Genomic DNA, 57671 nt, shown 5'->3' on the forward strand with positions numbered 1-57671 from the left:
GACGGCACCGCCCCCCGCCAGGCCGGGCCGAGCGGCGCCCGGGCCGCCGCCGCGTACAGGTCGTCCAGCACGCCGGGGACCTGCACGCCGGTCGCGGCCAGCAGCGCGCCGGACGCGGACCGCTCGACCGCCACCACCTGGCCGCGCAGCGCGTCGCGCACCCGGCCGGCGTCCCGCGGGTCCACCTTCAGCGCGGCATACCCGGAAAGGTGCGGCCATCTCGCCCGCTGCGCGGCGCTCAACCCGGCCGGGTCGGGGACCAGGCGGATGATCCGCAGGTCGCCGGTCAGCTCGCCGCCGGCGTAGGCGATGTCCCCGGCCCGGGAGTAGGCCAGCGCGTAGGCGGTCGCGGCGGACGGGGTGACCTGCCAGGCGACGGTGTCCCGGTCGATCCAGTGCGCCCGCGCCTTGGCCAGGTCGGCGTCCGCGCCGCGGGCCGCCGGCTGCGGCAGCAGCTCGCCGGGCACCCCGGCCAGCCGCCACACCTCGCCGCCGGTCGCGGCCAGGTCCAGCGCCTGGTCGGCCGGCAGGTCCTGCTCGCCCCCGTCGCGGATGATCGATGAACTCCTGATCGGACGATCGCGGACTCGGTCCGTGCCACGCGGCCATGCGACACCGCGAGGTTTCCTGTCTCATTGTGCCGTGTCGAGGACGGTCCAGGACCTACCCGCGCTTCGCCGGCGTTTCACCTCGCCGCCCGTCCTGCGGCGTGGCGGTTTCGCGGCGGCCGTCCCGGTCATGCCACCGTCTCGGACGAGCACGTCCACTCCACTGCCCCGGCGAGGAGGACGGCGCCACGGGTACGGCGTCCGCCTGTAGACCGGCGGCGTGCAGAGCCGCTGATCTTGGTGGTACGGAGGCCATGCCCGTGGGGGTCGGTGCAGTCGTCGCGGTGTCCGCGCGGCCGCGCCTCCATGGTCCGGGACAGAACTCGAACCGCCGGGCCTTGAGCGTCCGCCGCCTCTTCGACCGCGCGTTCACCGCGACTCAGACCATGCTTGAGATCGCGTCACCGGCCATGGCCGGGCGCGCGTCATCAGAAGGCGGGATCGAGATAACTGCCGATCGTCCACCAGCCCTCAAAGTAGGCGTGGTAGGCCTCGATCTTGGCAACCGGAAGGTTCGGCTTGGACGTTGACTGCAGGGTCGAGGTGAGCTTGTTGTAACTGACCACGGGATCGATACAGTAAGTCCACTTGTAGGTTCCGGCGGCGAGGTAGACGTCCACCGTTGGGTGGGTGGTTTGGGGGACGTCGTACTCTACAAGACCCCACTTATAGGTTCCCGAAGCGAGTTTGATCTCCTTGTTCCAGCAGACCTCCGGGTTCTCCGCACGCGGAAGCTCCAGGTAGATCTCTTTGACGTTATAGGCGGTCGACGCGGCCGCAGCCGCGGGTGTCGCGAGGCCGATCGCCAGCACGGCGCCGATCAAAGACACACCAATGGACTTTGCCAGGCGAGGGGAAAGCATTGCGCTCCTCATTGACGAAACTTCGAGGCAGCGTAGCGGACGAAGATCACAACGGATTGCCGGTGGCGTTTCGGGGCTGTTTCGGTCGTCCGCCCGGGGTCACCTGAATCCCGGATCGGCCGCTGCGCGGCGGGACATCGAGCCAGGGTGGCCTTCCGGCGGTGATCATGGAGTGCTCGTCCACCTGGGCAAAGGCGGGACGCGGACCGAGAGGCGGTCGGGTTCGGCGTGGAACGGCCACCGCCCGGCGCCGGCGGCGAGCCAGGTTTGTGCGGCAAACCTCGCATACGGTGGCATTACCGGCGCACTTCGGGGGCAGAGGGAACGCACCATGGCGAAGGAGGCCCAGATGAACCACCGTCCGGCGGCGTCCGAACCGTATGACGAGGCCGACGGCCACGACGTGGTCGGGCTGCTGCGGCGCCGGCACGCCCAGATCGCCGCGCTGTTCGACCAGGTCGCCGCGGCGACCGGCATCCGCCGGGAACAGGCCTTCCACCGGCTGGTCCGGCTCATCGCCACGCACGAGACCGCCGAGGAGCAGGTCGTGCACCCCTACGCGCGGCTGGTGCTGCCCGGCGGCGACGCGGTCGTGGACCGGCTGCTGGCCGAGGAGCGCGAGCTGAAGATCCTGCTCGCCGAGGTGGAGGCCGTCGGACCGGACGGGCCGGGCTTCGAGCCCGAACTGCGGGCGCTGCGCGCGGCGGCCCTCGCGCACATCGACGCCGAGGAACGCGACGAGCTCGGCCCGCTGGGCGAGCGGACCAACGCGGCCGAGCGGCGGACCCTGGCGGTCGCGGTGCGGGCCGCCGAGACCTTCGCGCCCACCCACCCGCATCCCGGCCTGGAGTCCGCCACGCTCAGCCTGCTGCTGGGCCCGCCGGCCGCGCTCTCCGACCGGGCCCGCGACCTGGTCAACCGGGTGACCGGCAGCGCCGGCTGACCGCGGCCGATCAGCCGGGCAGGGACGGAGCCTGCCCGGACGCGGCCCGCCCGGACGGTGCGGGACCGTCCGGGACGGTCACCGGGATCTCGCCGCCCAGCAGCGCGCCCGCCGACAGCCGCAGGTCGTCCCCGCTCCAGAACCGGCCGGGGTCGTACCAGTTGGGGTTCCGGTCGGCCGGTAGCAGGCCCATGGCCTGGTAGGTGACCGCCACCACCTCCGCGCAGTAGGCCGACTCCAGCGCCGACCCCGCCGTCCGGCGGGGCAGCGGCACCCGGCCGCGCAGCCAGCGGCCGGCCAGCCGGGCGGTGGACGGGAACGGCGTGCCGTCCAGCCGGGCGATGGTCCGCAGCAGCGCGTCCTCCATCTCCCGGGTGACCGGCCGGTCGAGCTGGCGCAGCCACGCGCGCTGACCGTACCGCCGCGCCCACACCACCACCGCGTCCCGCAGATCGTGCAACTGCACGCCCCGCTGATTCGTGCCCGACCACAGGTCGGGCAGCGACCGTCCGAGCTCGGCGTGCCACATCAGCGGCGGCAGGTCGTCGAGCACCACCGACATGCCGACGTGGTTGACCGGGCTGTTCGTCGTCATCTGGATGGCGCGGTCGGGCACCGTGCGGCCGCGGAACAGCCAGACGTCGCCGGTACGGGTCAGGTCGAGCGCCTCGTCGAGGCTGAGATGACCGGGCATCCCGCTAGCGTAGGGACATGCGATGGTGGAAGGTACTCGGACTGGCGGCTTTCGCGGGGGTCGCGGCGACCGGGATCGTGATCACCCGGGCGGAGCGGCGGCGCCGTGCCTACACCCCGGAAGAGATCCGCACCCGGCTGCGCGACCGGCACGCGCAGGCCGTGGCGGCGGCCACCGGCCCGGCCGCAGCCCCCGTCCCGGACCGCCGGACCCTGCTCGAGCGGCTGGGAGCGGCGCCGCCCGGCGGCCCGGGCCGGCTCTGGGCGCCGTCGCCGCTCGCCACCCGGGTGCGCCGCGCGCTGCGCCGCCGCTGAACCGCCCTCCGTCTCCCACCGGCCGCCCTCCGGGTGGCCGGGCGCGGGGGAATTCCGCCGGCGGCCGCCCAGTTCGACGGCGGTTTCCGCGGCCCGGCGGGCCGTCCGGCTCCGGTTCGGTCGAACACTTCGCCTCGCCCGCCCGTATCTCCCCGGGAACGGCGGTCCTGCGATGCCGTGGCGGAAAGCCTGCCCGGCGTCCCGCGGGACCACGAGCCGAAAGGGAGACGGATGCATCGAGACCAGCGCAGATACGCGAACGGCGAGCTCCGCGGGGTCGCCGGCCTCCGTGGGCTCCGGCACCTGATCGGGACGCTGGCGGCCTGCGGGGCGATGGTCGGCTCGGTGGCCGGCTGCGCCGCCGACCGGCCGGATGAGCGGCTGCTGGGCGCGGCGTCCTTCCAGGCCGGGGACGCCGGCAAGGCGGCCTGCCCGAGCGTCGCCCGGGAGCTGCCCACCGACATCCCCGAGCAGGTGATCAGCCTGGTCGCGCGCAACCTCGGTCAGATGGAGCTGCAGCGGGTGTCCGCCGACCTGCGGCTCGCGGAGAAGGCCAAGGCACAGGTGGCCGACCCGGCCGCCGCGCAGCAGGCCGTGCTCGGCACGCTGGCCGGCCAGCGCTCGGTGCTGATCGAGGAGATCGCCAACGCCTTCGGCGAGGTGGGGGAGAAGCCGGCGGGCCTGGCCGCGCTCGCCGACTGCACCGTGGACGGCGGGGCCGCCGCGGCGCCGGCCGGGACCGAGACGCCGGTGGCCGCACCCGGCGGCGGTGACGCGCCGGCCGCCACCCCGGACGCGAGCGATCCGGCCGGCGCGAGCGGCGCACCGGACGCGGGATCGGCGAGCCCGGCCGCGACCCAGGACGGCGGTAACGGAACCGGCGGTGACACCGGCACGGGTGGTGGCGCGGGGACCGATGCCGCGACGCAGGGGCCGTACGGCTTCCGGGCCGGCGCGAAGGCCTCGGTCACCCCCACCGGCAAGCCCGGCAACGGCAACGCCAAGAGCAACGGGAACGGCACGGCGAACGGGAACGCGAACGGCGACGGCAAGGCCAACGGGAACGGGAAGGGTGCCAAGGCGACCGGCTCGAAGGCTCCGGTGGCCATCGTGGACACCGGCACGCCCGAGCCGAAGGCCGCCGACGCGGCGCCGAGCGCCGATCCGGCGCAGACCGCGACCGCCGAGCCGTCGGGCGCGCCGGCGGCCACCGCCACCGGTGACGCCGCGGCCACGGACGCGGCCACGGACGCCGCGACGCCGGCCGCCACCGGCCAGGCCGCCGCCGGCCTCGCGGTCGCGTGCCCGCCGGTGGCCGACGCGCTGGGCGAGGTGCCCGGGGTGATCAAGTCCGAGGTGGCCCGCAACCTGGGCCTGCTCGAACTGCAGATCGCCTCGGTGGATCGGCAGCTCACCGGCCAGGACGGGCAGGACGGCCGGGGTGAGGCCCTGCTGTCGGCCCTGCAGCGCAAGCGGTCCGTCGTCGTCGAGCGCATCGGCGCCACCGTCTACCAGGCCACCGGGTCCCCGGCCGAACTCGGCTCCCTGGTGGAGTGCACCCTGAACGACGGCGGCGCGGCCACCGCGACCCCCGCCGACACCGCCGCACCCGCGGACACCGCGACGCCCGCGGACACCGCCGCCCCGACCGATGGCACCGGTTCCACCGGCGACGGCACCACGGGCGGCGGCTCCTCCGGTGCCACGGACGGCGCCACCGGCGGCACCACGGACGGCGGCTCGGACGGCGGCTCGACCGACTACGGCACCGGTGATTCCACCGGTGGTTACTGATCCCCGTCCCGGCCGGGGCGCGGAGGCATCCGACGGCCGGTGTGGCCGCCGGTTCGCCCGGCGGGCGCCAGGGCCGGCCGTACCGGCGGCCACGGCGGGGGACGCCACCGCCGTGGCGCCAGGGGCGGCCGTACCGGCGGCCACGGCGGGGAACGCCGCCGCCGGGTATCGGATCCGGCCGCACCCGCGGCCGGGAATGCCCGCCGGGTGGCCGCCACACCGGACCGGCGGCACGGCGGAGACCGGAAGGCCGGGGTGCCAGATCGGCACTCCGGCCCGGTGCGGCGGCCGGGGAATGTAGCGTGAATTCGGCTGGAAAGGGGTCGCTGTTTCGGTCCCCGCCCGCTGGTCGGCGAGAAAAGGCGCGGTTATCGTCGATGGGTCCAGGAAACCGAATCTGTTTCAGGAGCTGCGGCGGTGGCCGGGGGCGACGAGAACCGGAAGCGGTCCGCCGCCGCTGCCGGCGAGATTCCGCGGCCGCCTGCCGCCGGTGCCGATGAGGATCCGAAGCGATCTCCCGCCGGTGGCGAAGAGCGGCCGGCCCCGGCCTTCGCACCCTCGCAGGGTTCTCCAGGTCGCCACGGTCCGCCAGGTGGTGACGGCGGCCGGCAGCCGTCCGCGGCCGGAGAGGACCGCCCGGCCGGCGGAAACGACATCAGCGGGACGGTCGCGGGCCCCGCGGTCCAGGCACGCGCCATCCACGGCGATGTGCGCATCACCGTCGGCGGGCGCCCGGAGACACCGGTCCCGGCGCAGCTGCCCCCCGCCCCCGCGATCTTCGTCGGCCGGGACGCCGAGCTGGCCGGACTCGACCGGTTCCTCGCCGAGGGCGGGCGCGCGCCGGACGCCCCCGCCGTCGTGGTCGTCACCGGGCTCGGCGGCGTCGGCAAGACCTCGCTGGCGCTGAGCTGGCTGCACCGGGTGCGCGACCGTTTCCCCGACGGGCAGCTGTACGTCGACCTGCGCGGCCCGGTGCCGCCCGGCGAGGTGCTGGAGCGGTTCCTGCGCGCGCTCGGCACGCCGCCGGAGCACCTGCCGTCCACCCTGGACGAGCAGGTGGCGGCGTTCCGCACCGCGGCCGCCGGCCGCCGACTGCTGATCATGCTGGACAACGCGATCTCCGCCGCCCAGGTCCGCACCGTACTGCCCGCCTCGGGTCACGGCCTGGTGCTGGCCACCTCGCGGGCGCGGCTGTCCGGGCTGGTGGTCGAGGGCGCCCGGTACGCCGACCTGGACCCGCTCGGCCCGGACGCCGCCGTCGACCTGCTGCACCGGCTGGTCGGCGGCGAGCGGGCCCGCGCCGAGCCGGCCGCGGCCGCCCGCTTGGTCGCGCTGTGCGGACGGCTGCCGATCGCGGTGTGCGCCTCGGCGGCCCGGCTGGCCCGGCGCCCCCGGCTGCCCATCGCGAGCCTGGTCGGCGAGCTGGCCGACGCCCGGCACCGGCTCGCTGTCCTCAGCGCGGACGACGAACTCTCCCCGCGCGCGGCCTTCGACGTCTCCTACGCCTCGCTCGCCGCCGACGAGGCCCGGCTTTACCGCATGCTCGGCCGGCATCCCGGCCCGTCGTTCGCGCCCGGCGCCGCCGCCGCGGCGGGCGGGCTGCCGGCGGAGACGGCGCGCCGCCTGCTGGACCGGCTGGCCGCCGCCGGCCTGGTCACCGCGGAGGCCGGCGGCCGGTTCCGGCTGCACGACCTGGTCCACCTGCACGCCCGGGAGACCTCGGCCGCGGCCGATCCGCCGGAGCTGCGCGCCGCGGCCTTCACCCGGATCGCGTTCTGGTACCTCCGCACCGCGGTGGCCGCCGACCTGGTGGTGGTGCCCGGCCGGTGGCATCTCGGCCCGATGTACGAGCCCGCCAAGGCGGCGCCGCCGGCCTACGACGGCCCGGCCGCCGCGCTGGACCGGCTGGACGACGAGCTGCCGAACCTGCGCGCCCTGCTCGGCCAGGCCCACGAAGAGGGCCGGCATGACCTGGTGTGGCAGCTCTGCGAGGCACTGTGGGGGCTGTTCCTGCACCGCAAGCACTACGCCGCCTGGGTGGAGACCCACGAGCTCGGGCTCGCCTCGGCGCGGGCGTGCGCCGACCCGCGGGCCGAGTCCCGCATGCTGGGCGCGCTGTCGGTGGCGCACCTCAACCTGCGAAACTTCGAGCGGGCGCTCGCCCTGTCCCGGCGGGCCGCCGCCCTGGAACGGTCCGCGGGGTCCGCGCTCGGCGAGGCCGCGGCGCGGGAGCGGATCGGCCTGGCCTGGCTCGGCATGCACCGGCCGGAACGCTCGATCGAGGAGTTCACCCGGGCCCGGGCGATCCACCAGGGCCTCGGCCGGCGCCGGGGGATCGCGCTGATGACCCGGCGGCTCGGCGAGGCCTACCGCGACACCGGGCGGTACGACCTGGCGGCCGCCCACCTCGCCGAGGCCTGCGGCGTCTTCCGCGACCTCGGCGAACCCTACCTCCAGGCCCGCACCCTGACCGAGCTGGGCCGGGTGCATCTGCTGGCCGGCCGGCCGCGGCCGGCGGCGGGCGCCCTGGCCCGGGCGCTCGCCCTGGTGACCGGGCTCGGCGCGCGGTACGAGCAGGCTCAGATCCGGCTGCTGCTGGCGGAGCTGGCGACGGCCGGCGGCGACCCGGCCGGGGCCCGCGCCCACCTGGAGACGGCGCTGGAGATCTTCACCGAGCTCGGCGCGCCGCAGCGCCAGCGGGTCCGCTGGCTCCTGGACGGCCTGCCGCCCGGGCGGTGACGATCATCATGATCCGGATGCCCTGTCCAGATGACGGGCGGCCGGCGACGAGCGTGGCGGTGCCGAGCGTGGCGGTGCCGAGCGCCGTAATGCCGAGCGTGGCGGTGCCGAGTACCGGCAGCCGGTCGCCGCCGGCCAGCCAGGCGTGCGCCGCCGAGGCGGCCGCCCAGGCAGGTCCGGCGAGCCGGACGGCCTGCCCGTCCCGGGCCCGGACCAGGCAGCCGCCGGCGCCGGTCGGAGCCGCGGCCACCAGGCAGCCCGGGAACCGCGCGAGCGCCGCGGCCGGGCCGCCGGGATCGGCGGCCGGGCAGACGAGCACGTCGGCCAGCGGCGACCAGGCCGCGTCGTCCGCCGTCGCGCTGAGGTGCTCGTCCACCAGGACGGTGCCGGCCGCCCGGCCGGTCACCACCACCCGGACCCGGTTCACCGGTGACCGCCGGTGCCGGCGTCCGGAGCCGGCGGAGCCACGGATCGCCGGCCGGGCACCGCGACCGGACCGGCCGCCGGCGCCGTGCCGGCTATCGGCGCCGCGCCGGCTATCGGGATCGTGCCGGCCATCGGGGTCGTGCCGGTCACCGGCGCCGTGCCGGTCACCGGGGTGGTGCCGGGCGTCGGGATCGGGACGTCCACCGGGATCGGGACGGGCATCGGCGGCGGCGCGGCGGGCAGGACACCGGGCGGCTCGGGCAGTCCCAGCAGCCGGTACATCGTCCGGCGCAGCACGTCCGCGGCGCCGCCCGGGAGCGAGGTGAGCGCTGCCCGCATCCGGGTGGTGGTGTCCGGTGACCACCGGGCCGCCGCCCGGTCGAGCTGCGCCGGGATCGGCGTGCCGGGCGCCAGCGGCTCGGCCACCGAGGCCAGCCGGGCGAAGGCGGACCCCGGTAGTACGTTCCGCGCCGCGAACGGCGCGAGCAGCACCGGCCGGCCGAGCGCGGCTCCGTAGACGGCGATGGAGCTGCGATCGGCGAGCAGCACGTCGGCGGCCACCAGCGCCGCCCGCCAGCCCTCCTCCGGCGGGAGCAGTACGGCGCCCGCGCGGGTGCCGGCGGAGAACCACGACCGGATCTGCCGCCGGCCGTGCACCACCCAGGTGTTCGGGTGCAGCACGACGACCACCCGGACCCCGGCGCCCGCTGCGCCGCCCGCCAGCCGGACCAGCAGGTCGGGGTGGCGGGCCAGCAGCGAATCCGCGCCGAAGTGCGAGGAGACCATGAGCAGCCGCTGCCCTGGCCCGACACCGAGGGCCGCCCGGTACGCCGCCCGGTGCGGCAGGCCGGCCAGCAGGCGGTCGAAGCACAGGTCGCCGGCCACCACCGCGGCCGGTAGCGCCGCCGGGCATTCCTCGGCCAGCACCCGGCGGTGGTCCTCATGCCCGAGCATGATGGCCGCCGGGATCACCCGCCCGTGCATGGTCATCCCCTGGAGTCCCAGTCCGTTCACCGCCTGCGGCGCCGGCGGCCCGTACCCGGCCTCTCGGGGCACGTAGTAGTTCGGCCCGGCGCCGTGAAAGACGGTCATCACGGGGGCGCGCAGCCGGTCCAGCATGCCCTGCCCGGCCGCCACCGCCAGGTCGAACGGGGTCTCGGCCGCCTGCGCCCACGGCATGACCAGCGCCCCCGTGGTGCTCAGGAACTCGTGCGCCCCCCGCGCCAGCCGCGACGACGGCGGCACGGTGTAGACGACCTGGATCCGCCGGTCCTCCTCGATGAGCGGCGCGTGGTCCATCAGCCGCGTCGCGCCCGCCAGATGGTGCGCCACCATCACCGCGGTGCGCCGCACGCCGTGGGTCTCCGCCGCGGTCGCCTCCGGAGAGAACGGCCCTCGCAGCTGCTCCTGCCCGCACGTCATGATCTTCTCCCTGCTCGCCGGCGGCCCCCTCGCGGAACCACCGGCGGCAGCATGCGAGCCGGCACCGGATGAAGACCTTGCGGTCAGGTGGACGCCGACCTTGCCGAGTCCTCCGTTCTCACCCGGCCGGCGGTCATGAACCCGCCGCATTCGGAGTTTTTGATCATGAAGATGTCCTTGCCTTTGCCCTCGACGGCGGCCGCGACAAGTGATGTCCCATATGTAGCAAAAGCGACATTGGTTAGGGTGCTGGTGGTTTTATGCTGACATGGAGGCAAGTGCGTAATGCTCGTGGCGGTGGTCGGTGACATATGGAAGAGTGCGCCCATGGTCACGGCCATCATGGTGCTGAACATGTAGATTGGTGCCCCCTGGTGGGTTTAGGTGCATAGATCCCTCTTGATCTACCAAAGCTGATCATATCTAGATAGCGGAGTTCCGCAACCCTGATTGAGTTCTCTCCATATCGAGATTCACGTGGCAGGTAAATGCGATTTTCAGTCTTCTGTTTGCTTCAGTAAGCGAAGTTAGCGATAAATCGGCATTGGACCGATGCGTAGCCATATGTCACGCTTTCAGAAAGTTGCCGATCCGGGCGTGGGGAGACACCGGAGGGGGCGGAGTGGACTTCAGGCTGCTCGGTCGTGGCGTGGGGATCGTCTTGGACATCGGCGGGCGCAGCCACCCGCTCGGCACGCCCCAGCAGCAGATCGTGCTGGCGAGCCTGCTGCTGGACGAGGGCGGGCATGTCCCGGCGGACATCCTGATCGGCCGGCTGTGGGGTGATCACCCGCCGCGCAAGGCCTCGGACAACCTGCACAGCGCGGTGTCCCACGTTCGCCGCCGGCTGCGCGAGATCACCGGAGACGGTGTCCAGATCGTGGTCAAGGGGGGTACCTACGCGCTGACCCTCGGCTCGGCCAAGGTCGACCTCCACCAGTTCCGCCGGTTGCGCCGCCGGGCGCTGGCGGTGGAGCGTAGTGGTGATCCCGAGCTTGGCATCCGGCTGCTACGCGAGGCGGAACGGCTGTGGCCGGGCGACGCTCTGGCCGGACTGCCCGGCGCCTGGGCCGGCCGGATGGCGGGCTGGCTCGCCGAGGAACGCGCCGGAGCCCGGCGTGAGCGGATCGAGCTGGAACTGAGCCTGGGCCGGCATGCCGAGATCCTGGATGAGCTGCGCGGGCTCACCGCCCGGCATCCGGCCGACGAGCCGTACGCCGCCCAGCTGATGACGGCCCTGTACCTGGCCGGCCGGCGGGTGGACGCGCTCGACGTCTACCGGCGCACCCGACGCCACCTGATGGACGAGCTCGGTACCGAACCGGGACCGGTGTTGCGCGAGGCGCACATGCGCGTACTCAACGGCGCCCCCGACCTCGCGGCCACCGCGGCCGGCCGGACGGCGGACCCCGGATCCACGCCGAACACCCTGCCCCGCGACATCCCCCACTTCACCGGCCGGCAGCCGGAGATCGCGGCGGCGAGCGCGCCGCCGGACGGCACGCGGGCCGTGGTGATCCAGGGCATGACGGGAGTGGGTAAGACGGCACTGGCCGTGCATCTGGCCCACCGCTCGACCGGCCGGTATCCGGACGCCGCCCTGTACCTCGACCTGCGCGCGCACGACCCGGTGCGGCCGCCGCTGGACACCGCGGCGGCCCTGCTGGAACTGCTGCGCATGCTCGGCGTCGCTCCAGCGGCCGTACCCGCGTCCCTGGGCGCACGGGCCGTGCTGTGGCAGGCCGAGCTCGCCGCGCGGCGGGCCGTCGTGGTGCTGGATGACGCCGCCGGCCCGGAGCAGGTGGCACCACTGCTGGGCCGGGCGTCGTCCAGCCTCGTCATGGTGACCACCCAGGCCCGGTTCGACGGGACGGCCGGGATCCGCCGCATCTCCCTCGGGGTGCTCCCGCCCGCGGACGCCGCGGCGCTGACCGAACGGCTGGCCGGTGCGGGGGCCGACCCTGGACGAGTCGATGAGGTGGTGCGGCTGTGCGGCGGCCTGCCGCTGGCCATCACGCTGTGTGCCGGGCGCCCGTCGCCCGCGGGGCCGGACCGGGAGTGCCGGGACGGCGACTCGCCGGCCCGCCCGGAGATGAGCGCGGGCGCCGGGCGGCCTGGCCGGATCGCGCGTCATCGAGCGGCGCCATGGGACCGTTCCATTCAGGACGCCCTGCCGGAGGTCCACTCGGCGTTCGAAATTTCCTACCGGACGTTGCCCGAGGAGGCGCGGGCCGCGTTTCGGCGGCTCGGTCTGTCACCGTGCCGGGACTTCGGCGAGGACCACGCCGCGGCACTGTTCGGCACCACGGTGGCGCGGGCCCGAGAGCTGCTCGGCCTGCTGCTCCGCCATCATCTGCTCCAGCAGGTGGGACCGGACCACTACCGCTTCCACGACCTGGTCGGCGCGTACGCGTACGACCGCGCATGGCGGGAGGACACCGCTGCGGAGAACCGGCGGGCGGTCACCCGGCTGCTCGACGACCGGCTGCGCATGGTGGAGGCGGCGAGCCGGGCCGTCCGCCGCCTGGATGAGAGGGCGGACGAAGGGGCGGTGGAAAGCCCCGATCCCGTGGCCGTCCGGCGCGCGCTGGCGGGGGAGTGGGGTGGCGTTCTTGCGCTGGTGCAGTGGACGGCGGAGAGCGAGGTCGGCGAGTGGCTGACGTATCCCGGCCGGTTCATGCGGTCGATGGCGGAGTTCCTGGACACCGAGGGGTACTGGGAGGACGCCCGCACCGGGCACGGGCTGGCGCTCGTCGCCGCCCGGCGGCGGCGGGACACCGCCGGTATCGCCCGCGCCTCGCTGGACCTGGGGTTCGCGTGCTTTCGGACCGGCTGTCACCAGGAGGCCCGGGAGAACACGCAGGCGGCGATGACCCTGTACCGTTCCATCGGTGATCGCCAAGCGGTCGCCCGTTGCCAGGATCGGCTTGGTGTCATCTGCTGGGCGACCTCCGACTACCGGTCGGCCCTGGCCTACCACGAGGAGGCGCAGGAGCGGTACCACGCGGTCGGCGACGCCAAAGGGCGGGCGGAGGCGCTCGGCCATCAAGGGATCGTCCACTTCCACCTGGGTAACTACCGGGATTCGTTGGACCTGTTCACCCGTGCTCTGGCGCTGCACCGGCACATCGGTGATCGTCGCGGGGAGGCCAAGGCGCTGAACAACGCGGGGGATGTGCGCAAGCGTCTGGGCGACCGCCGGGAGGCCGTCCGGCTCTACCGGGAATCGTTGCGGATCTTCCAGGAGATCGACGGCCGGCAGAACCACGCGATCCTCTCCGGCAATCTGGGAGATGTACGCCGGTACGAGGGCCGGTACCAAGAGGCGCTGGACTGTTACCGCAAGGCCATGGTGACCTTCCAGCAGACGGGGGACCGGCCCAACCAGGCGGAGATCCTCAACAGCATCGGCAGTACTTACCTGCGGATGGGCGGGGTGGACGGGGCGCTGGTGCACCACCAGGAGGCCCAGCGCCTGGCGGAGGAGATCGCCGACACCTACCAGCTTCTGAGGGGGATGCTGGGGGTGGCGGGCGTGCACTGCGCCACCGGCCGGTACGCCCAGGCGCGGGACCTCGGCCGCCGGGCCGTCGCCCTTGCCCGGTCGATCGGTGATCTGTACCAAGAGGCCCGCGCTCATCGGCGGATGGCCGATGCCCAGCTCTGTCTGGGCGGTCCGGAAGAGGCGCGGATCTCCTGGCGACTGGCGCACGGGCTGCTGTCCCAATTGGGCCTGCCGCAGGCGGAGGAGGTTCGCGTCCGCCTCCAGGACCTGGGCGGCACCGGGCCGTGACGCCGCCTCATCGCTGTCACCGGGCCGCCGTCCGGTGGCCGCGAGACCTTCACGGGCGGTCGTCGCGAGTCCGATCGCGACCGCCGAGCCCGGTCCCGGTCGCAGTGCCATCCCGGGCTGCTCCGACAAGGGTGATGGACGGCCTGGCGCGGTCACCGGTGATATGCGAGAGATAGGGCGAAGGACCGATCTATCCAGAGTTGACGGGGCTGTCCTACCATGGCGGCACATCCAACCCGCGGGTCGACATGGGACGGCGAGGCCGGTGACTGGTCGGGCGGGCGCGGGCGGGCTGCCCGCGGAGACGACGCGGCTGGTCGGGCGGCGGCGGGAGATCGCCGAGATCACCCGGCGGCTGCAGACGGCGCGGCTGGTCACGCTGACCGGCGTCGGCGGCGTCGGCAAGACGCGGCTCGCGCTGCGGATCGCGCGGAACGCCGGCGACGCCTTCCCGGGCGGCGTCCGGTTCGCCGACCTGTCCGGGCTGCCCGGGCCGGCGGCCCTGGGCCGGGCCGTGCGCGCCGCGCTGGCCTCCGCGGACGGCACCGGCGGCCCCATGGCCGAGCGCCTGGCCCGGCTGCTGGCCGGCCGGCTCGGCCTGCTGGTGCTGGACGGCTGCGAGCATGTGGCGGAGGCGTGCGCGTCGGTGGTGGCGGCGCTGCTGGCCGCGGTCCCGGCGCTCACCGTGCTGGCCACCAGCCGGCGTGTCCTCGGCGTGCCCGGCGAGTCGCCGTTCCAGGTCGAGCCGCTGCCGGTGGAGGCACCGGAGGACGCCGGCCGGAACGGCGCGGGGGACGGTGGCGGGGAGGGGGCGGTCGCGCTGTTCGCCGACCGGGCCGCCGCCGCGCTGCCCGGATTCGCGCCGACGCCGGAGGTGGCTCTGCTGTGCCGCCGGCTGGACGGCATTCCGCTGGCCGTGGAGCTGGCCGCGGCGCGGCTCGGCACGCTGACCGTCGGGCAGCTGATCCGCGGGGCCGGTGACCGGTTCGGGCTGCTCGCGGACGGCGGCCCGGCGGGATCGCCGCGGCACCGGTCGCTGCGGGCGGCGATCGGCTGGAGCCATGAGCTGTGCGCGCCGCTGGAGCGCCTGCTGTGGGCCCGGCTCTCGGTCTTCGAGCCCGGATTCGATCTGGCGGCGGTGCGGGCGGTGTGCGCCGACGCCGACCCCGGTCGCGGCCTGCCGGCCGAGCTGGTGGAGGACGTGCTGGTCGCCCTGGTGGACCGGTCGATCGTGCAGCGCGTCGACACTGGGCGGGAGATCCGCTTCCGCATGCTGGACACCGTCCGGGAGTACGGCGCGGAGCGGCTGCGCGAGCTCGGCCTGCGGGCGGCGACCCGGCGGCGGCACCGCGAGCACTACCTGGCGCTGGCCTGCCGGTTCGACCGCGAGTGGTTCGGCCCCGACCAGGTCGCCTGGCGCGCGCGGATGAGCGAGGAGCTGCCGAACCTGCGCGCCGTGCTGGACTCCTGCCTGGCCGACCCCGCCGAGCACGCCACCGCGCTGGCGCTGGCCGGGCGGCTGGCCTACCTGTGGATGGCGTGCGGCCTGGCCGCCGACGGCCGGCACTATCTCGGCCGGGCGCTCGCCGCCGGTCACGTGCCGGGCGAGAACCGCTGCCGGGCCTTGTGGGCATGCGCCTGGCTCGCCGATCTGCAGGGCGACCTGGACACCGCCAACGATCTGGCCACCGAGTGCCTGTCGGAGGCGTTCGCCCGGCGTGACCAGGCGGCGGCCGGCTGGGGTACGGTGTGCTGCGCCACCACCGGCCTGCACTGGGGTTACCTGGCCGAGGCGCTGGCGATGTACGAGCAGGCGCGCGCCACGCATGAGGACGGCGGCGACCGGGAGGCCGGCCTGGCCTACACCCTGGTCTGCGAGGCGTACGCGCTGACCTGCCTGCGCCGGCCGGAGCAGGCGCTGTCCCGGCTGCGCCGGCAGCGGTCGCTGAGCGAGTGCCGGGGCGACGTGTGGCTGCGCTCGTCCGGGGACCGGGTGCGCAGCCTCATCGAGCTGGACCGCGGCGACGCGCGCGCCGCCGAGCGGTTCGCCCGGGCCGCGCTGCGGGACAAGCACCGGCTGCACGACGGGCCCGGCACCGCCGACGCGCTGTCGGCGCTGGCCGCCGCGGTGGCGTCGCTGGGCCGGATGGACCGGGCGGCGCGGCTGCTCGGCGTGCTGCGGCTGGTCGAGGACGACTGCGGGCTGCGGGCCGGGCGGCCCCGGCCGATGGCGCCGGGCGCGCCGGCCGAGCGGCAGGCGCGGGCGGTCCTCGGCGACCGCGCCTTCGAGGCCGCCTACGACGCGGCCCGCGCGCAGGACCGGCGGGCCGCTCTGGAGTACGCCCTGGAGGAGACCGGCTGACCGGCGGCGGGTCAGGCCCGGCGCGCCGGGCGCGGCATGAACGGCCTGTGCAGCGACGCGGCCACCGCCGCGAACCCGTGGCGCAGCATCTCCGCCTCGTACGCCGGAACCGCGGCCGCCGGTGGGCGGCCGGCCGCGACCGCGGCGACCAGCACGTCGCGCAGCAGCGCGGCGTCGCGCAGCGCCGTGCCCGCCCCCTCGCCCCGGCCGGGCGCCATGGTGTGCACCGCGTCGCCGAGCAGGGTCACCCCCGGGACGTCCCACGGCCGGACCGGGCGGGCGGAGGACAGCGTGACCAGGAACGTCGCCTCCGCCTCGGCGCCGGCCACCACCCGCCGCACCGCCGGATGCCAGCCGGCCACGGCCCGGGAGGCCAGCCGGTGCAGCTCGCGCGGCCCGGCGGCGCGCAGCTCCTCCGGGCCGGCCCCGCCGAGCGTGCCGGCGCCGTCGTCCGGGCCGGTGACGGTCCACGCCAGGTAGTCGGGCACCGGGGTGAGCCTCACGTCCGGCGCCAGGCGCGCCGCGGCGGCGGCGTGCGGCTCCCGGGTGCGGCAGGTGGCGATCGACACGGCGGTGCCGTCGGCGGCGGTGACCCGGTTGAAGCTGTCGACCAGCACCTCGGGCAGGTCGGCGAGCGTGCCGGGCCCGATGGGCGTGCGACCGTAGACGGCCCGGCCGAGGTGGTCGAACTCCGCGTCCGGCAGCAGCGCGCCCCGCACCGCCGACCCGGTGCCGTCCGCGCCCACCAGCAGGTCGCCGGTGGCGGTGCCCCCGTCGGCGAACCGCGCGACGACCCGCCCCTCCGCGGCCCGCTCCAGGCCGCGGAACTCGCGGCCGAAGTGGACGGCGCCGGCCAGGCGGGCGAGCAGGATCTCGCGCAGGGTCAGCCGGTGCACGCCGAACCCGGCCGCCGGGTCCTGCGGGGGGATCTCCTTGCTGAACTTCGGGCGCAGGCCGGCGTCCAGGAACGCCATCCGGGTCGCCGGTCGCAGCGCGGTCGCGGTGCACAGCTGGAACAGGTCGGGCGGCAGGCACTCGCGCAGCGCCCGCGCCCCGGGCGCGCCGATGTTGATGCGGTAGCCCTGGGCGCGGGGCGCGGGCGACGCGTCGCGCTCGTAGACGGCGACGCCGAAGCCGGCGACGGCCAGGGCCTGCGCCAGGCATAAGCCGCCGAGGCCGGCTCCGATGATCAGGACGTGCGGCGGGGCGGGGGGTTCGGTCACGCGACGGGTTCCTTCCGGCGGTCGGCCACGGGCGGGCCGTGATCCGGCCCACGGTCGACCGTAGCAATTAACTGTCACGACAGCAACCGTCTGGTCAACTATCCTGTCGCCATGAACTCTCCCGACGTGACGCCCCCGCCCGCCGCCGGTGCCGGACTGCCTCCCGAGCTGGTGTTGGGCACCGGTGCGGCGGTGCAGCAGGTGGGGCGGGACCTGCGCACCGCCGTGGAGCAGCGGCTCGCCCCGCTCGGGGTCACCTCCCAGCAGGCCGCGGTCCTGCTCCAGGCGGCCGGCGGCGGGATCAGCCCGAACCGGCTGGCGCCACGGATCGGCACCGACACCGCGGGCATGACGCGGCTGCTCGACCGGCTGGAGGCCAAGGGCCTGGTGCGGCGGCGCCGGCACGCCGAGGACCGCCGCTCTGTCGTCATCGAGGTCACCGCGCAGGGCCGGGCGCTGGTACCCCGGCTGGCGCCGGTGTTCGGCCAGGTCGGCTTCGCGCTGCTGGCCGGCTTCTCCGAGGCGGAGTTGCGCCTGCTCGAGGGGTTGCTCGACCGCATGCTCGGCAACCTGCGCGAGATCCGCACCGGCGGGCCCGACCCGGTGGCGGGCGAGGACGATCAGCCGATCGTGTTGACATAGCTGCCAGAAATGACATTATTTGGCCATGCATGACGAGGCCGAGCGGCTGCTGCGGATCCAGGACGACTTCGAACGTTTCCGGGCCGCCACCCGGTTGCTGGTCGACCTGGACGACCTGATCCTGGAGATCTCCCGCATCCGCAACGAGAGCGCCTCGCGCATGCAGATCAGCCCGGTCGCCCCGGCCGCCCGCCCGGACGAGGCGCTGCCCGACGACGCCCGCGCCGTCCTGGCGTGCATCCGCCGCACCGGCGTCACCCGGTTCCGCCGCCGCGACGTCTTCCGCCGGCTGGCCCGCCGGTTCAAGACGGTGGCGGCCATGCTGCCCGCCCTGGACCTGCTTGAGGCGGCCGGCTACATCCGAAAGGTGGAGACGGTCACCGAGCCCGGCCAGCCCGGCCGCCGCCGCTCGCCCGAGTACGAGGTCCGGCTGTGAAGGGGCTGGTGGACGGCCGCACCGCCCTGGTCACCGGCGCCGCCCGCGGCATCGGCCTGGCGGTCGCCCGGCTGCTCGCCGAGCACGGCGCCCGGGTCGTGCTGGCCGATCTGGACGCCGGGGCCGCGGCCGCCGCGGCCGCCGGACTGGCCGCGGCCGGGGCGGAGGCGTCCGGCGTCGGCTGCGACGTCACCGCCGAGGCGGACGTGACCGGCGCGGTGCGGCACGCGGTCGACCGCCACGGCGGGCTGGACATCATGGTCAACAACGCCGGCATCACCCGGGACGCCACCATCGGCAAGATGTCGCCGGCCGACTTCGACGCGGTCGTCGACGTGCACCTCAAGGGCGCCTGGCTGGGCGTGCGCGCGGCGGCCGAGGTGATGCGGCCGGCCGGGGCCGGCTCGATCGTCAACATCTCCTCGCTGTCCGGTAAGTCCGGCAACTTCGGCCAGACCAACTACAGCGCCGCCAAGGCCGGCGTCATCGGGCTCACCAAGGCCGCCGCCAAGGAACTGGCCCCGCGCGGGATCCGCGTCAACGCGGTACAACCCGGGCTGATCCGCACCGCGATGACCGCGGCCATGCCGCCGGACGTCTTCGCGGCCCGCGAGGCCGACATCCCGATGAAGCGGGCCGGCGAGCCGCACGAGGTGGCCGGCGCGGTGCTGTTCCTCGCCTGCGACCTGTCGAGCTACATGACCGGGGCGGTACTGGAGGTGGGCGGCGGCCGGATGATGTGACCGGCCGCGGTCAGGGCACCGGGCTCAGCCGGTCCGGCGCCTCGGGCGCCTCCGGTGGCCCGGGTGCCTGCGGCGGCGCGCCGGCGGTGGGGGCCTGCACACCGAACATGGCGAGCAGGCCGGTGATGGTCAGCAGGCGCAGCACGGTGCCGTGCACGCCGGCCAGCGTGAACCGCCGCCCGTCGGCCTCGCAGCGCCGCAGCGCCGCGATCAGCTCGCTCAGCCCGACCGAGTCGCAGAAGTCCACGTCGCTGAGGTCCAGCACGATGGCGGGGACCTCCGGCTGCTCGTACGCCTGCCCCAGCGCGCTGCGCAGCACCGGCGCCCAGCGGTGGTCGAGGTCACCGCGCACCCGGAGCACGACGACGTCGTCCCGCCGATCAGGTGAGACGGTGAGTTCCGGCGGTGGAACGGCCCCAAACTGCATGATCAGCTCCCTCGGCCCGCAGGGTTCAGGGCGGGCCCGGCCTCATTCCTACCAGTTCATCGCCCGGACTAACGCCCGCTTGAGTGCCCGATCGTGTCCGCCCTGGTGCGGGACGTCCCGATCCGAGGCGATCCCGCTTGGCGAGGGCCGCCGGGACGGTCACAATCGGCGTATGCCCGATCACTCTTACGTGGGCGCCCGCCTCCCCCGGCGGGAGGACGCCCGGCTGCTGCACGGCGGCACCCGGTTCGCCGGCGGTGTCCGGCTGCCCGGCATGGCGTATGCAGCCGTGGTCCGCAGCCCGGTCGCGCACGGCCGGCTCACCCGGTGCGACGCGGGACCGGCCGCCCGGATCCCCGGAGTGCTGGACGTGATCACCCCGGCCGACGCCGCCGGGGTCCGGCTGCCCTGCGTGACGGTCGCCCCCGGTCAGCGCCTGACCTCCTACCCGGCGCTGGAGGAGGTGGTCAGGTACGCCGGCCAGCCGGTCGCCCTCGTGGTGGCCCGCACCCCGGAGGCCGCCGCCGACGCCGCCGGCCTGGTGCGGCTGGACTTCGCCGAACTTCCCCCCGTCGTCGGGGTGGAGCGGGCGGCCGCGGCGGGCGCCCCGCTGCTGTACCCCGAGTGGGGCACCAACCTGGTCACCGACTTCACCATCGGCGACGCCGGCTGCGAGGAGGTCATCGCCGGTGCCCGGCACGTGGTGGAGATGACGTTCCGGATCGGCCGGGCCGCGCCGTGGCCGCTGGAGCCGCGTGCCGTGCTCGCCGCCTACCAGGACGGCGAGCTGACCGTGCGCCTGTCCACCCAGGCGCCGCACCACGCGCGCGACCACGCCGCCGACGCCCTCGGGCTGCCCTACGACCGGGTCCGGGTCATCGGCGGTGACGTGGGCGGCGGCTTCGGGGCCAAGGACCACCTGTACCCCGACGAGGTGCTGGTGTGCCTGGCCGCTATCCGCCTCGGCCGCCCGGTGCGCTGGACCGAGCCGCGCGCCGACCACCTGACCGCCACGCTGCCCGCCCGCGACGCCGTGCACCACGGGCGGCTCGCCCTGGACGGGGACGGGCGCTTCCTCGCGCTGCACTGCGACATTCTCGGCGACCTCGGCGCGCACCCCTCCAACGTCGGCATCTCGCCGCTCGCGGTGTCCGCCCTGGTCCTGCCCGGCCCGTACCGGTTCGAGCAGGCCGGCGCGCGGGTGCGCGCCGTGGTCACCACCACCACGCCCACCGGCTCCTACCGGGGGTTCGGCCAGCCGGAGGCCACCTGGACCCGGGAGCGGCTGGTCGACGAGGCCGCCCGGCTGCTCGGCGCCGACCCGGTGGAGCTGCGGCTGCGCAACATGATCGGCCCCGCCGAGCTGCCGTACACCACCCGGACCTGGCAGGAGTACGACTCCGGCGACTACCCCGCCGCGCTGCGCGCGGTGCGCGGCCTGGCCCGGCCACGACGGGCGGCCGACGGCCGGCGACGCGGGGTGGGGTACTCCTGCCACGTCGAGACGACCGGCCTGGGCCCGTCCATGGACATGAAGGCGAGCGGCACCCAGGCCGGCGGGTACGAGACCTCGGTGCTCCGGATGGAACCGGACGCCTCGGTGGTCGTCGCCGCCGGGGTGGCCGCCATCGGGCAGGGCATCGAGACCACGCTCGCCCAGCTCGCCGCCGACCGGATGGGCGTGCCGCCGCATCGGGTGCGGGTCGTGCTCGGCGACACCGCGGCCACCCCCTACTCGCCGGTCGGGTCGATCGCCAGCCGGGCGCTCACGGTGGGCGGGGCCGCGCTGACCCGGGCGGCCGACCGGCTGCGGGACAAGATCGTCGCCATCGCCGCCCACCAGTTGGAGGCCGACCCCGCCGACATCGAGTTCACCGGGGAGGCCCTTCAGGTCAGGGGCGATCCGGCCGGCCGGCGCACGCTGCGCGAGATCGCCACGTCGGCGTGGCGCGGCTGGGACCTGCCGGACGGCATGGCCCCCGGCCTGGAGGAGCGGGCCACCTACGACCCGCGTGCCTATACCTTCTCCTACGCCGCGCACGCCGCCGCCGTGGCGGTCGACCCGGAGACCGGCGCGGTCGAGGTGGAGGGGTACTGGGTCGTCAACGACTGCGGGGTGGTGGTCAACCCGGCCATCGTGGAGGGCCAGCTGCGCGGCGGGGTGGTGCAGGGAATCGGCATGGCGCTGACCGAGCAGGTCGGCTACACGGCCGGCGGGCGACCGGCGGCCGGCTACCTGCCGCCGACCGCCCGGGAGGTGCCGGCCGTCGAGGTCGTGCTGGTGGAGACGCCCTCGCCGCACACGCCCGGCGGCATGAAGGGTGTGGGGGAGTCCGGGGTGATCGGCCCGCCCGCCGCGATCGGCAACGCGGTCGCCGCCGCGCTCCCCGAGATCGCCGGCAGCGTCACCGCCACCCCGATCACCTCGATGTCCCTGTGGTCGGCGCTCGCCGGACGCTGACGGCGCACCGCCGGGCGGCGCCGCCGGCGCCGTCAGGCGGAGGCGGTCACCGGGGTCTCCGCCGGCCCGCCGGCCGGCGGGACCGCCCGGCGGCGCAGGCCGAAGGCCGTCACGATCGCACCGGCGGCCACGGCGGCCACCGGCACCACCAGCGCGGCCCGGATCGCCGCCAGCCGCGCATCCGGCGCGGTCGCGGCACCGAGGGCCGCCACGTTGACCGCGGTCACCGCCGACAGGCCGATGGCCGTCCCGAACTGCAGCGCGGTGTAGAACAGGCCGCCGGCCAGACCCTGCTCCTCCTCGGCGATGCCTTCCACCGCGACCATCGTCAGCGGCCCGTAGGCCAGGGTGAAGGCCACCCCGAGCAGCACCATGGTGGGCAGCATCGCGGCGTAGGTCCAGTCCGCGGTGACCGGCAGGAACAGGGCGTAGGCGACGGCCGCGGCCACCATGCCGCCGAACAGCACCCGCACCGCGCCGAAGCGGTTCACCAGCCGGGGGGTCAGCGTGGGGGCCAGCACGGTGTCGATGGCCACCACCAGCATGGCCAGCCCGGTCTGCAGCGGGGTCCAGCCGCGCAGCTCCTGCAGGTAGAGGGTGAGGGCGAACTGGAAGCCGGCGAAGGCGCCCAGGAACAGCAGCGCGCCGATGTTCGCGCGGACCAGCGGCCCGGACCGCAGGATGCCCAGCCGCACCAGCGGCGCCGCCGCCCGCCGCTCGATCGCCACGAAGGCGCCCAGCAGGACGAGCCCGGCGGCCAGCACGGCCGCGGTGCCGGCCAGGCCGTCGCCCGCGTCCTCCAGCCGCACCAGCCCGTACACCAGCAGCGTCATCGCGCCGGTGATGGTGAGGGCACCGGCCAGGTCGAAGTTCCGGACCGGGACGCGGTCCGGTCCGGAGTCGCGGACCAGCGGGATCGCCGCGGCCAGCAGCAGTGCGGCCAGCAGGACCGGGGCGAAGAATACCCACCGCCAGCCGAACGCGGTCAGCAGGCCGCCGGCCACCAGGCCGAGCGAGAAGCCGCCGGCCGCGATGCCGGCGTACAGCGCGAGCGCCTTGGTGCGCAGCGGCCCGTCCGGGAAGTCGCCGGTGATGAGCGCGAGCCCGGCCGGGGCCATGAACGCGGCGGCCACCCCGGTGACGAACCGGGCGAGCAGCAGCATCCAACCCTCGGTGGCGATGCCGCCGAGACCGGAGAACACCAGGAAGACGGTCAGCCAGGTCAGGAACATCCGCCGGCGGCCGAGCAGGTCCGCCGCGCGGCCGCCCAGCAGCATGAAGCCGCCGTACCCGAGCACATAGGCGCTGACGACACCGCTCAGCGTCCCGGTGGACAGCCCGAGCTCGGCCCGGATCGACGGCAGCGCGACGTTCACCATCGCGACGTCGACGCCTTCCAGGAAGATGGCGCCGCACAGCACGAACAGCACGCCCCGCGCGCGGCCGTCCATCCGGACGGTCGATGACGACATGAATGATCCCCCTACGAGCGGCGAGGCGCCCGGCCCGTTCCTCGCCGGTTATCGATGGTGTGGCCGGTTCCTTCTTGTTACCGGCAGCATCCTGCGACATCATGAGTTCGCATGGAAGACGGCACTTCACAGTCACCCGGGCACTGCGCGGATACCGGCTACGACTACGACGTGTTCCAGTGGGACACCCGGGAGGACTGCGAGGTCCGGCAGATCCTCGACCGGATCGCCGACAAGTGGTCGCTGCTCGTCATCGCGCTGCTGGAGCAGCGCCGGCTGCGCTTCACCGAGCTGCGGCGGGCGATCGACGGCGTGAGCCAGCGCATGCTCACCCGCACCCTGCGGCACCTGGAGCGGGACGGCCTGGTCACCCGGACCGTGTACCCGACCGTCCCGCCCCGGGTCGAGTACGCGCTGACCCCGCTCGGCGCCACCCTGCACACGACCATCCAGGCGCTGGTCGGCTGGACCGAGGAGCACCAGCAGGAGATCGCCGCCGCGCGCGCCGCCTACGACGCGCGCGAGCGGGCCGAACAGGCCGAGCAGGCCGAGCGGGACGGCACGGCCGACGCGCGGAACGTGGCGGGCGGTACGGCCGCTGCGCGGGGCGGCTCCGGCGACGCGCGGGACGCGAAGGGCGGTACGGCCGGCGCGGGGCACGTGCGGGGTGACGCGCGGGACGCGCCGGTCAGTGGCGGCGGGCGCGCCGTCCCCGCCGGTCGGCGCGCCGGGCCAGCGTGACCAGCACCCCGGCACCCGCCAGCAGTACGGCGCCGCCGATCAGCAGCGGCGCGGCCGTCCCGCCCGCCCCGGCGGTCCGGCCGGCGACGGCCGTCGCGCCGAGCGGGGCGCCCGGCGCCGGGCCCGTATCGTCCCCCGCGGTGCCCTTCCCCGGCGTGCCGTCATCGGATGAGCCGGTGTCGGGCGTGCCTTTCCCCGGCGTGCCGGTGCCGGAGGAGCCGGAATCGGGCGTGCCCTTCCCTGGCGTGCCGGTCGCGGCCGGACGGTCGCCGGGCGCGGCGCGGGCCGCGGTGAAGACCACATCGGAGCACGAGTAGTAGGTGTCCGGGGTGTCGGAGTTCTGCCAAACCGTATAGATCACCTGGCGGCCGGTCCGGCCGGCCGGCAGCCGGCCGGACATCCGGTAGGCCCCGCCGGCCAGCGGCGGGTCGGTGACGGTGAGGAACGGCCGTGGCTCCAGCGCCGCCCACGTCAGCGGCCGGTCCGCCGGCCATCCGGACCGGGTGAGGTACATGCGGAAGGTGCCCTTGTGCGGGATGGTGGCGCGGTACCGGAACGCGAAGCGGGCGCCGGCCCGCAGCTCGGTCGCCGGCCAGTCGTCCCGGGCCAGGTCCAGGCCGCGGAACCGGGCCAGGCCCGCGCTGCACAGCCGCCCGTCCGGGATGCGCCGCCGGTCACGGCCGGCCACACCCGGCACGCGCAACTCGTCCCAGCCGGCCAGCGCACCCGGCTCGCTGTCCGCGACGGCCGCCCGGCAGGCGCGGGACCGAGCCGCCGCACCGCCTTGCGGGCCGCAGGCCGCCGCCCGGCTCACCGGGCTGGTCAGCGCACCGTGCGCGGCGGCCGCGGCGGGCCGCGCGGCCGCTGTGGCGGGCATGGCGACGGGCCTGGCGGCGGACCAGGTCGCGCCCCAGGCGGCCGGCGGTGTCCCTGCCGCCGACGCGGCCAGTGACCCGGTCGCCGACGCGGCCAGTGACCCGGCCGCCGGGGTGGCCAGTGCCGTGGCCAGTGACGCTGCCAGGACGGCGGCGACCGTCCCGGCACGGAGCGGCTTCACCTGGCGGACCTCCTCGGCGTGCGGCGCGGGCCGGGCCGGCTCCGCACCAGGCGTGCTCTGCCGAGGTACGCATCCGCTCCCGGCCCGGTTCACTCTTCTGAGGCACGCCTCCGCCCCGGCCTGGTTCACCGGCCGGGTCCGCCTCCGCCCCGGCCTGGTTCACCGGCCGGGTCCGCCTCCGCCCCGGCCTGGTTCACCGGCCGGGGTCCGCGTCCGTTCCAGGCCTGGTTCACCGGCCGGGGTCCGCGTCCGCTCCCGGCCTGTTCACCCGCCGCGGTCCGCGCCCGTCCCGGCCCGGTCGACCCTGCTTCACCGGCGGTCGGCGGCACCGGCCGCGCGCCGGGGGCGGCACCGGTGGTGACGTTCCGGCCGGGCCGGTTCCGATATCCGGACGAGACCCGCTCACCCCGGGTGTACCGGACATTCGCGATAGGGTCGGCGACCGGAAGGAGGCGCGGGCATGCGGGTGCTGGTGGTCCTGTCGATCGCGGGCATCGTGCTGCTGATGGTCCTCGGCTTCGCCGCGGCGGCCCGGCGGCTGCTCGACCTGCGGTTCGGCACGGTACGGACCCTGCTGGCCGGTGCCCTCGCCTTCGGGCTGGCCGGGCCGATCGCCACCGCGCTGGCCGGCGCGGTGTCCCGGGACGATCCGACCCTCACCCCGCTGTGGTTCCTCATCCTCGCCGGGGCCTGCGCGCTGCTGGCCGCGATGACCTTCCTCGCCGTGACCGAGGCCCTGGTGCCCACCGGCTCGGTGCCCGGGCCGATCGAGCTGGTCCGGTCGCTGCGCGGCCGGGTGTCGCGCTCCCGGCGCTATTTCGCGATCGTCCGGATCCTGGTGCGCCACGGCCTGGGCCCCTACCTGCGGGGCCGGCGGGCCGATCTCGGCGCACCGTCCGGGCGGCGCCGGCTGGCCCGGTCGCTGCGCCTGGCGCTGGACGACGCCGGCGTCACCTTCGTCAAGCTCGGCCAGCTGCTGTCCACCCGCCCCGACCTGCTGCCGGCCGAGTTCGTCACCGAGCTGGCCCTGCTGCAGGACCAGGCGGCTCCCGCGCCGTGGGCGGAGGTGGCGCAGGTACTGGCCGCCGAGCTGCCCGGCCCCGTCGACGAGGTGTTCGCCGAGTTCGACCGCACCCCGCTCGCCGCGGCGTCGGTCGCCCAGGTCTACGCGGCCCGGCTGCACTCCGGCGAGCGGGTGGTGGTGAAGGTGCGCCGGCCCGGCGTCGAGGACGTCGTGGAACGCGACCTCGACATCGTCGCCCGGCTGGCCCGCACCCTGCACTCCCGTACCCGCTGGGCGCGGGCCATCGGCGTCCGGGATCTGGCGCGCGGCTTCGCCGAGGCGCTGCGCGAGGAGCTGGACTTCCGGGTGGAGGCCGCCAACATGGCGGCGGTGGCGGCCGGCCCGGACCGCTCGCCGGTGCGGGTGCCGGCGCCGTACCCGTCGCTGTGCGGCGGGCGGGTGCTGGTCATGGAACGGCTGGACGGCACCCCGCTCGGCGCCGCCATGACCGGCGGACAGGAGGCCACGGACGCGGCCGCCGACCGGACCGACCTGGCGCGGGTGCTGTTCGAGGCGCTGCTCCGGCAGATCATGCTGGATGGCGTCTTCCACGCCGACCCGCACCCGGGCAACATCATGCTGCTCGCCGACGGCCGGCTCGGCCTGCTGGACTTCGGCTCGGTCGGCCGGCTGGACGCCGCGCTGCGCGCCTCGCTGCAGCGGCTGCTGCTCGCGATGGACCGGGGTGACCCGCTCGGGGTGACCGACGCGCTGCTGGAGGTGGTGCCGCGCCCGGACGTGATCGACGAGCAGCTGCTGGAGCGGGAGATCGGCCGATTCATGGCCCGGCACCTGGGCGGCGGCGGGCCGGCGGCCGGCGCGCGCATGTTCACCGCGCTGTTCCGCATCGTCTCCGCGCACGGCCTGTCGGTGCCGCCCGAGGTGGCCGCGGTCTTCCGTGCCCTGGCCACCGTCGAGGGCACGCTCACCCGGCTCGCCCCGGGATTCGACCTGGTGGCCGAGGCCCGGGCGTTCGCCGAGCGCCACTTCGCCGCCCGGCGCGACCCGGGGACCGTCCGGCGGCTCGCCGAGGAGGAGCTGGTCGCGCTGCTGCCCATGCTGCGCCGGCTGCCGCGCCGGGTGGAGCGCATCGTGGGGGCCGCCGAGAGCGGCCGGCTCAGCGTGAACGTGCGGCTGCTGGCCGACGACCGCGACCGCCGCCACCTGACCGGCCTGCTGCACCAGGCGCTGCTCACCGTGCTGGCCGCGGCGACCGGGATCATGGCCGTGGTGCTGCTCGGCCACGAGTCCGGGCCGCGGGTCACCGCCCAGGTGACGCTGTACCAGCTGCTGGCCTACAACCTGCTGGTCGTGGCCTCGGTCCTGGCCCTGCGGGTGCTCGCCGGGATCTTCCGCCGCGACGGCTGAGCGGGGCGCCGCGCGATCGGCGGCCCGCGGCCGGTTACCGCGCGTGACATCGGGAAGCACCCCCTTGGGGGCCGGTGCGTCCCGGGGACGACCTCCGCCGGCGTGCCGGCCGGGACGCGCGGGACAGGGAGGACGGTATGGCGGTCACATCGGCCGGTGCGGCGGAGAAGGCCGCGCCGGGCATCGCGCTGCCCGGCGCCGTGCTCGGCGTCGGGCTCGGCGGATTCGTCGACGGCATCCTGCTGCACCAGGTGTTCCAGTGGCACCACATGCTGAGCAGCACCGACACCGACAACATCGGAGTGCGGTACTACCCGCCGGGCACGGTCCCCGGCCTGCAGATGAACACGCTGTGGGACGGGCTTTTCCACGTGGTCACCTGGCTGGCCGTGCTGACCGGCCTCGGCCTGCTGTACTCGCGGGTCGCGCACGCCCGGGGACGGGTGTGGCGGTCCCGGGCGCTGTGGGGCTGGGTCCTGGTCGGCTGGGGGCTGTTCAACCTGGCGGAGGGGATCATCGACCACCACCTGCTCGGTATCCACCACGTGCGCGGCGGGCCGTACCAGACGTGGTGGGACCTGGGTTTCCTGGTGCTCGGCGCGCTGCTGGTCGCCGGCGGGTGGCTGCTGCGGCGCGGGGCCGGCCTGGTGGACGCGCCGGACGCGTCCGGTGCGGCGCCGCCGCGCCGCGGGTCGCTATGACGCACGGGCACGCGAGCGCGGCCGGGGTGCACCTGCTGTCGCCGGTCGCGCTGGGAACGGCGGTCGCGGTCGCCGCCTACCTGTGGGCCGCGATGCTTCGCCGCCGGGAGCCGCGCGGGTGGAACCCGTGGCGGACGGCGGCGTTCCTGGCCGGCGCCGCGCTGCTGCTGGCCGGCTCGCTGCCGCCGGTGGCGGCCTTCGCCGGGCAGGACTTCCGCGGGCACATGATCCAGCACCTGCTGCTCGGCATGCTCGGCCCGCTCGGCCTGGTGCTCGGCGCGCCGGTCACCCTGGCGCTGCGGTCCGCGCCCCGCCCGGCCCGCCGGGTGATCGTCGCGGTGCTGGGCAGCCGGTACGGCCACGTGATGGCGAATCCCTGGTTCGCGCTGGCGCTGAGCACCGGCGGCATGCTCGCGCTGTACCTGACCCCGCTGTATCGGGCCGCCACCGCCTCCCCGGCGGTCCACCACCTGCTGCACGTGCACCTGGTGCTGGCCGGTTGCCTGTTCGCCTGGGTGATCGCCGGGCCGGACCCGGCGCCGCACCGCCCTCCGGTGCCGCGCCGGCTGGTGGTGCTCGGTGTGGCGATCGTCGCGCACGCCGGCCTGGCCCAGCTGATGTACGCCGGCCTGCTGGTCGACGTCCCGGCGCCCGCCGCCCAGCTGCGCGGCGGCGCGGAGATCATGTACTACGGCGGGGACGTCGCCGAGCTGCTGCTGGCCCTGGCCATGCTGGTCACCTGGCGCCCGGCCCGCCGGCGGCTGGCCGCTCCCGCCGCCGGCCCGGCGGCCGGCTGACTCCCCTCCCCGCCGGCCGCGGGGCGGTGCGGGAGCCGGGCGGCCGGCCGGGGCCGGGATCATCCCGGCCCCGGCCCGGCGTCCTGGCGGACGCGGACGCTCGATCCGCCTCGGCCGGTCGTCACGCTCCGGCCGTGGACGTCGTGGTGCTCGGTGTCAGCAGCCGCTGCCCCACCGGTGGGCGGAGATGTTGTCGTTCAAGGACTGGCCCTGGCCCGACCGCCCGTCCCAGGGATAGTAGATGCCCTTCAGGTTGTCGAGATACAGGCCGCGGGGCAGGCAGGTCCGGGTGCCGTCCCAGCCGCCCGCGTCGTCGGCGTTGTCCCAGTACAGGATGACGTCTTCGTAGGCCCCGGCGTACCCGCGGTTCTCCAGAGAGCTGGCCTCGTTACGCATGCTGTAGAAGCCCCCGCATCCCTCCCAGTTCGCGTCGTCCACCGCCCATCCACAGTGGAAACCACCTCGCTTGATGTCCATCCAGGCGTAGAAGTAGCCGTCCGCTGCCAGAGCCGCGGACGCGCCGTCGGCGTCACGTGCGATCGAGGCGTCGGCGCTCGGCGGAGTCGAGGGGTCGGCGTGGGCGGGAACCGGCACGGTCAGCAGTGCGAGAGCGGCGAGCCCCGCGGCGGTCAGGAGCGATCTGGCCTGCTTCATACGTCCTCTGTCTCTCTGTGCCGGGCCTGTCCCGGCGAGTCGGGTGGGTGTGTCGGGTCGTGTGACCGGTCAGCCGGCCGTGACGATGGCCTGCGCGCGCGGCAGCGCGGCCTGTTCCAGCCGCTGCCGGGTGGCGAACTCCCCGGCGTACCGGGCCCGCAGGTGATCGTCGTACCGCTGTGCCAGCCGGTGCGCGGTGTCCGCCAGGCCGCTGCTCGCGGCACACCCGGCCTCGGCCACCGCGGTGCGGATCTCCGCTCTCCGCGCGGCGGGGCCCGCCGGCGTGTCGAATCGCCGGCGGGATTCGGCGGGAGTGGCGTAGGAGAAGCCCCGCTCGGTCATGCACGCGGACCAGTCCTTGACCGACTCCTTGAACTCTTTCTCGGTGAAGACCTCGGCGCGGTTCGTCTCCGCGAGCGCGTCGGTGATGGTGCTGGCGCGGAACCACCGCGGCAGGTCTCGGTAGAGTTCCTGCTGGGCCTGGGCGGTGCAGCCGTCGGTGAGCCGCGCGAAGGTCAGCCCGCTGGGGACGGTGACCCGCAGCTGCCGCCCGCCGCGCCTGCCGTGCAGCGCGTCCGCCGCACGCCCCTTCTCCTGCGGGGACAGGCCTTCGAAATACCGGCGGTTCGGATCGGACCGGCGGTACTGGTCGCGCCGCCCTGCCATCTCGCTTCCATAACCGTGTGCTCGGGCCCAGAGAACGTCGTCGACGACATAGGGGAAGTCGCGATCCTCCGGTATCGGAACCCGGGGCACGACCCAGGTTCGGAAGCCCCGCTCGCTCATGCAGGACTGGGTGAGCAGTTGTTCGGCCTCATGGAGCACATCCTTGTCGCGTTCCGAGAGCGGCCGGGTGGCATCGACGGAGGTGGCGAGCCGGCGCGTGGAGCCGGTGGCCGGCGTGTCCACGCCGCTGCCGGTCGAGTGCTCCGCGGTACCGGCGGTCACGCTCAGCAGCGCGGTGACCGCCATGAGATGCGCCAGAGGGCGAATGCCGCGGCGGCGCGGATGCACCGGCATCCCATCCTCCTCTCGAAGCCGGACGTCACCACCGGCAACGACCTGCCCGGTGATCGGCGGAGTTCCTGACCGTACTGTCGGCGGGCGGCCGCGGCCCGGACAAGACCTTTGCGCCGGAGCGCAAACAGGGCTCAGGACCCGCCTTGGCTCCCGTCGAGGAGTTTCCAGCCCAGCGGGGTCAGGTTGTGCAGGAGCGCGGGTCCGCTACGGGTGCTGGTGATCAGCCCGGCCTGCCGGAGGGTCTTGGTGTGGCGGCTCATCGAGGCGATCGAGGTGTAGAGCTGGGTGGCCAGCTGCGTGGTGGAGACGCTGCGCCGCAGCGTGACGAGCACGGCGGCGCGGGTGGCGCCCATCAGGTCGGCGAGCGGCCCCGCCGGATCGGCGGCGGTGATCGACTCCCAGCGGGATTCCGGCGCGATCGGATAGACCAGGACCGGTGGCAGGTCCTCGTTCGCCAGGGATACCGGGTCCCCGTGGCAGAAGTACGACGGCACCAGCCGCAGGCCCCGGCCCCTCAGATGCAGGTCGCGATCGACGGCGTAGCTGACCTCCAGCACCGGATGGCGCCAGCGCATCAGCGGCTCGAACCCGCGGAACAGCGCCTCCACGCCACCGGCGAGCAGCGCTTTCACCCGTAGCGCCACGTCATTCTCGACGCTCATGCGGATCAGATCGTCGTGGGAGCCGACCGCGGCGCGGTGATATTCGCGCAGCGCGGCCGTCAGGGCTGCCAGCTTGCCGCCCCGCGAGTCGGTGAGACCGGCGAGCCAGCTCGGGGTGGCGCGACCGTGGCGCCGGTTGGTCTCGGACAGCTGGGCCAGCTCGTCCCGCAGCCGCCGCAGGCTCGTGGCGCGGACGGCGTCGATGCCGGCTTCGAGCCCGGCCGCCGATTCGGCCGGGGTGAGGAAGTCGGGGAAGTAGGGGCCGAGCGGCGCGAGGTCGGTGAGGTAGGCCACGGCCGGCCGCACCGTGGTCAGCAGGTCGGGGCGGCTGCGGAGTCGTGCCATCCACGGCTGGAGGAACAGCGGCCGCTCGCGGCCGGTCAGCGAGAAGCGACTCAGCAGGACTTCCCATAAAGGGTCGATCGTGGTGGTGAGGGTGGTTCTCGCGATGTCCTCGGTGGTGAAGTGGATCCGCAGCATGCCCCCGTGTCCCCCCAGACTCGTGCCCCCGGTTTATCAGTGGTAGTTAATGCTGGTTTGCGTTCTGCCGTAAAGCTGTTTTCCGGGAGTTCGCCGCATAGCAGATTTCGGGTATGAGAGCAGGAGCTTTGTTACGAGGCGTCACGGCGGCCGGCCTGCTGGCCGGGGTGCTCGTCGTTCCCTCGGCGGCCCTCGCCGCGCCACCGGGCCCCGATGACGAGGTGCGCGCGCCGGAGGTGACGGCGACGGCACCCGCCGCGGTGCCGGCGAACGACCGGGCCCGGGTCCTGGGTGAGCGGTGGCAGGCCTCCACCGACCGGGCGGTGCTGGCCACCGGTGACGCCACGGGGTTCCACGTCCTGGCCGCGGACGCCGGGGCCGGGTACGCGTGGAAGACCATCGCCACCCTGGGCGAGCCGGGGGTGGAGACCGACCGGTGGATCGGCAACATGTGCGTGACGGCCTCCGGCCGGCGCGCGGTGGTGGTGTACGCGCCGCGGACCTACACCAACGATGAGCGATTGTTCGACCGGGGCGGCTTCACCGCGGTGGTCGACCTGACCAGCGGCGCGGTGACCCGGCTGCCGGTACGGGCGAGCCTGGCGTACTTCGACCCCGCGTGCGGCGCCGGCGAGCAGGCGGTGCTGACGCAGGCCGGGGACACCGACCTCGGCCGCACCCGGCTGGTCCGGGTCGACGCCGCGAAGGCCCGGCTCGGCGCCCGCATCGAGGTGCCCGGCCAGCTGACCTCGGCGGTTCCGGTGGGCACCGGGATCGTCGCGGCCGATGACGGCGCGCTGGTCCGGGTGGCCGAGGACGGATCGCGGCGGGTGCTCGCCGCGACGGAGGGCGTGCCCTTCGACGTGACCGCCGACGCCGGCGGCGGTGTGGTCTACGCCCAGCGTTCGGGCGCCGACCGATCGCAGGTCCGCCGGGTGTCGGCGGCAGGGAAGGGACGCGCCGTCCCCACCACGCTGGCCACCGGCCCGCTGACCGGGCTCGGCGTCACCTCCGGCCGCGGCGGCCGGGTGTTCGTGCTGGGCGCCGGGACGCTCGCCGCGGGCGCGCCCGGGGTGACCGGGCTGGACGCGCCCCGCGGATCGTCCCCCTCCCTGGACGGCGAGCTGGTGGTCACCTCGGTGCTCCCGGTGACGAAACCGGTGACGACAGGTCGGCCCGTCCCGGAACGACTGGCGGTCAAGGCGACCGCGACGAAGACCGGGACCGGCACCGCGTTCACCGCCACGCCCGAAGTCGCCGCCATGCCGGTCGGTGCGGACACCAAGGCCACCGCCAAGCTGGCCGCGGCCAGCCCCACCGACCCGGCCGACTTCGCCGAGCGGTACTGCGCGGTGCCGCGCAACGACCCGCGCAACCAGGCGATGCAGCCCAAGCCGCGCCAGGTCGAATGGGCGGTCGACCAGGCCGTGCGCGGGGCGTTGACCGTCTCCCGGCCGGCGAACTGGAAGAACCTCGGCATGCCGGCCTACACCCCGCAGGGCCTGTTCCCGTCCCGGGCGCTGGTCGGCGGCGGAGCCGTACCCGCGCAGATCATGCTCGGGATCGCCGCGCAGGAGTCCAACCTGTGGCAGGCGGCGCGCTTCGCGGTGCCCGGCGTGACGGCGAACCCGCTGATCGGCAACTACTACGGGCTCGACATCTACGACGCCGACACCTCCGACGACTGGACGATCCGCTGGTCGGACGCCGACTGCGGGTACGGCGTCACCCAGGTCACCGACGGCATGCGGCTCGCGGGCCGGGAGAAGCCGGGGGAGACCGCGCTGCCCTACCAGACCCAGCGCGCCGTCGCGCTGGACTTCGCGGCGAACGTGGCGGCGGGGTTGCGGATCCTGCAGGACAAGTGGAACATCACCCGCTCGGCGGGTCTGCAGATCAACAACGGTGACCCGTCGAAGATCGAGAACTGGTTCTTCGCGGTGTGGGCGTACAACTCGGGTTTCTACCCGCAGAGCCAGGCCGGGCAGAACGCCGGCGCCTGGGGGGTCGGTTGGGCCAACAACCCGGTCAACCCCAAGTATCCGCCCGGCCGGGACGCCTTCCTCGACCGCACCTACCAGGACGCCGCGCACCCGCAGGACTGGCCGTACCCGGAGAAGGTGCTGGGCTGGGCCGGTCATCCGGTCGAGGTGCTGGAGTCACCGGACGTGATGGTCTCCGGCTACCGCCCCGCATGGTGGGCCGGCGAGAACGATGATGTCGCGGAGCGGAACCGTACCGCAGTCAAGCCGCCCAACCACCAGTTCTGCGACGCCAGCAACAACTGTGTCCCGGGTGCCTCCTATCCGCCCGATGCCCCCGAGGTGATCGGCGAACCCGCCGGGCCGTGCGCGCACAAGAACGCGGCCGGCCAGCGCGACCTCAAGTGCTGGTACCACCAGACGACCGGTTGGAAAGCCGACTGCCCGAATACCTGTGGTAACGAGCTGCTGCGCTTCGATCCCGGCTACGCCTACCAGGACGACGGCACCGCCTACCCGCCGAACTGCTCGCTCACCGGGCTGCCGGCCAACGCCAAGATCATCGACGATGTACCGGACGGCACACCGTCGATCCGGCCGAACTGCGCCAGGCCCTGGACCAACCAGGGCACGTTCCAGTTCCAGTTCCATCCCGACAGCAACGGCAACTATCCCGGCAAGGTCGACACCCACCAGATCGGCGGCGGCTTCGGGGGGCACTTCTGGTTCGCCCACACCCGGACGGCCCAGGCCGAAGGCGGCCGGCTGCAGGTCGACGCGACCTGGCGGCTCAACCAGTCGATCACCGGGCTGTGGAAGGTGCTCGTCGCGCTGCCCGACCACGGAGCCCAGACCACCAAGGCCCGCTACGTCGTCCGGACCGCCTACGGCGAGCGGGTCAGCACGGTGAGCCAGCCGGGCAGCGGTAACCGCTGGGCGTCGCTGGGCACGTTCAAGTTCAACAACCAGCCCGATGTCAAGCTCTCCTCGGTCACCCCGGACGGCAACGGAACCCAGGACATCGCCTTCGACGCCGTCGCCTTCGTCCCGGTGACCGGCACGACGGTCGAGATCCTGCACTGGAACCTCGCCGGGTCGACCAAGAACAAGGGCGACTACGACGTCGTGGAGCGGCTGATCCAGGAGGTGCAGAGCCGCAAGCCGGATGTCATCTCCATGAACGAGGTCTGCATGCGCCAGTTCGAGCACGCGGCCGCCCGGCTCAAGGAGATCGGGTACGAGATGGCGGGTTACTATCACGCCAGCCAGAGCCTCGTACCGGACTGTTTCATCGACTTCCCGCCGACCGAGACCCGGACGTCGGCAGGTAACGCCGTGCTGGTGCGGGGACCGATGCTCAGCCACCAGGGCTTCGTCTTCAACGCGTCCAACCAGCTCGAGGAGCGCATCGTTCTCCCGGGGGAGGTGCAGCTGGGTGTCGACCGGAGCGTGGCCTGCGTCGTCACCCGGTTGCCGGGCACCAGCCGGGATCTCAAGGCGTGCTCCACGCACCTCGACCAGGAGAAGGACGGCGCTTCCAATCCGTACGCCGACGCGGAGAAGCAGGTCGGAGAGCTGGCGCGCGTCTTCGGGCCCCAGGCGAAGACCATGCCCTTCATCCTGGCCGGCGACTTCAACATCAAGGTCCCGCCCTCGAACCTCGCTCTCGGCGCCCTCTACGGTGATCCCGCGGGAACGGGTGACTTCGTCGAGGTCGACCAGGAGCGCGGGTGTGGCGACTCGTGTGTCCCGCGCCAGACCGGTGCCCCCACCCAGGTCGGCACCAGCCAGGGCGGCCCACGCAAGATCGACTATGTGTTCGCCAGCCGGTGGCACCTGGTGTTGCCGCCCGACCGGGTGCAGATCCTGACCGACGTCGGCAAGTGCGGCGGCGACCAGCACGCCTGTTCCGACCACTACCTGTTCCGCAGTGAGGTCGAGCTGCCCAACGGCTGACCCGATCACCCTTCCGGCGCACGGCGGCCCGCCGCCGTGCGCCGGCCGATGCGGCCGTCGCCGGCCCCACGCGAGCCGGCGAGGCCGTGACCAGCATGGACGCCGGGCGATCGGGCAGGACGGCGGCATGGCAACGACCGCGTTGATCGTCATCGATATGCTCAGCCCCTACGACCACCAGGACGCCGACCTGCTGGCCAAGAGCGCCGAGGAGGTCGTCCCGCCGCTCGCCGACCTGGTCGCGCGTGCCCGGCGCCGGGACGACGTGGACCTGATCTACGTCAACGACAACCACGGCGACTTCGCCGCCACCAGGGAGACGATCCAGGCGCGGGCGCGCGAGGGCCGGCGCCCGGACCTGGTGGAGCCGCTGCTGCCGCCGCCCGACCGCGCGTTCCTCACCAAGGTCCGGCACAGCGCCTTCTACGGCACGCCGCTGGAGTACCTGCTGGGCCACCGGGGCGTGGAGCGGGTGGTGCTGACCGGCCAGGTCACCGAGCAGTGCATCCTTTACACCGCGCTGGACGCCTACGTGCGGCACTACGCTCTCAAGATCCCCAAGGACTGCGTGGCGCACATCCACCCGGAGCTGGCCGACGCGGCGCTGCGGATGATGGAGCGCAACATGCGCGCCGAGGTGACCACCGCGGCCGAGTGCCTGTGACCGGCCCGGCGGGGTGGTGTGATGTCGCCCACTGACCGGGTTTAGACCGGCTGATGAGCTTTATAAGGGGATAAATCGGATAGGGAGGTCAGGACCGAGACCGTCTACGGAGGGGAGCCGTCGAGATGACGGACGTGTCCAGTAAAGGACCTGGCCCGGGAGACGACCGTCCCGTGCTGACCAACCGGCAGGGACACCCGGTCCACGACAACCAGAACCAGCGGACGGTCGGCGCGCGTGGCCCGGCCACGCTGGAGAACTACCAGTTCCTGGAGAAGATCAGCCACTTCGACCGCGAGCGCATCCCCGAGCGGGTGGTGCACGCCCGCGGCGCGGTGGCCTACGGCTACTTCGAGGCGACCGGGCAGCTGGGCGACGAGCCGATCGGCCGGTACACCCGGGCGGTGCCGTTCGCCGAGCCGGGCAAGCGCACCGATCTCGCGATCCGGTTCTCCACGGTGATCGGCGGGCGGGACTCCTCCGAATCGGCCCGCGACCCGCGCGGCTTCGCGGTCAAGTTCTACACCGAGAACGGCAACTGGGACCTGGTCGGCAACAACCTCGCGGTGTTCTTCATCCGCGACGCGATCAAGTTCCCGGACGTGATCCACGCGCTCAAGCCCGACCCGGTGACCTTCCGGCAGGAGCCGAACCGCATCTTCGACTTCATGTCGCAGACGCCCGAGGCGATGCACATGCTGGTCAACCTGTTCAGCCCGCGGGGCATCCCGTCGGACTATCGCCACATGCAGGGCTTCGGCGTCAACACCTACAAGTGGATCAACGAGCAGGGCGAGACCCACCTGGTGAAGTACCACTGGATGCCCAAGCAGGGCGTGCGCAGCATGACCGCCGAGGACGCCGCCGTGCAGCAGGGCCGCGACCTCGGGCACGCCACCAAGGACCTGCAGGACGCGATCGACCGCGGCGAATACCCCGAGTGGGAGCTGCTCGTGCAGATCATGTCCGACGAGGAGCACCCGGAGCTGGACTTCGACCCGCTGGACGACACCAAGGTCTGGCCGGAGGACCGGTTCCCGGCGCGGCCGGTGGGCAAGATGGTGCTCAACAGCAACGTCGCCAACTTCTTCGCCGAGAACGAGCAGATCTCCTTCGGCACCGGCGTTCTGATCGACGGGCTGGACTTCTCCGACGACAAGATGCTGGTCGGTCGCACCTTCTCCTACAGCGACACCCAGCGCTACCGGGTCGGCCCGAACTACCTGCAGCTGCCGGTGAACCAGGCCAAGAACGCCGAGGTGCGCACCAACCAGCGTGACGGCCAGATGACCTACCACGTCGACGGCCAGGGCGAGAATCCGCACGTCAACTACGAGCCGTCCATCACCGGCGGGCTGCGCGAGGCGCGGTACCCGCACCTCGACGAGCAGGGCCCGGTGATCAACGGCCGGCTCACCCGCAGCCGGATCCCGCGCACCAACGACTACACCCAGGCCGGCCAGCGGTACCTGCTGATGGAGCAGTGGGAGCGCGACGACCTGGTACTCAACCTGATCGGCCAGCTGTCGCAGTGCGACCGGCCGATCCAGGAGCGGATGGTCTGGCACTTCCTGCTGGTCGAAGACGAGCTCGGGCTGCGCGTCGGCGAAGGGCTCGGCATCGCACCCGGCGACGTGGCGCACCTGGAGCCGCTGGCGAGCCAGGACCTGTCGGAAGAGGACCGCGGCCGGCTGGCGAGCCTGGGCAAGAACGGCCCGCGCGACGTGTCCGGCCTGAAGATGACGCACTGCGTGCCGAACGAGCGTCACACCCCATGATGTGACGCCGGTCCCGGCGGGCGCCGCCCGCCGGGACCGCGGCGCCCGGGGCCGAGCCCTCAGGAACCGGCCGGCAGGTGCCGGGCCAGGAACCCGGTGGCCAGCCGCCAGCCCGCCCGCGCGGCCTCGGGGTGGTGGAACGCGGGCGCCTCGAAGTTGTGGAAGGCGTGGCCCGCCTCCTCCTGTACGTGCACCTCGAGGTTCGGCCGGCCGGCCACCGCCTCCTCCAGCCGGGCCACCTGCTCGCGCGGGATGTAGGGGTCCTTGCCGCCGAACTGGAACTGCACCGGCGCGCTGATCCGGTCGAGCAGGCCGAGGGTGTCGGGCACGCTGGAGCCGTAGAACGACACCGCCGCGGCCACCGGGGCGCGCGCGGCCAGCTCGTACGCCAGGGAGCCGCCCAGGCAGAAGCCGAGCGCGCCGGCGCCGCCGGTGACCTCCGGCAGCCCGGCGAGCACGTCGAACGCCGCCGCGGTGTCGGCCACCCCGGTCGCGAAGTCGAACCGCTGGACGAGCTCCAGCGAGCGGGCCAGCCCTTCGTCGTCGTGGTCGGCCGCCCAGCCCGGGCTGATCCGCCAGAACAGGTCCGGCGCGCCGACGACGTACCCGCGCCCGGCCAGGTCCTCGGCGACCTTGCGGATGTAGGAGCTGATGCCGAAGATCTCCTGGAGCAGCAGCAGGCCGGGGCCGCTGCCGCGCTCGGGGATCCACAGGTGCAACGGGAACCCGCCGTCGGGGACGGTGACGGTCTCCTGGCGTTGGCGCATGGCTACCTCCGATACCGGGCGCCGCCTCGCGGGCGGAGCGAGCCGCGTGCCGGGCCGGCACGCCTCGGATGACGCTAGCGCCTCGGGCGGTCCGGGCGCCGCCGGGTGGGGCGTATCTCGCGGGCCGGGGCCTGGGCTGATGTCCGCTCATGGGTGTTTGCCGACCGGGTGTCCGGGCAGCGGTCCGGCGGCAGGGATCATGCGAGGGGACGGTGCGGCCGATGACCGATCACGACACCCGGCGGACCGCCGGCCCGGTCCGGACGGAGAAGGCGGCGCCGGAGAGCCCGTTCGCGCTGTCCGGCCGGTCGTGGTGGTCGGTGCTGAAGCGGACCTTCAAGGAGTTCCAGGAGGACAACGTCACCGACTGGGCGGCCGCGCTCACCTACTACTCGGTGCTGTCGATGTTCCCGGCCATCCTGGCCGCGGTGTCGGTGCTCGGGCTGTTCGGCCAGGGCACCACCCAGCCGCTCATCGACAACCTCAGCGCGATCGCCCCCGGCCCGGCCCGGGAGATCCTCGGCAGCGTGCTCGGGGCCCTGCAGGGCAGCCGCGGCGCCGCGAGCGTCACCACGATCATCGGGATCGTCGTCGCGCTGTGGTCGGCGTCCGGTTACGTGGCCGCCTTCATGCGCGCCGCCAACGTCATGTACGAGATGCCGGAGGGCCGGCCGATCTGGAAGACGCTGCCGCTGCGGCTGGGCATCACCGCCGTGCTGGTCGTGCTGATGGCGGTCGGCGCGGTGGCGGTGGTGTTCACCGGCGGGCTGGCCGAGCAGGCCGGCCGGTTGCTGGGTCTCGGCGACACCGCGCTGACCGTCTGGTCCATCGCCAAATGGCCGGCGCTGGTGATCGTGGTCGCCATGGTGCTGGCCCTGCTCTATTGGGCGGCGCCGAACGTCGAGCAGCCCGGGCTGCGCTGGGTCACCCCGGGCAGCCTGCTCGCCGTGGTGCTGTGGATCGCCGCCTCCCTCGCCTTCGGCTTCTACGTCGCCAACTTCGCCTCCTACAGCAAGACCTACGCGGCGCTGGCCGGGGTCATCGTCTTCCTGGTCTGGCTGTGGATCACCAACATCGCGGTGCTGCTCGGCGTGGAGTTCGACGCCGAGCTGGCCCGCGGCCGGGCCATCGCCACCGGTCACCCCGAGGACGTCGAGCCGTACATCGAGCCGCGGGACACCCGCAAGATGGACGAGGACCAGGTGCGCGAGATCAACGGCGACTGATCGGCGGCCGGGTGGGCAGAGTGCCCGGTCCGGCTGGGGTCACCCCTAGCCGCATCGGACATGATGCCTATCCTGCGGCGGCCCGGTTGCGCAGGTGGTGCGCCGCTGGGCAGCATGGCCCGGCAAAGTGCCCAACGGGCGGCCGGCCCAGCTGAAAGGCGATCACATGTACCGCACCGCGGAACCGGAGACCCGCGCCGGCCAGGTCGCCGGCCGCGGCGGCCTCGGCGTCCTGCGCGAGATCGAGCGGCGGGTCCTGTGGCTGTCCACCGCCATGATCCACCACGCCAACCGGGTGCGGCCCAACCCCGACGGCCTCAAGGTCGGCGGGCACCAGGCGTCCAGCGCGTCCATGGTGTCGATCATGACGTCGCTGTGGTTCGACCGGCTCACCGCCGGGGACCGGGTCTCGGTGAAGCCGCACGCCTCCCCGGTGCTGCACGCGATCAACCACCTGCTGGGCACCCTGCCCGCCTCCTACCTGACCACGCTGCGCGAGTTCGGCGGCCTGCAGAGCTATCCCAGCCGCACCAAGGACCCCGATCCCGCCGACTACTCGACCGGGTCGGTCGGCATCGGCGCCACCGCCCCCATCTGGGGCGCGCTGGCGCGCCGCTACGTCGAGGCCCACTTCGGCGGGGCCGGCACCGGCCGCCAGTACTCGCTGCTCGGCGACGCCGAACTCGACGAGGGCGCCTGCTGGGAGGCCCTGCTGGATCCGCAGGTCGCCGAACTCGGCGAGATCGTGTGGATCGTCGACTTCAACCGCCAGTCCCTGGACCGGGTGGTCCCCGGGGTCGGCGGCACCCGGCTGCACGGGATGTTCGCCGCCGCCGGCTGGCAGGTGATCAACGTCAAGTACGGCGCGTTGCTGGACGAGCTGTTCGCCCGGCCCGGCGGCGCGGCGCTGCGCGCCCGGATCGACGCCATGTCCAACCCCGAGTACCAGCGGCTGCTGCGCTGCGGTCCCGCCGACCTGCGCGCCCGGCTGCGCGACGGGGCGGCCGGCCCGCGCGACGCCGCCGAGATCGCCCGGCTGCTCGCCGGCGTGGACGACCCGACCCTGCACGCCGCGGTGCGCAACCTCGGCGGGCACGACCTGGCCGCGCTGTGCCGGGCCTACGACGACATCGACGACGGCCGGCCGACCGTCATCTTCGCCTACACCGTCAAGGGCCACGGGCTGGCCACCGAGGGACACCCGCAGAACCACTCCTCCCTGCTCAGCGCCGAGCAGCTCGCCGAGCTGGCCGCCCGGGTCGGCGCCGACCCCGCCGACCCGTGGGCGCCGCTGCCGGACGGCCCGGCCGCCGCGCTGTGCCGCGACACCGCCCGCCGGCTGCACCGCACCCCGCCGGCCGCGCAGCCGGTCCCCGAGGTGCCGGCCGACTTCGGGCGGGAGCCGCGCGGCGTGGCCACCACCCAGGCCGCGCTCGGCCGCACGCTGTTCGACCTCACCCGCCAGGCTCCGGGCGTGGGCGCCCGGGTGGTCACCGTCAGCCCGGACGTCAGCTCCAGCACCAACCTGGGCGGCTGGCTGAACAAGGTCGGCGTGTTCGCCGGCGCCGAGCGGCCCGACTGGTTCGACGACGACGCCGAGACCATCCTGCACTGGCGCGAACGGCCCACCGGGCAGCACATCGAGCTCGGCATCGCCGAGACCAACCTGGTCGGGCTGCTCGGCGAGCTCGGCGCCACCTGGTCGCGATGGGGACAGCCGTTGCTGCCGATCGGCGTGCTGTACGACCCGTTCGTGGAGCGGGCGCTGGAGCCGTGGTCGTTCGGGATCTACGCGGGCGGCCAGTCCATCCTGGTCGGCACCCCCTCGGGCGTCACCCTCGGCCCGGAGGGCGGGGCGCACCAGTCGATCAAGACGCCGTCCATCGGCATCGAGCAGCCCGGCTGCACCGCCTACGAGCCCGCCTTCGCCATCGACCTGGAGTGGTGCCTGCTGGCCGCGCTCGGCCGGCTCGGCCGGCCCGGCGGCCGCTCGGCGTACCTGCGGCTGTCCACCCGCCCGGTCGACCAGACCCTGGCCGCGCTGCCCGCCGACCCGGCCGGGCGCGAGCTGCGCCGCCGGCAGGCCGTGGCCGGCGCCTACCCGCTGCGCCGCGACGAGCGCCCGGCCGTCACGATCGCCGCGATGGGCGCCGTGGTGACCGAGGCGCTGGCCGCCGCCCGGCGGCTCGGCGAGCTCGGCATCGGCGCGGACGTCGTCTGCCTGACCAGCCCCGGGCTGGTGTTCGAGGCGCTGCGCGCCTGCGGCGGCCACGGTGAGGCGCCCACCTGGGTGCTGGACCAGGCCTTCCCGGCCGGCCGCGCCCGGCCGATGGTCACCGTGCTGGACGGCCACCCGCACACCCTGGCGTTCCTGGCCGGCGTCCACCAGGTGCCGGCCACCCACCTGGGCGTCACCGAGTTCGGCCAGTCCGGCGCCATCGCCGACCTGTACCGGCACCACGGCATCGACGCCGAGGCCATCGTCGCCGCCGCCCTCGACCTGGCCGACTGATCGGCCCGGCCCGGCGCGCGGTAGCGTTCGGGTATGACGGCGATCTCGGGGCGCCAGTGGCGGGTCCGGCGCGAGCTGACCATGGTCAAGTGGGCCGCGACGGCCGCGCTCGCCGTGCTCGCCGTCGCGGTGGCGATCGGCGGCGACGTGCGCGGCACCATCCTGTGCGCGGGGGGCACGCTGATGCTGGGCGGATTCGTGCTGCGCGACGTGCTGGCGCCGGTGCGGCTGGCCGCCGACGAGCACGGCGTCACCGTGGTCACCGGGCTGGCCCGCCGCCGGCGGTTGCCGTGGCCGGAGATCGCCGCCATCCGGGTGGAGGAGAACGCCCGCTACGGCCTGCGCTGGGACGTGCTGGAGATCGAGACCACCGAGAGCCTGCACCTGTTCTCCGCGCACGAGCTCGGCACCCCCTGCCGGGACGCCGCCCGGGAACTGGACCGGCTGCGTCCCGGCTGACCGGCCGTCAGGCGCGGATCCCGGGCGCGGCGGCCACCGCACGGCCACCCGGCGCGGACCCCGGATGACCGCCGGCTCGGTGTGCGGCTCGGACCCGCACCCGCTGGACGGTTCGTGCCCGGCGTGCCGGCCGGCCCGCCACCCCAACCCGGGGTGGCGGGCCGCGCGGACGGTCAGCCGGTCCGGTCCAGCCGGGCCACGCCGATCTTGCTGTCGGCCATGCCGTAGAACACGTACCGCACCCCGTCGACCTCCTCGATGGCGGTGGGGAACACCACGTTCGGCACGATGCCCGACCGCTCGTCGTCGGTCTCCGGCGCCAGCAGCGGCTCCGGCGAGCGGTCCAGCACCCGGGCCGGGTCGGCCGCGTCGAGGATCATCGCACCCGCCGCGTAGTGCACCTTGCTCTGCTGGGCGAACGCGTCGTCGATCTCGCCGGACACGCCGTGGTGGATGAGCAGCCAGCCCTCCTCGACCCGGATCGGCGCCGGACCGGCGCCGATCTTCAGCTCCTCCCACGGCTCCTGGGCCAGCGCGACCAGCCGGTGCGCGCCCGGCCGGGTCAGCGCGGACAGGTCCCGCTCCGCCTCGGCCACCGGGACGTAGGAGATCCAGATGCCCGGGCGCTCGTCGGTCACCCCGGCGGGCAGCTGCACCCCCTCGCCGGGCCGCAGCCAGCCGAGGTCCCACATCGGGCGGTGCAGCATGGCGTAGCACGGCTCGCCGTCCGGGCCGGGCACCGGTTCGGGAAAGTGCACCACGTCCTTGTTGGGGAACAGGTTGAGATCGGTGTCCAGGTCCGGCTGGTAGCCGAACTGCAACGGCCCGAGGCGCCGCCACTCGCGCAGGTCCTCAGACACCGCGAGCGCGGGCTTGGGACCGAGCGGCCCGAAGGCGACGTAGGACATCACGTGGTGGCCGAGCGAGGGGATCCAGGTGACCCGCGGGTCCTCCACCCCGGCGTTGGCCCGGCCGCGTTCCCAGCCGGCGTCCGGGGCGAGCACCACGCCGCGGCGGCGCACCCCGGTGGGCACGCCGTTCTCCAGGATCACCTCGGCCAGCCCCACCCGGGAGACGTTGCCCGCGGCGACCAGGCGCGGCAGCAGGTGCAGCGTCCCGTCCGGGGTGCGGCCGGACGCCGGGTTCAGCACGCCTTCGGCCTCCAGCGGGTCGTCCGGCAGCGGGGTCATCACGACGCCGACCCGGGTCAGCGTGTAGGGGATGGTCAACCTTTGACTCCAGTTCCGATATCGGTGGACACGAAGTGCCGCTGGAAGGCGATGAACAGCCCGATCACCGGCGCGGCCAGCACGCACGCCCCGGCCAGCAGCGCGCCGTAGGGGTTGGCGGCCCGCCCGGCCACGTTGCTGATGTAGTTGGCCAGCGACACCGCCAGCGGCTGCATGTCCGCCTGCTTGGTGATCAGGAACGGCCACAGGAACTCGTTCCACGGGCCGATGAAGGTGAGCAGCACCACGGTCAGCAGCGCCGGCCGCACCAGCGGCAGCGCGACCGACCACATCACCCGCAGCTCTCCGGCGCCGTCCACGTGCGCGGCGTCGAACAGCTCGTTGGGCAGTTGCAGGAAGAACTGCCGGAACACGAACACCGCGGTGGTGTTGATGGCGAACGGCAGGATCACCCCGAGATGGCTGTCGGCCAGCCCGTAGCCGCGGACGATCAGCACGTACAGCGGGATGAGCAGCAGTTGGAACGGCACCACCTGCACCAGCAGCACGATCCCGAAGACGGCGCCGCGCCCGCGGAACCGCAGCCGGGCCAGCGCGTAGCCGGCCAGCACGCCGAACACCACCGTGCAGGCGATCACCCCGCCGGTGAAGATGCCGGAGTTCAGCAGCGAGGTGCCGAGGTTCACCTTCTCGTTGATCTCGGCGTAGTTGCCCAGTGTCAGGTTGCCCGGGTCGGGCAGCACGCTGGTCACCGTGGTGTCCGGCTCGGCCTGCAGCGAGCCGATGAACATGTAGTAGAACGGGAACACGAACAGCAGGGCGCCGAGCCCGAGAACGATCATGCGGCGCATATCAGCGAGCCTCCAGCAGCCGGCGGTTGAGCAGCGACAGCGCGACCACCCCGATGACCAGCAGCACGCCGATGGCCGCGGCGACGTCGGGCAGGCCCTGCTCGACGCCGCGCTGGTACATCAGCAGCACCGGCGAGGCGGACGCGCCGTTCGGGCCGCCGCCGTTGGTGAGCAGGTAGGGCTCGGTGAAGAGGTTCGCCCCGGTGATGGTCGCCAGCACCACCACCAGCACGGTGGCCGGCCGCAGCGCCGGCACGGTCACCGACCAGAACGACCGGGCGCGGCCCGCGCCGTCCACCGAGGCGGCCTCGTACAGCTCGCGCGGCACGTTCTGCAGCGCGGCCAGGTAGAGCAGGATGAAGAACCCGCTCTGCTTCCAGGCGACGAACACCGCGATCACCGGCATGGCCAGCGCCTCGTTCACCAGCCACGACGGATCGGGCGCCAGCGGCCCGAGCACCTGGTTGACCAGGCCCTCGCGGGAGAACAGGAACAGCCAGACCCCGACCACCGCGACGCTCGCCGTCACGTACGGCACGTAGAAGGCGACCCGCAGGAAGGTGCGGCCGCGGATGGCGCCGTTCAGCGCCACCGCCAGCACCAGCGCGATCGCCACGGTCAGCGGCACGTTGATGACCAGGAAGATGGCGACGTTGAGGAACGCGCGGCGCACGGCCGGGTCGCCGAGCACCGCCGCGTAGTTCTCCAGCCCCACGAACGGCCGCTCGACCGTCGCGCCGGGCGCGGCGAAGAAGTAGTCGTGGAAGCTCATCCACACCGCGAAGCCGAGCGGGTAGGCGAAGACGACCGCGACGAACACCACGTACGGCGCGGTGAGCAGCAACCCGACCGGATGCCGCCCGAGCAGGGACGGCATCCGGGCGGCGCGGAGGCCCGTCATCAGGACTGGCCGGCCAGGGTGTCGATCTTCTCCCGGGCCGCCTTGAACGCGTCGGCGACCGGCGTCTTACCGAAGATCACGCTGCTGGAGTAGGCGTCGCGGAACGTCTGCCAGATGGTGATCGAGTTGGGCACGTTCGGCACCTCGACGGTGCGCGCGGCCTGGGCGGCGAACGTCTTGTACTCGGGCTTGCCGGTGAAGTAGTCGGCGTAGGTGGTGGGCAGGTCCTTGCGCAGCGGCATCTGGCCGGTGGCCTTCAGCAGCGCGCCGTCCTGCTCCTGCCCGGTGGCGAACTTCAGCACGTCCCAGGCGGTCGCCCGGTTCTGGCAGGCGGAGTACATGGCGACGTTCTTGGCGTCGCTGAACGTGGTGATCTCCTCGGCGGACCGCCCGGTGGAGGTGGGCACCGGCGCCACGCCCCAGTCCACCTTCTCGCCGTAGACCGAGACCGCCCACGGGCCGACGATGGCCATCGCGGCCTTGCCGTCGGCGAAGGAGTCGCCGTTGTACTTCTCCTTCGGCGCCAGGCCCTCGTCGTACAGGGTCTTCCAGAACGTGGCGACCCGCTGGCCCTCGGGGGAGTCGAACTGCGCCTTGCCGTCCGCGACCAGCTGCTTCCCGCCGCTCTCCGCGGCGAACAGCGGGTAGAAGTCGAACCAGGACTGGAAGAACTCGCTGGTGGGCGCCGGGTAGATCGCCGCGTCCGCCGCCTTGCTCGACACGATCTTGCGGGCGGTGGCCAGGAACTCGTCGTAGGTGGCGAGCGGCGGCTTCTCCGGGTCGACGCCGGCCTTCTTCAGCAGCTTCTTGTTGTAGAAGATCATCACTGGGTTGGACTTCCACGGCAGCTGGTAGTACTTGCCGTCCGGCGACTTGTACTGCGCGGCCGTCTCCCCGGTGCGCGCCTCGACGTAGGAGGCGCCGTCGGGGAAGTCGTTCAGCGGGACCAGGCCGCCCTGCTTCTGGAACTGCGGGACCGCCGCCGGGGCGGTGTTGAAGATCAGGCAGGGTGCGTTACCGGCGGTGATCGCCGCGCCGATGACCTCCTCGGAGGTCTTGCCGGCCGGGATCTCCTGCACGCTGATCTTCTGGTCGGCGTGCGCGGTGTTCCAGGCGTCGGCCATGGCCTTGCCCCAGGTGACCTCTTCGGGGTTGTTGGACAGCCAGACGTTGATCGGCCCCCGCTTGGCGGCGGCCTGGCCGGCGTCACCGCCACCACCGCCGCCGCCTTCGCCGCAGGCCACGGTGGTACAGAGGATCAGGGTGACGAAGGCGGCGGCACGTTTCATGGGCGTTCCTCAAGGGTTGTGCGATGGGTGGTGCTCTGGTCTGCCGGGGGCGTGCGGGGTGGGAGAGGGGACGCGGGGGCCGGAGGTCAGCGCGCCGGGGCGGTGGAGCCGCGCACGACCAGCCGGGCCGGGGGTAACGCGGCGTCGGGGACGGCGGCGCCGTCGACCAGGTCGAGCAGCGCGGTCGCCGCGCGCACCCCCCAGCCGAAGACGTCCATGGTCACGGTGGTGAGCGGCGGGTGCACGTGCTCGGCCAGCTCGCAGTCGTCGAACCCGGTGACCGACAGCTCGTCCGGCACCGACAGGCCCATGGCGCGGGCGGCGGTCAGCCCGGCGATCGCCATCAGGTCGTTGGCGTACACGATGGCGGTGGGCCGCGGGCGGGCGGCCAGCAGCTCGCGGGTGGCCGCGGCGCCGCCGGCCGCGGAGAAGTCGGCCTCGGCCAGCGGGCCCGGCGGCAGCCCGGCGGCGGCGAGCGCGGCCCGCCAGGCGGCCGCGCGGCCCGCGCCGTGCAGGAAGTGGGCCGGTCCGGCGACGTGCGCGATGCGGGTGTGCCCGAGCCCGGCCAGGTGCCGGACGGCGGCCTCGACGCCGGCGTGGTCGTCCAGCCCGACGGCCGGGAACGGCGAGGGCACGTCCGGCCGGTTCAGCGTGACCGCGGGCAGGCCCAGCTCGGCGAGCAGTTCGATGCGCGGGTCGGCGTGCCGCAGGTCGGTGAGGAAGACCCCGTCTACCCGGCCGTCCCGGGCGAGGTTGCGGTAGCCCTCGGTCTCGGCGGCCGCCGAGAGCACGACCTGCAGGACCAGGATGTGGCCGCGCTCGGCCAGCACCGACTCGACGCCCGCGATGAAGGTGGGGAAGAACGGGTCGGCGCCCAGCAACTGCGGGGGGCGGGCGATGACCAGGCCGAGCGCGAAGGCGCGGGACGCGGCCAGCGACCGGGCCCGCCGGCTCGGCGTCCAGTCCAGCTCGGCGGCCGCGGCCAGCACACGCTCGCGGGTGTCCGCCCCGACCCCCGGCCGGCCGTTCAGCGCGAACGAGACGGTGCCTCTGCTCACCCCGGCCAGCCGCGCCACGTCGGCGATCGTCGGTCTCTTGCCCACCCGTCCGCTCCTTTGCTAAACCGGTTTGATTAAAACCGGTTTAGTAACCCTGCGTCAAGGGTCCGGCCAACCGGCGGCCAAGACACCGCCAACGGCCGATCCGGTCGATTCGCGAAACGTGACGGTCACGGAGTGTTACGGTACGTGGCGAACGGTCGCGGACGCGACCCGGCAGGTACCGGAGGTTCCCATGCGACATGTCTCCACCACCAGGCCCGCAACCCCCATGGTGACGCTGCTGCTCACCGCGCTGCTCGCCATGCTGGCCCTGCCCGCCATGGCGGGGTCCGCCGCCGCGGCGGCGGCCGGCGGCACCGGGCCGGCCGCCGCCGAGAACGAGGCGTACTTCGCCTTCGACTACCCACCGTCACGGGAGACGGTGGTCATCAAGCTCACCGACCCCGAGAAGATCCAGCACGCCCGCGACCTGCTCGCCGGCAAGACCCAGGACCGGCCGCACGTCATGGGCCGCCTCGTCAAGCGCCCCGAGCCGTACAACCCCGGCTGGAGCTTCCACCTCGACCCGGCGACGATCAGCTTCTTCCAGGTCGCGATCGAGGTCTGCGACGCCAGCCCGCACTACGTGGAGGAGCACCTGGACGAGGCGGGCGGCGCGTTCCTGCCCGGCCTGTACTGGTGCCCGTGGGGCTCCCGCCTGGTGCGCGAGGTCCCCAAGGGCTGACCCGGTTCGAACCGTCGCCCGGCCCCGCCACGAGGCGGGCCGGGCGACGGCCGGGTGTCCCGGCCGCGGGGACGTTCCCGTCCGCGCGTCCCCGCGGCCGGACGCCGGTCAGGTCCCGTAGGCCCGCACCTCCAGCAGGCCCACCGCGTTCGAGCCGTTGCCGGTGAGCAGCACCCGCAGCCGGGTGGTGCTCGTCGCGGTGAACGTCACCGGGTTGAAGGCGTTCTTGGCGAGCCCGTATCCGCTCGCGCCGGGCACGTCGGCGTAGGTGCTTCCGGTCCAGTACTGCAGCCGCCACGACGCCGGCATGTCGATGCCCTGATCGTCGTCGAAGAAGTACACTTCCGCCCTGTTCAGCGTGCGCGCGGACGGCCAGGTGAGGTCCACCCACTGCTCCCCGGTCCGCGGCCAGCAGCCCCAGCGCGGGTTGACGGTGTCGTTGGACGACGGCGGCAGGATGCCGTCGTTGACCGCCGCCACGCTCTCCCAGGACGAGGTGTACGACGCGGTCGCGGTGGCGGACGGTGCCAGGTTCTCCGGGCCCGGCGGGGGGTTCTGCGGGCCGCCCCGGTTGAACACCTTGATCTCGGTCAGCCCGGTCCGGGCCCCGGCGGCGGCGTCGGTCACCACCCGCACCCGGCTCGCGGTGACCGCCGGGAACCGCACCAGGTTGTAGTTCGCGCGCGGCGCCGCCGGGGTCTTCGCCTGGCCGGGCACCGAGGTCCAGGCGCCGCCGGTGGAGTACTGCACGTCGTAGCCCGCCGGTGCCCGGTAGGTCGTGCTCGCCGGCCGGCTGTCCTTGAAGTACAACCGCACCTCGTCGAACGACCGCGAGGATCCGAGATCGAGCGCGAACCAGTCCTGCCCGGCCGTGGTGCCGCCCCAGAACGGCTCGTTGGTGGGCGGCCCGTCGACCGCTCCGGCCAGGACGCTGCCGGCGGCGGTGGTGGAGGCGGAGGCGGCGGCGCCGGTCGCCAGGTTCGGCAGGTCGGCGGTCAGGTCGATGCCGGCCTTGGCCAGCATGTCGGTCATCCGGTCGTCGGCCTGCCGCACCTGCGCCGGCGCCTGCAGCCCCGGCACCGCGATGTGGTGGGTGACCGTCCCGGTGGTGGTGACGTCCCCGGTGGCCGGGTCCCAGGTGAACGGTACCAGCGAGCTCACCGTGGCGGCCCGGGTCCCGTTGACGAAGATCGAGTACCCTTCCGGGACGCCCGGGTAGCGGACCACGCCGTCGGCCGGGTCGTCCCAGACGATGGTCAGGTCGGCGTTGCGGTAGCGCAGGTTGTTGACCGTGAAGTTCGGCCAGCCGATGCCGATCGGCGACAGCTCCACCTTGGCGTCGTTGCGCGGCCGCAGCCCGGCCACGTCCTCGATCACCGTCCAGTTGCCGCTGCCGAGGATGTTGTGGTGGATCCACGACCGGTACTGGATGGACGAACCGTTCCAGTCCGCCCAGAACTCGTTGGCGTCCGGCCAGGCGGTGTTGCCGCCGACGTACTGCGCCCAGGCGTTCCAGTAGAGCAGCTTCTTGTAGTCGGTGGCGCTCATCCAGGGGTTCGGATAGTTGCGCAGCACCGAGGAGTACAGCCGGAACTGCACGGTGGAGTTGATGGTGGAGAAGTTGTTCGATCCCGGCTGCCCGGCCGCCGCGGCCGCGGCCTTGTCCACCTGGTCGGCGGTGTAGAAGGGGAAGATCGGGTAGTGCGCCGGGTCGTCGAACAGCCGCAGCGCCTCGCGGTAGGTCGCGGTATTCGGCACCGCGCCGACCGAGAACGGGTAGTAGTTGTTGATCTCCTTCCACGGCACCCACTCGCCGGTCGATTTCAGCCGGTGCTCGAACAGCCGGCGGTTCGGGTTCCACAGCACGTTGACGATGGCGTCCTTGATCTGCCCGGCCAGCGTGCGCATCTCGTTCGCCTTGGCGGTGTCGCCGGCCGCCTCGTAGGCCTGCGCCGCGGCCAGCGCACCGCTGTACTGGTAGGCCGACTCGGCGCGGTCCATGGTGCCGGGCTTCCAGTGGAAGGACACCGCGTCGGCGTCGTTGCCGGTCAGCGCCCCCCAGTCGTACTCGATCAGCTTGTTGCGGTCGTGGTCGTAGTAGGCGAGCTGGTCCTTGACGTCCTGCTCGGCGTAGCGGGCCAGGCGGGCGGCGATGGCCGGCCGGCCGCCGTGGATCTGGTAGCTGCGCCAGGCCGCCTCGCCGATGTACTGGGTGTAGCTGTTGGACCAGTTCTCCGGGTCGCCCGGGTTGTCGCGGAAGCGGCCGCTCTTGGAGACCTGGCCGGCGCTCAGCCAGTCGCCGTAGGCGTACAGCGGGGTGCGCAGGTACTTCAGGTCGTCGATGTGCATCGGCTGGGTGAGCGCGATCGCGTTGTTGTAGCCGAGTGCGCCCTCCACCGAGGTGGGGAACTGGAAGGTCTGCCCGGGGATGTCGGCGTCGAGGTTGTTGAAGCGCATCAGCCACCAGCGGTAGTAGATGTTCTTCTTGATGGCCGGCTCCGGCACGTCGATGTAGGGCACGTTGCGTGCCCACCACAGGTTGTAGGCCCGCACGTGGGTGGCGAACGCGGTGGCGGGGGAGTAGCCGGCGTAGGCGTTGTACTCGGTCAGCGAGGCCGGGATCTCGTCGGTGACGAAACCCATCACCACCTTGGTGGTGACCGTGGCGCCGGCGGCGATCGTCACCGAGCGGTTCAGCCCGCCGCCGCTCGCGGTGAAGCCGTCGCCGGTGAGCCGCGGGCGGATGGTGGTGAGGTTGTTGTAGGCGTTCACCTGGCCGGTCAGCTCGCCGCCGCCGCCGGAGGTCGCGTACGGCGAGGTGGCGCGCAGCTGGAGCGTGGTGGCCGCGGAGCCGTTGTTGGTGATGGCGAGGTTCGTCACCGCGACGTTGTCGTCGGTGATGAACTTCGTCTGCTCGACCCGCACCGAGCCGCCGGTATGCACGCTCTTCCAGTGGCTCGGCGCCTGCCGGCGGCTGGACACCTGTTCGGTGAAGGTGCCCGGGGTGATCGCGACGGTGTAGGCGTTGTCGTCGCTGATGCTCTCCCAGTAGGCCACCCGGCCGCCGAAGCCGAGCGTCCCCGGGTTGTGCGTCTTCATGAACAGGGCTCGGCCGCGGGACATCAGCCAGTCGCCCGCCGGGTCGGCGCCGGTGCGGGCCAGCAGCCGGTCCATCCAGAAGTCGGTGCCCGAGCTCTCGGCGTCGTAGATGGCCTTCATCATGTCGCCGGTGGTGTAGCCCACCGGCGCGGCCGGGACCGCCGGGCCGGTGAAGGCCGGGAGGCCGATGGTCTGCGCGGCCTGAGCCGGCCCCGCGACCAGCGTGGCGGCGGCGAGCAGCAGCGCGGTGACGATCGCGCGTGCCCGGCGTGGTCCGGGTGCTCTGCGTACTGTCGTCATCGGTGCCTCATCCCGCCGCGCTCGAGGTGCCGGCCTGCAGGGCCATCCATTCCAGGACCCCGGTGGAGTACCCCGGCCTGGAGGTGATGTTCAGCCGCAGCCGGGTGGTGCTGACCGCGGGGAACGTGGTGACGTTGTAGGCGTTGCCCGCCACCCCGCAGGCCGACTGGCCCGGGACGTCGGCGTAGGCGCCGCCGGTCCAGTACTGCACCCGGCAGGAGGCCGGCAGGTCGATGCCCAGGTCGTCGTCGAACCAGTAGGTGGCGACCCGGTCGACGCTCCGCGCGGACGGCCACTGGTACTCGATCCATTCGGTGCCCTGGTGGTTCCAGTTGCCGTAGGCGCCGTGGGAGTGGTCGGCCGACCCCGTCGGCACGTACCCGTCGTTGATCGCGCCGAGCGTCTCCCAGGACGACACGTAGGAGGTGCTCGCGGCGGCGCTCGGCGCCAGGTTCGTCCCGGCCGGCTGCCCGTTCCCCGGGCCGGTGCCGGTGGTCTGCACGACCTTCCGCATGGTGCCGTCGGCGTTCCAGTAGAGCTTGTCCAGGGTGACCGACCGGCGGAAGTTCCCGCCGCCCGGGGCGTTCGCGTTGTGGTAGACCATGTACCACTGGCCCTTGAACTCGATGATCGCCGGGTGGTTGGTGGTGGAGGTCACCTGGTCCAGCACCACGCCGCGGTGCGTCCACGGCCCGAGCGGGTTGCTCGCGGTGGCGTACCGGATGCAGGCGTAGCCCGGTGCCGAGCAGCCGGAGTCGTTGGCGGCGTAGGCCAGGTAGTAGGTCCCGCCGCGCTTGAACATCCAGGGCGCCTCCCAGAAGTTCGACACGCCGCTCGGGGTGATCACCGACCCGTTGATCGAGGTCATGTCCGGGTTCAGCCGGGCGGCACGCAGGCCGTAGTAGGACCCCCAGTACATGTAGACCTGGCCGTCGTCGTCGGTGAAGACGGTGGGGTCGATGTTGAGCGGCGAGGAGTTCGGCGTGCCGTCGCTGACCAGCGGGCCGCCCTTGGCGTCCCGGAACGGGCCGAGCGGGGAGTCGCCGACCGCCACCCCGATGTCCATCCAGCCGGCGCCGTTGCCGTTGACCGGGACGTACCAGTAGTACTTGCCGTTCGCGCCGCGCTCCACCTCGCCGGCCCAGGCGTCGGCGCCCGCCCAGGAGAAGTCCGAGACGGCGAGCCGGGCGCCCTGGTCGGTGAAGGTGGCCGCGTCGGTGGAGGTGAACACGTGCCAGTCGCGCATCACGAAGTTGGTGCCGCCCGGCGGTGCCTCGTCGTGCCCGGTGTAGAGGTACAGGGTGTCGCCGACCACCAGGGCGGCGGGGTCGGCGGTGTAGATCGCGGTGGTGATCGGCGCGGCGGCGCCCGCGGGGACACCGGTGAGCAGGACGAGCAGGCCCGCGGCGAGCGCGGCCGGCCATCGTCGTTTCATGGGGGATGCTCCTCGATTGTTAACGTTAACATCGGGCTGGGGCAAGGGGGTGCCGATGACGGTGCGTCGGCAGGACGCGGTCGAGGTTCCTAAAAGGTTTTCGAAAGATAAACGCGCTGACGGAAGGTGTCAAGAGTTGTCGGCGGTCGTAGGCTTCCAAAGCCCTATGACCTGTGCTTACATCCGTGTGGCTATTTCAGTAGCGTTTTCATCGCTACGAAAAAGGTTTTCGAAGCCTAGTCGTGGGCCTGGACGGGGGCGAGCCCGCGGCGCCCCGTCCCGGTCCCGGAGCGCCGCGGGGTCTTCAGACGGGCAGCCAGACCCGCATGGTGGCCGGGCCGCGATTCCCCCACCGGTGGTAGGGCACCAGGCGCAGCACGGTGTCCGCGCCGGCCGCCTCACCTCCGGGACGGGCGTCCCGGCCGCCGGGTGCCGGGCCGTACGGCCAGCCGGGTTCCGCCGGGACGCCGATCTGCGCCGCGACCTCCAGTTCCACCGCGCCGGCCACGGCGTGCTCGGCGGGCGGCCCGGTCCGGGCGGTCACCGCGTCCAGGCTCGGCGTGCCGCCCGCCGACTCGGCGCAGTACACCAGCGGGCCCCGCTCGACGGCCGCGGTGCCGCGCAGCGCGTCGATCCGCGGGTCGGGATAGGTCCAGCGCGGGGTCACCGGCAGGTCCAGGCACAGCTCGTCGCCCGCCCGCCACGGCCCCTCGGCCACCGCGTACCCGGGCCGCGCCGGCTGGTGACCGGGGCGGCCGGCGGCCGGCCGCCGCGACAGCCGGGCCCCCTCCGCCCAGGCCGGGACGCGCAGCGCGATCCGCCCGGCGCCGTCGGCCAGCACCCGGACCCGCACCTCGCCGACCCAGGGGTAGCCGGTCTCCACCCGCAGCCGCAGGTCCCCGTGCCGGATCTCGGCCGGCGTCGGGTGGTCGATGCGCACGCCGGCGGCGTCCCCGGTGGCCAGCAGCCCGGGCAACCAGGCCAGCGTCCGGGCCACGTTGGTGGGGCAGCACGACACGTCGAACCAGGGAGAGCGCAGCCCACCCTCGGCCGCGTGGTTCACCCCGGCCCGCGGCTCTTCGGGCACCCGGACCTGCAGCGGGTTGGTGTAGAAGAACGAGCGCCCGTCCAGCGCCGGCGCGGTGGCCAGCACGTTGTACATGGTCCGTTCGGCCAGGTCGGCGTAGCGGGCGCGGCCGGTCGCCAGATGCAGCCGGTGCGCCAACATGATGGACGCCACCCCCGCGCACGTCTCGGCGTAGGCCCGGTCCGGCGGCAGCTCGAAGTCCTCGCCGAACGACTCGTGATCGTGCCGCGAGCCCATGCCGCCGGTCAGGTGGGTGCGGGCGGCGATGGTGCGCTCCCACTGCGCCTCCACCGCGGCCAGCAGCTCGCCGTCGCCGGTCTCGACGGCCACGTCCACCGCGCCGGCGGCCAGGTACAGGGCGCGGACCGCGTGCCCGCGCAGCACCCGGGCCAGCCGGACCGGCCGGTCGTCCTGGAAGTAGGCGCGGCCGGCCGGCACCTCGCCCAGCGCGGGTGTGCCGCGGCGGGCGACGAACCTGGCCGCCATCTCCAGGTACCGCTCGGTGCCGGTGGCGCGGTACAGCTCCACCAGCGCCATCTCCACCCCCGGGTGGCCGCACACCTCCGGGGCGTCCATGAACCGCCGGCACACGTGGTCGGCGGCCCGCCGCGCCACCGCGGTCAGCTCGTCCTCGCCGTGCACGCGCAGCCGGGCCACCGCCGCCTGGATGAGGTGGCCGTAGCAGTACAGCTCGTGGCCCCACGCGAAGTCGAGGTAGCGGGTGCCCTGCCAGCGCGTGTTGAGGTAACCGTCGGGCTCCTGGGCGCGGGCGACCAGCGCGGCCAGCTCCGGCAGGCCCGGGTCGCCGGACCAGGCCATCGCCTCCAGCAGCTTGTAGACCTCCGAGTCGCTGAACTCCCTGCCGCGCCGGGGCGCGCCGCCGCGGAAGTTGCCGATCCAGCCCTCCTTGTCCATCCACTCCCGGCAGTGCGCGACGATCACCTCCCGGCCGAGGGCCACTCGGTCCCCCCAGAAACCGGGGAGCGGGCGCACGGCGTCGAGGCCGAGGGGGGACAGGACTCCCGAGGACGGCAGCACAGGGTTAACCACGCAGGGCTCCAGACATGAATCCGCGCACGTAATGGCGCTGGAGGACGACGAAGAGGATCAGGCAGGGGACGGCCATGACCATCACCCCGGCCTGCAACATGCCGTAGTCGACGGCGCCGAAGGTGTGCTGGGTCATGCTGACCACGGCCACCGGCAGAGTGAACGAGGCGCCGTCGTTGAGCAGGATCAGCGGGGCGAAGAAGTCGTTCCAGGAGGCGAGGAAGGCGAACAGCCCGACGGTGACCAGCCCCGGCCGCACCGCGGGCAGCAGCACCCGGGCGAACACCCGGAAGGTGCCGCACCCGTCGACCTGCGCCGCCTCGCCCAACTCCCGGGGGACCGCCTCGAAGGCGTTGCGCATCATGTACAGCGCGAACGGCAGCTGGAACATCACGAACACCAGGGCCAGGCCGACCAGGGAGTTCTGCAGCCCGAGGTGGCCGAGCAGCACGTACAGCGGGATCAGGATGGTCGCGTACGGCACCATCAGGACGGCCAGCGTGGTGAGGAACAGCAGGTTCTTGCCGGGGAAGTCGAAGCAGGCGAAGGCGTAGCCGCCGAGCGCGGAGACGGCCAGCGTGCCGGCCACCGTCATGAGCGACACCAGCGCGCTGTTGGCGGCGTAGGTGCCGAGGCCCTCGCCGTACCGGGCCACCCGCAGGTAGTCGGCCGGGTCGGCCAGCGACGCCCAGCCGCTCCACAGCAGCGGGAACAGGAACAGCACCGCCAGCGCCGACAGCGTCGTGTAGTACCTCACCGGGACCTCCGCAGCACCCGCATCTGCAGGGTGTTCAGCGCGACCAGCGCGACCAGCAGCACCACCGACAGCGCCGCGGCGCCGCCGAGGTCGAACCGGAAGAACGCGTCGCGGTAGACGACCATCACCATCGACACGGTGCTGTTGTCCGGGCCGCCGTTGGTGAGGATGAAGAACTGGTCGAAGGCCAGCAGCGAGCCGGTGACGCTGAGGATGAGCATCAGGGCGAGGGTGGGCCGCAGCAGCGGCAGGGTGATCCGGGTGAGGATCTGCCACCGGTTCGCGCCGTCGCTGCGCGCCGCCTCGTAGACCTCCACCGGGATGGCCTGCAGGCCGGTGAGCAGGATCAGCATGTTGAACCCGGCGAAGCGCCACAGCACCAGCGCGATCGTGGAGAACAGCGCCATGTCCGGCGTGCCGAGCCACCGCACCGGCTCGCCGGTGACGCCGAGGGCGCGCAGCATCGGGTCGATCGGCCCGAAGTCGTTGTTCAGCATGCCGTAGAACAGCAGCGCGGCGGCGGCGAAGCCCACCGCGCCGGGCAGGAAGAAGGCGGTGCGGAAGAAGCCGACGCCGGGCCGCCGGTCCTGAACCAGCAGCGCCAGCCCCAGGGCCAGCGCGGACAGCAGCACGGTGATGATCGCGGTGTACTTGAGGGTGAACGCCACCGCGTCCAGG

At 73.8% G+C, this 57671-nt stretch carries 45 protein-coding genes (2 of these 45 only partly in view); 21 read left to right on the top strand and 24 right to left on the bottom strand.

What is annotated here, in order from left to right; genetic code table 11:
* On the bottom strand, positions 1–485 hold the 5' portion of the coding sequence (gene pulA, locus Sru01_RS03930; protein WP_239136869.1) for a pullulanase-type alpha-1,6-glucosidase. It extends 2200 nt beyond the left edge of the window; the window shows 485 of its 2685 coding nt (coding positions 1–485); it begins with the start codon at positions 483–485; its stop codon lies off the left edge, out of view.
* Positions 486–1036: 551 nt separating this feature from the next.
* Positions 1037–1471 (bottom strand): hypothetical protein, encoded by a 435-nt coding sequence (locus Sru01_RS03935; protein WP_203982452.1) that lies wholly within the window; start codon positions 1469–1471, stop codon positions 1037–1039.
* Between the two features lie 349 nt (positions 1472–1820).
* Here Sru01_RS03935 and Sru01_RS03940 point away from each other — a divergent pair, with 349 nt between their 5' ends.
* Positions 1821–2414: a hemerythrin domain-containing protein gene (locus tag Sru01_RS03940; RefSeq protein ID WP_203982453.1), complete on the top strand. Its 594-nt coding sequence runs from the start codon at positions 1821–1823 to the stop codon at positions 2412–2414.
* A 10-nt stretch (positions 2415–2424) separates the two neighbouring features.
* Here the strand turns inward: Sru01_RS03940 and Sru01_RS03945 are convergent, their stop codons facing one another.
* Complete coding sequence (locus tag Sru01_RS03945) at positions 2425–3108, bottom strand: hypothetical protein (RefSeq protein WP_203982454.1); 684 nt, start codon at positions 3106–3108, stop codon at positions 2425–2427.
* 17 nt (positions 3109–3125) lie between these two features.
* Between Sru01_RS03945 and Sru01_RS03950 the strand changes: the two genes are divergently transcribed.
* From Sru01_RS03950 to Sru01_RS03960, 3 genes are all read left to right on the top strand, one after another.
* Positions 3126–3422 carry a hypothetical protein gene (locus Sru01_RS03950; RefSeq protein ID WP_203982455.1) on the top strand — a complete coding sequence of 99 codons (297 nt, stop codon included), beginning with the start codon at positions 3126–3128 and terminating at the stop codon, positions 3420–3422.
* A 231-nt stretch (positions 3423–3653) separates the two neighbouring features.
* Positions 3654–5216, top strand: a complete 1563-nt coding sequence (locus tag Sru01_RS03955; RefSeq protein WP_203982456.1) for a hypothetical protein — start codon at positions 3654–3656, stop codon at positions 5214–5216.
* A 708-nt stretch (positions 5217–5924) separates the two neighbouring features.
* A complete protein-coding gene (locus tag Sru01_RS03960) occupies positions 5925–7955 on the top strand; it encodes a tetratricopeptide repeat protein (protein WP_203982457.1) in 2031 nt (676 codons plus the stop codon).
* Here Sru01_RS03960 and Sru01_RS03965 read toward each other — a convergent pair.
* The 3 genes from Sru01_RS03965 to Sru01_RS03975 all read right to left on the bottom strand — a co-directional run bounded on the left by Sru01_RS03965 (position 7885) and on the right by Sru01_RS03975 (position 10159).
* Positions 7885–8382, bottom strand: coding sequence for a hypothetical protein (locus tag Sru01_RS03965; protein WP_203982458.1), 498 nt, complete (start codon positions 8380–8382; stop codon positions 7885–7887). The genes Sru01_RS03960 and Sru01_RS03965 overlap by 71 nt on opposite strands.
* Positions 8379–9803: a hypothetical protein gene (locus Sru01_RS03970; protein ID WP_203982459.1), complete on the bottom strand. Its 1425-nt coding sequence runs from the start codon at positions 9801–9803 to the stop codon at positions 8379–8381. The genes Sru01_RS03965 and Sru01_RS03970 overlap by 4 nt, the downstream gene beginning before the upstream one ends.
* A gap of 83 nt (positions 9804–9886) precedes the next feature.
* Positions 9887–10159 carry a hypothetical protein gene (locus Sru01_RS03975; protein ID WP_203982460.1) on the bottom strand — a complete coding sequence of 91 codons (273 nt, stop codon included), beginning with the start codon at positions 10157–10159 and terminating at the stop codon, positions 9887–9889.
* A 293-nt stretch (positions 10160–10452) separates the two neighbouring features.
* Between Sru01_RS03975 and Sru01_RS03980 the strand changes: the two genes are divergently transcribed.
* Positions 10453–13596 carry an AfsR/SARP family transcriptional regulator gene (locus Sru01_RS03980; RefSeq protein WP_203982461.1) on the top strand — a complete coding sequence of 1048 codons (3144 nt, stop codon included), beginning with the start codon at positions 10453–10455 and terminating at the stop codon, positions 13594–13596.
* A gap of 265 nt (positions 13597–13861) precedes the next feature.
* Positions 13862–15958 (top strand): ATP-binding protein, encoded by a 2097-nt coding sequence (locus Sru01_RS03985; protein ID WP_203982462.1) that lies wholly within the window; start codon positions 13862–13864, stop codon positions 15956–15958.
* Positions 15959–15969: 11 nt separating this feature from the next.
* On the opposite strand, the gene Sru01_RS03990 is transcribed toward Sru01_RS03985, so the two are convergent.
* On the bottom strand, positions 15970–17181 hold the full coding sequence (locus Sru01_RS03990) for an FAD-dependent oxidoreductase (protein ID WP_203982463.1): 1212 nt from the start codon (positions 17179–17181) through the stop codon (positions 15970–15972).
* A 111-nt stretch (positions 17182–17292) separates the two neighbouring features.
* Between Sru01_RS03990 and Sru01_RS03995 the strand changes: the two genes are divergently transcribed.
* From Sru01_RS03995 to fabG, 3 genes are read left to right on the top strand one after another with little or no spacing between them, the layout of a single operon-like run.
* Complete coding sequence (locus tag Sru01_RS03995) at positions 17293–17823, top strand: MarR family winged helix-turn-helix transcriptional regulator (RefSeq protein WP_203982464.1); 531 nt, start codon at positions 17293–17295, stop codon at positions 17821–17823.
* 25 nt (positions 17824–17848) lie between these two features.
* Positions 17849–18259, top strand: a complete 411-nt coding sequence (locus Sru01_RS04000) for a hypothetical protein (protein WP_203982465.1) — start codon at positions 17849–17851, stop codon at positions 18257–18259.
* On the top strand, positions 18256–19002 hold the full coding sequence (gene fabG, locus Sru01_RS04005) for a 3-oxoacyl-ACP reductase FabG (protein WP_203982466.1): 747 nt from the start codon (positions 18256–18258) through the stop codon (positions 19000–19002). The genes Sru01_RS04000 and fabG overlap by 4 nt, the downstream gene beginning before the upstream one ends.
* A gap of 10 nt (positions 19003–19012) precedes the next feature.
* On the opposite strand, the gene Sru01_RS04010 is transcribed toward fabG, so the two are convergent.
* Complete coding sequence (locus tag Sru01_RS04010; protein WP_203982467.1) at positions 19013–19429, bottom strand: STAS domain-containing protein; 417 nt, start codon at positions 19427–19429, stop codon at positions 19013–19015.
* Between the two features lie 172 nt (positions 19430–19601).
* Here Sru01_RS04010 and Sru01_RS04015 point away from each other — a divergent pair, with 172 nt between their 5' ends.
* A complete protein-coding gene (locus Sru01_RS04015; RefSeq protein ID WP_203982468.1) occupies positions 19602–21890 on the top strand; it encodes a xanthine dehydrogenase family protein molybdopterin-binding subunit in 2289 nt (762 codons plus the stop codon).
* A 32-nt stretch (positions 21891–21922) separates the two neighbouring features.
* Here the strand turns inward: Sru01_RS04015 and Sru01_RS04020 are convergent, their stop codons facing one another.
* A complete protein-coding gene (locus Sru01_RS04020) occupies positions 21923–23362 on the bottom strand; it encodes an MFS transporter (protein WP_203982469.1) in 1440 nt (479 codons plus the stop codon).
* Positions 23363–23473: 111 nt separating this feature from the next.
* On the opposite strand from Sru01_RS04020, the gene Sru01_RS35305 reads away from it, so the two are divergent.
* The gene (locus Sru01_RS35305; protein WP_203982470.1) at positions 23474–24103 is read left to right on the top strand and encodes a winged helix-turn-helix transcriptional regulator; all 630 of its coding nucleotides are present in this window, start codon (positions 23474–23476) and stop codon (positions 24101–24103) included.
* On the opposite strand, the gene Sru01_RS04030 is transcribed toward Sru01_RS35305, so the two are convergent.
* Positions 24051–25160 carry a lytic polysaccharide monooxygenase auxiliary activity family 9 protein gene (locus Sru01_RS04030; protein WP_239136871.1) on the bottom strand — a complete coding sequence of 370 codons (1110 nt, stop codon included), beginning with the start codon at positions 25158–25160 and terminating at the stop codon, positions 24051–24053. The two genes, Sru01_RS35305 and Sru01_RS04030, sit on opposite strands and share 53 nt — an antisense overlap.
* A gap of 460 nt (positions 25161–25620) precedes the next feature.
* On the opposite strand from Sru01_RS04030, the gene Sru01_RS04035 reads away from it, so the two are divergent.
* The 3 genes from Sru01_RS04035 (at position 25621) to Sru01_RS04045 (ending at position 29089) form a co-directional block, all read left to right on the top strand.
* Positions 25621–27591, top strand: coding sequence for an ABC1 kinase family protein (locus Sru01_RS04035; protein WP_203982471.1), 1971 nt, complete (start codon positions 25621–25623; stop codon positions 27589–27591).
* A gap of 137 nt (positions 27592–27728) precedes the next feature.
* Positions 27729–28292, top strand: a complete 564-nt coding sequence (locus Sru01_RS04040) for a DUF2243 domain-containing protein (RefSeq protein ID WP_203982472.1) — start codon at positions 27729–27731, stop codon at positions 28290–28292.
* The gene (locus Sru01_RS04045) at positions 28289–29089 is read left to right on the top strand and encodes a cytochrome c oxidase assembly protein (RefSeq protein ID WP_203982473.1); all 801 of its coding nucleotides are present in this window, start codon (positions 28289–28291) and stop codon (positions 29087–29089) included. The genes Sru01_RS04040 and Sru01_RS04045 overlap by 4 nt, the downstream gene beginning before the upstream one ends.
* A 156-nt stretch (positions 29090–29245) precedes the next feature.
* Here Sru01_RS04045 and Sru01_RS04050 read toward each other — a convergent pair whose 3' ends face one another.
* The 3 genes from Sru01_RS04050 to Sru01_RS04060 form a co-directional block, all read right to left on the bottom strand.
* A complete protein-coding gene (locus Sru01_RS04050; protein ID WP_203982474.1) occupies positions 29246–29743 on the bottom strand; it encodes a hypothetical protein in 498 nt (165 codons plus the stop codon).
* A gap of 69 nt (positions 29744–29812) precedes the next feature.
* Positions 29813–30763 (bottom strand): hypothetical protein, encoded by a 951-nt coding sequence (locus Sru01_RS04055; RefSeq protein WP_203982475.1) that lies wholly within the window; start codon positions 30761–30763, stop codon positions 29813–29815.
* 131 nt (positions 30764–30894) lie between these two features.
* Positions 30895–31905, bottom strand: coding sequence for a helix-turn-helix domain-containing protein (locus Sru01_RS04060; protein WP_203982476.1), 1011 nt, complete (start codon positions 31903–31905; stop codon positions 30895–30897).
* Between the two features lie 128 nt (positions 31906–32033).
* On the opposite strand from Sru01_RS04060, the gene Sru01_RS04065 reads away from it, so the two are divergent.
* From Sru01_RS04065 to Sru01_RS04075, 3 genes are all read left to right on the top strand, one after another.
* On the top strand, positions 32034–35843 hold the full coding sequence (locus tag Sru01_RS04065; RefSeq protein WP_203982477.1) for an endonuclease/exonuclease/phosphatase family protein: 3810 nt from the start codon (positions 32034–32036) through the stop codon (positions 35841–35843).
* A gap of 127 nt (positions 35844–35970) precedes the next feature.
* The gene (locus Sru01_RS04070; RefSeq protein ID WP_203982478.1) at positions 35971–36507 is read left to right on the top strand and encodes a cysteine hydrolase family protein; all 537 of its coding nucleotides are present in this window, start codon (positions 35971–35973) and stop codon (positions 36505–36507) included.
* A 125-nt stretch (positions 36508–36632) separates the two neighbouring features.
* Positions 36633–38285 carry a catalase gene (locus Sru01_RS04075; RefSeq protein ID WP_203982479.1) on the top strand — a complete coding sequence of 551 codons (1653 nt, stop codon included), beginning with the start codon at positions 36633–36635 and terminating at the stop codon, positions 38283–38285.
* Between the two features lie 59 nt (positions 38286–38344).
* Here the strand turns inward: Sru01_RS04075 and Sru01_RS04080 are convergent, their stop codons facing one another.
* Positions 38345–39052 (bottom strand): dienelactone hydrolase family protein, encoded by a 708-nt coding sequence (locus Sru01_RS04080; RefSeq protein WP_203982480.1) that lies wholly within the window; start codon positions 39050–39052, stop codon positions 38345–38347.
* Between the two features lie 221 nt (positions 39053–39273).
* On the opposite strand from Sru01_RS04080, the gene Sru01_RS04085 reads away from it, so the two are divergent.
* From Sru01_RS04085 to Sru01_RS04095, 3 genes are all read left to right on the top strand, one after another.
* On the top strand, positions 39274–40278 hold the full coding sequence (locus Sru01_RS04085; protein WP_203982481.1) for a YihY/virulence factor BrkB family protein: 1005 nt from the start codon (positions 39274–39276) through the stop codon (positions 40276–40278).
* 166 nt (positions 40279–40444) lie between these two features.
* Complete coding sequence (locus Sru01_RS04090; protein WP_203982482.1) at positions 40445–42790, top strand: thiamine pyrophosphate-binding protein; 2346 nt, start codon at positions 40445–40447, stop codon at positions 42788–42790.
* A 33-nt stretch (positions 42791–42823) separates the two neighbouring features.
* A complete protein-coding gene (locus tag Sru01_RS04095; protein ID WP_239136873.1) occupies positions 42824–43249 on the top strand; it encodes a PH domain-containing protein in 426 nt (141 codons plus the stop codon).
* A gap of 173 nt (positions 43250–43422) precedes the next feature.
* Here Sru01_RS04095 and Sru01_RS04100 read toward each other — a convergent pair whose 3' ends face one another.
* The 5 genes from Sru01_RS04100 to Sru01_RS04120 form a co-directional block, all read right to left on the bottom strand.
* Positions 43423–44478, bottom strand: a complete 1056-nt coding sequence (locus Sru01_RS04100) for a glycoside hydrolase family 130 protein (protein WP_203982483.1) — start codon at positions 44476–44478, stop codon at positions 43423–43425.
* Positions 44475–45281: a carbohydrate ABC transporter permease gene (locus Sru01_RS04105; RefSeq protein ID WP_203982484.1), complete on the bottom strand. Its 807-nt coding sequence runs from the start codon at positions 45279–45281 to the stop codon at positions 44475–44477. The genes Sru01_RS04100 and Sru01_RS04105 overlap by 4 nt, the downstream gene beginning before the upstream one ends.
* Positions 45282–45291: 10 nt before the next feature.
* Complete coding sequence (locus tag Sru01_RS04110) at positions 45292–46191, bottom strand: carbohydrate ABC transporter permease (RefSeq protein WP_203982485.1); 900 nt, start codon at positions 46189–46191, stop codon at positions 45292–45294.
* Positions 46191–47480, bottom strand: coding sequence for an ABC transporter substrate-binding protein (locus Sru01_RS04115; protein ID WP_203982486.1), 1290 nt, complete (start codon positions 47478–47480; stop codon positions 46191–46193). Before Sru01_RS04115 ends, Sru01_RS04110 begins: the two co-directional genes overlap by 1 nt.
* Positions 47481–47566: 86 nt before the next feature.
* Positions 47567–48583, bottom strand: a complete 1017-nt coding sequence (locus tag Sru01_RS04120) for a LacI family DNA-binding transcriptional regulator (protein ID WP_203982487.1) — start codon at positions 48581–48583, stop codon at positions 47567–47569.
* Between the two features lie 190 nt (positions 48584–48773).
* Here Sru01_RS04120 and Sru01_RS35310 point away from each other — a divergent pair, with 190 nt between their 5' ends.
* Positions 48774–49265 carry a BP74-related protein gene (locus Sru01_RS35310; protein WP_239136875.1) on the top strand — a complete coding sequence of 164 codons (492 nt, stop codon included), beginning with the start codon at positions 48774–48776 and terminating at the stop codon, positions 49263–49265.
* A gap of 108 nt (positions 49266–49373) precedes the next feature.
* Here the strand turns inward: Sru01_RS35310 and Sru01_RS04130 are convergent, their stop codons facing one another.
* The 5 genes from Sru01_RS04130 to Sru01_RS04150 all read right to left on the bottom strand — a co-directional run.
* On the bottom strand, positions 49374–52664 hold the full coding sequence (locus Sru01_RS04130) for an MGH1-like glycoside hydrolase domain-containing protein (RefSeq protein WP_203982488.1): 3291 nt from the start codon (positions 52662–52664) through the stop codon (positions 49374–49376).
* Positions 52665–52671: 7 nt separating this feature from the next.
* A complete protein-coding gene (locus Sru01_RS04135; protein WP_203982489.1) occupies positions 52672–54099 on the bottom strand; it encodes a glycoside hydrolase family 43 protein in 1428 nt (475 codons plus the stop codon).
* A gap of 304 nt (positions 54100–54403) precedes the next feature.
* Positions 54404–56236 (bottom strand): glycoside hydrolase family 127 protein, encoded by a 1833-nt coding sequence (locus Sru01_RS04140; protein WP_203982490.1) that lies wholly within the window; start codon positions 56234–56236, stop codon positions 54404–54406.
* Positions 56229–56993, bottom strand: coding sequence for a carbohydrate ABC transporter permease (locus Sru01_RS04145; protein ID WP_203982491.1), 765 nt, complete (start codon positions 56991–56993; stop codon positions 56229–56231). The genes Sru01_RS04140 and Sru01_RS04145 overlap by 8 nt, the downstream gene beginning before the upstream one ends.
* Positions 56990–57671, bottom strand: the 3' portion of a protein-coding gene (locus tag Sru01_RS04150; RefSeq protein ID WP_203982492.1) for a carbohydrate ABC transporter permease. 242 nt of this gene lie beyond the right edge of the window; only the last 682 of its 924 coding nucleotides appear in the window; its start codon lies off the right edge, out of view — the gene reads right to left on this strand; the stop codon is at positions 56990–56992. Before Sru01_RS04150 ends, Sru01_RS04145 begins: the two co-directional genes overlap by 4 nt.

It is taken from the genome of Sphaerisporangium rufum (assembly GCF_016863395.1).
GTDB lineage: Bacteria > Actinomycetota > Actinomycetes > Streptosporangiales > Streptosporangiaceae > Sphaerisporangium > Sphaerisporangium rufum.

Excerpts from the sequence above, each read along its gene's own strand:
- Sru01_RS03935 (WP_203982452.1), bottom strand. The coding sequence starts at position 1,471 with ATGCTTTCCCCTCGCCTGGCAAAGTCCATTGGTGTGTCTTTGATCGGC.
- Sru01_RS03940 (WP_203982453.1), top strand. The coding sequence starts at position 1,821 with ATGAACCACCGTCCGGCGGCGTCCGAACCGTATGACGAGGCCGACGGC.
- Sru01_RS03945 (WP_203982454.1), bottom strand. The coding sequence starts at position 3,108 with ATGCCCGGTCATCTCAGCCTCGACGAGGCGCTCGACCTGACCCGTACC.
- Sru01_RS03950 (WP_203982455.1), top strand. The coding sequence starts at position 3,126 with ATGCGATGGTGGAAGGTACTCGGACTGGCGGCTTTCGCGGGGGTCGCG.
- Sru01_RS03955 (WP_203982456.1), top strand. The coding sequence starts at position 3,654 with ATGCATCGAGACCAGCGCAGATACGCGAACGGCGAGCTCCGCGGGGTC.
- Sru01_RS03970 (WP_203982459.1), bottom strand. The coding sequence starts at position 9,803 with ATGACGTGCGGGCAGGAGCAGCTGCGAGGGCCGTTCTCTCCGGAGGCG.
- Sru01_RS03975 (WP_203982460.1), bottom strand. The coding sequence starts at position 10,159 with ATGTTCAGCACCATGATGGCCGTGACCATGGGCGCACTCTTCCATATG.
- Sru01_RS03995 (WP_203982464.1), top strand. The coding sequence starts at position 17,293 with ATGAACTCTCCCGACGTGACGCCCCCGCCCGCCGCCGGTGCCGGACTG.
- Sru01_RS04000 (WP_203982465.1), top strand. The coding sequence starts at position 17,849 with ATGCATGACGAGGCCGAGCGGCTGCTGCGGATCCAGGACGACTTCGAA.
- Sru01_RS04010 (WP_203982467.1), bottom strand. The coding sequence starts at position 19,429 with ATGCAGTTTGGGGCCGTTCCACCGCCGGAACTCACCGTCTCACCTGAT.
- Sru01_RS04015 (WP_203982468.1), top strand. The coding sequence starts at position 19,602 with ATGCCCGATCACTCTTACGTGGGCGCCCGCCTCCCCCGGCGGGAGGAC.
- Sru01_RS04020 (WP_203982469.1), bottom strand. The coding sequence starts at position 23,362 with ATGTCGTCATCGACCGTCCGGATGGACGGCCGCGCGCGGGGCGTGCTG.
- Sru01_RS35305 (WP_203982470.1), top strand. The coding sequence starts at position 23,474 with ATGGAAGACGGCACTTCACAGTCACCCGGGCACTGCGCGGATACCGGC.
- Sru01_RS04035 (WP_203982471.1), top strand. The coding sequence starts at position 25,621 with ATGCGGGTGCTGGTGGTCCTGTCGATCGCGGGCATCGTGCTGCTGATG.
- Sru01_RS04040 (WP_203982472.1), top strand. The coding sequence starts at position 27,729 with ATGGCGGTCACATCGGCCGGTGCGGCGGAGAAGGCCGCGCCGGGCATC.
- Sru01_RS04045 (WP_203982473.1), top strand. The coding sequence starts at position 28,289 with ATGACGCACGGGCACGCGAGCGCGGCCGGGGTGCACCTGCTGTCGCCG.
- Sru01_RS04050 (WP_203982474.1), bottom strand. The coding sequence starts at position 29,743 with ATGAAGCAGGCCAGATCGCTCCTGACCGCCGCGGGGCTCGCCGCTCTC.
- Sru01_RS04055 (WP_203982475.1), bottom strand. The coding sequence starts at position 30,763 with ATGCCGGTGCATCCGCGCCGCCGCGGCATTCGCCCTCTGGCGCATCTC.
- Sru01_RS04060 (WP_203982476.1), bottom strand. The coding sequence starts at position 31,905 with ATGCTGCGGATCCACTTCACCACCGAGGACATCGCGAGAACCACCCTC.
- Sru01_RS04070 (WP_203982478.1), top strand. The coding sequence starts at position 35,971 with ATGGCAACGACCGCGTTGATCGTCATCGATATGCTCAGCCCCTACGAC.
- Sru01_RS04075 (WP_203982479.1), top strand. The coding sequence starts at position 36,633 with ATGACGGACGTGTCCAGTAAAGGACCTGGCCCGGGAGACGACCGTCCC.
- Sru01_RS04080 (WP_203982480.1), bottom strand. The coding sequence starts at position 39,052 with ATGCGCCAACGCCAGGAGACCGTCACCGTCCCCGACGGCGGGTTCCCG.
- Sru01_RS04085 (WP_203982481.1), top strand. The coding sequence starts at position 39,274 with ATGACCGATCACGACACCCGGCGGACCGCCGGCCCGGTCCGGACGGAG.
- Sru01_RS04090 (WP_203982482.1), top strand. The coding sequence starts at position 40,445 with ATGTACCGCACCGCGGAACCGGAGACCCGCGCCGGCCAGGTCGCCGGC.
- Sru01_RS04095 (WP_239136873.1), top strand. The coding sequence starts at position 42,824 with ATGACGGCGATCTCGGGGCGCCAGTGGCGGGTCCGGCGCGAGCTGACC.
- Sru01_RS04105 (WP_203982484.1), bottom strand. The coding sequence starts at position 45,281 with ATGATCGTTCTCGGGCTCGGCGCCCTGCTGTTCGTGTTCCCGTTCTAC.
- Sru01_RS04110 (WP_203982485.1), bottom strand. The coding sequence starts at position 46,191 with ATGACGGGCCTCCGCGCCGCCCGGATGCCGTCCCTGCTCGGGCGGCAT.
- Sru01_RS04115 (WP_203982486.1), bottom strand. The coding sequence starts at position 47,480 with ATGAAACGTGCCGCCGCCTTCGTCACCCTGATCCTCTGTACCACCGTG.
- Sru01_RS35310 (WP_239136875.1), top strand. The coding sequence starts at position 48,774 with ATGCGACATGTCTCCACCACCAGGCCCGCAACCCCCATGGTGACGCTG.
- Sru01_RS04130 (WP_203982488.1), bottom strand. The coding sequence starts at position 52,664 with ATGACGACAGTACGCAGAGCACCCGGACCACGCCGGGCACGCGCGATC.
- Sru01_RS04135 (WP_203982489.1), bottom strand. The coding sequence starts at position 54,099 with ATGAAACGACGATGGCCGGCCGCGCTCGCCGCGGGCCTGCTCGTCCTG.